Raw genomic sequence first — 57,671 nt, 5'->3', positions numbered from 1 at the left:
CGGCGGCAAGCTCTGCGTACACCTGCTCAATCAGCTTGAGCTCATCCACCGAGTCAGCCACCACGCGACCCAGGCCGTTGCGGATCGCGCGGGCAATTTCAGCCTCAGACTTGTTGTTGCCGTGCAGGGCGATATTCGCACCGGGCACCTGCGCGCGCAGAGCCAACGCCAACTCACCACCGGAGGCGGTATCCAGGCACAGCCCCTCCTCAGTCGCCCAGCGTGCCACAGCAGTGGACAGGAACGACTTACCGGCGTAGTAGACGCTCACCTTCGCACCGTGCGCGGCGAAAGCCTGCTCAAAAGCGGTGCGGTAGGCGCGGGCGCGGGCGCGGAAGGTCGTCTCGGAGAAGACGTACTGCGGGGTTTCGTGCTCAGTAGCCAAATCGCTAACGGTCACGCCGTCAATGCAGAGTTCGCCCTGCTCATTGCGGGTAAAGGAATCAGTCCAGATGGTGCGGGACAGTGCCTCGGGGTTCTCGGGGTAGGTGAGCCATTCGGGGGCGTAGAGGGCGCGGGCTTCGCTCATCGTGTCTCTTTCGTTATCTATCGTTGAGTATCTTTGAGGCAATGCGTTCAACCCCCGCCCCGGTAGCACCGGGTCGGGGGTTGAATCGAGGGGTATTACATGCGCTCGGGTGCGCTCACACCCAGCAGGTTCAGGCCGTTAGCCAGCACCTGCTGTGCCGCATTGTTCAGCAGCAGGCGGGTGCGGTGCAGGTCGGTGACCTCTTCATCCGCCTTGGGGGCAACGCGGGAAACGCCGTACCAGCTGTGGTACGCCGAAGCGAGCTGCTCCAGGTAGCGGTTCACGCGGTGCGGCTCGTAGAACTTCGCGGCGTCACGCACAGCGGCCGGGAACTGGCCGAGCACAGCCAGCAGCTCGCCGTCAGCGGCCGAGTCGAGCAGGGAGGTGTCCACGCCGTCCTCAATCTTCACGCCGGCCTCCGCGGCGTTGCGCGCCACGGCGGCGGTACGTGCGTGAGCGTACTGCACGTAGTAGACCGGGTTCTCGTTGCTCTTGGAGGTCAGCAGGCCCAGGTCAATGTCGATGGGGGTGTCCACCGAGTAGCGGGTCAGCTCGTAGCGTGCCGCGTCAACGCCAACAGCCTCGACCAGGTCCTCGAGGGTGACCACGGTACCGGCACGCTTCGACATGCGGACGGGCTTGCCGTCCTTGACCAGGTTCACCAGCTGACCAATCATGACCTCGATCTGGTCGGCGCGGTAGCCGAGAATCTGGGCGATAGCCTTCAGGCGGCCCACGTAGCCGTTGTGGTCCGCACCGAGCATGTAAATCGCCACGTCGGCGGGGTTCTCGGCGCGGGTCATCTTGTCCTGGTAGTAGGCGATATCGCCCGCCACGTAGGCGTGGTTGCCGTCAGACTTGATGACCACGCGGTCCTTGTCGTCGCCGTAGTCGGTGGTGCGCATCCACCATGCGCCGTCAGCTTCGAAGAGCTGACCGTTCTCGCGCATGGTCTCGAGCAGGGCATCCACCTTGCCGCCTTCGAACACGGAGTTCTCGTGGAAGAACACGTCAAAGTGGGTACCGAATGCCGCCAGGGACTCCTTGATCTGATCGAACATCAGGTGAGTACCGATTTCGCGGAAAATCTCTTCGGGGTTCTCAGCCTCAAGCGCGTCGGGGCGCTGAGCCAGAATCTGGTCCTTAATGTCCACAATGTACGCGCCAGCGTAGCCGTCCTCGGGGGTCTCCTCACCGCGGGCGGCGGCAATCAGGGAACGCACGAAGCGGTCAATCTGGGTGCCGTGGTCGTTGAAGTAGTACTCGCGCACGACGTTAGCGCCCTCAGCCTCAAGAACGCGGGCGAGCGCATCACCGACGGCAGCCCAGCGGGTGCCGCCCAGGTGGATGGGGCCGGTCGGGTTCGCGGAGACAAACTCAAGGTTAATGGTCTTACCGGCGAACTTGTCGCTGCGGCCGTATGCTTCGCCAGCCTCAACGATGGTGGCGGCGAGCTCACCAGCAGCTGCGGCGTCCAGGGTGATGTTCAGGAAGCCGGGGCCAGCAATGTCAACGGATGCAACACCGGGGATGGCGCCAATCTTCTCTGCCAGAAGAGCTGCTGCCTCACGCGGGTTCTTGCCCACCTTCTTGGCGAGCTGCAGAGCGACGTTGGTTGCCCAGTCGCCGTGTTCGCGGGACTTGGGGCGCTCCACTCGGACGGCGGGCAGTTCAGCGCCCTCCACGAGGGTCAGCTGGCCGGAGGAAATGGTTTCTTCAAGGGCAAGCGCAATGGCTTCAGAGAGTTCTTCAGGAGTCATAACAAACTATTCTAGCAAGCATTGGCGGGTGCCTGACCGTATTATCTAGCGCATATCTGATACCATGGTGGGGTTGCCTCTGTAGCTCAGCGGATTAGAGCACCAGTTTCCGGTACTGGGGGTCGAAGGTTCGAATCCTTTCAGGGGCACGATGTTCTTATTCGAGAGGGAACACGGGAGCCGATACTCGCACAGCGGGCGTCGGCTCCTTTTTATATGCCCGGTTTATATACCCGGTGCACATTTCCGGGCAGAACCACCAGAGCGTGGACACTACCCTCCGCCCTGTTGTGGCAACGCTCGCACCCTTGAGAGAATAGGGAAACGCGCACACTGTTCAACTCAACCCGAACTTTAAGCCACAACAGCGGAGGTAAACCGTGACCACCATGCGCCAGATTCAGCTCACCGAGTGGGGCGACGAAAGCGTTCTGCACGAAGCAAACGTGCCCATCCCCTCGCCGGTGCGCGGTCACGTGCTCATCAAGACGGTTGCCGCCGGTGTGAACCCGATTGATCTGACCACCCGCAAGGGCCTGGGCCCCGCCGCTCAGCTTGCTGACCCGTCGTATAAGCCTTTCGTGCCCGGCTGGGATGTTGCCGGTACCGTGGTCGCCACCGCTGGCGACTACACCGGTTTTAAGGTGGGCGACGGTGTATTTGGCCTGGTGTCTTTCCCAGCCCCCGCAGGTGCGTACGCCGAGTATGTTCTCGCCCCGGCGCATCAGCTGGTGAAGGTCCCCGCCGATGTTCCCTGCGCGCAGTTGGGTGGCGCTCCCCTGGCGGCACTCACCGCATACCAGGCACTTTTTGAGGTGGCGCAGCTGAAGGAGGGCGAGCGCGTGCTCATCCACGCCGGTGCCGGAGGCGTCGGTCATCTCGCTGTTCAGCTGGCGGCGCATGCTGGCGCTCAGGTTTTTGCGACCGCCTCTGAGGTGAACCACGAGTTTGTGCGCTCGCTGGGCGCCCAGCCCATTGATTACCGCACCGAAGATTTCCGCGCCGTACTGGGCCAGACCATGGACGTGGTGCTCAATTCCACCGGTAAGCAGACCTTCCTCGATTCGCTGGAGGTACTGGTCCCCGGCGGCCGTATTGTCACCCTGACCAGTCCCGACCCGCTGGATGTGGCGCGTGAGCGTGGCTTTGAGGCGCAGTGGCTGACGGTTCACCCGGACCGTGTGCAGATGCAGGAGATTGCCCGCCTCATGTCCCTGGGCCTGCTGAAGGTGCACGTGGATCAGGTGCTTGATTTCTCGCAGGCTGCGCAGGCTCACGCCCTGGTGGCGACGGGTCGCACCCGCGGCAAGATCGTTCTGGTTCCCTAGCGCGGCGCTGGTTCATGCAGACTTCTGAGAGCGCGCCGAACACTGGGGTCGCGCCGACCGTTGAGAGTGCACCCGCCGTTGAGAGCACCGAGTACCGCTCCGGTTTTTACCGCGAGGCGGGCTTTTACGATGCCCACTCGCTACCCGACTACGGTGCACAGTCGCCGGTAACTCGCGAGGCGTTCGCCTACGATTTCTTCCCCGCGGCCGGAGATATCTCCTCCCCCGCGCCGCTGCTGGTGTGGGTTCACGGCGGTGCCTGGCGCTTCGGCACCAACCAGGCCCTACGCGACACTATCCTGCGCACCCCTGACGGGGAGCAGCCCAACACCCAGGCGCTCATGCGCGCCGCTTTTCAGCAGGCAGGCTGGGCGGTTGCGTCCATCAACTACCGGTATTCGCATCAGGCGCTCTTTCCGGGTGCCCTGCACGATGTGAAGGAGGCGGTGCGTTTCTTCCGCGCCAACGCGCACGAGTTCGGTATTGACCCGCAGTGCATTGCAGTAGCGGGCGGAAGCGCGGGCGGGCACCTGAGCATGCTGGTTGCGCATACGGGAGATTCCGCAGTTGAGAATTCCGCCACCGAAAATCATACGAGCGCGCCCGAGCACAACGAATACTTTGAAGGCAGGGCGGCAAGCGCCTACCCGTCCCATAGTTCACGGGTGGCTGCGGTGGCTTCGTTTTACGGGGTCAGCGATTTGAGGACCATCTTCACCGATCGCCCCCTGGCTGGCTACGCCCTCGACCATCCCGAAGATGACGGGGCGGAATGGCGACTGTTGGGAAGCACCTACCCGGTCCCCGTAGACGTGTCTACTATCGATATTTCCGCGGGTGAGCGGGCGGTTCCGGGTGTTTCCATCGAGCGCACTCAAAAGAACTGGGAGCGTGCGCATCCTATTGATGCGGTACGCCCCCAGAAACGAGTGAATAAGGTCGAAGGTGCCTCTGCACAGGGAGTGAGCGGCGATGCCACTCCCCTGATGCTCGTGCACGGTATTAGTGATTCGTGTGTGCCGTACCAGCAATCGGTGCGAGTGTATCAGGCGCTGCGCACGCGGCAGGTGCCTACCGATTTGGTGCTGGTTCCGGATGCCGAACACGGGGATTCGCGCTGTTTTAGCCCCGATATTGTTCAGCAGATGCTGCGATTCTTCAACCGCGCTGTATAGCTCAACTGCGCTATCTAAAACCGTACTGTCCGGTCTGAGTGATTGATCAGAAAGTAATCGACCAGATGCGGGTTTAGCGAACGCGGCGGTTCACGTATTCGTGCTCGAGGCGGTAACGTTCGAGGTCGTCAAAAGCAACGCGACGGTGCGTGTTAATGCGCTCGAACGGAATATCTCCGCGTTCCAGCAGTCGAACAACGGTCGGGCGGGATACGCCCAGGTAGTCTGCCGCCTCCTGCGTGGTCATGAGGCGGTCCTGGCGAACCACGCAAACATCCTTGCGGTCGGCGAATGCGCGCGCCACGGAGGTGAGGGGTCCGTACATTTCAGGGGAAATCTGTACGCGCTCACCGTCGCCGGTGACCAGGTAGAGGGTTTCTTCGGCGCTGAGGCGGTCGAAGTGGGTGCGCAGACTCGCGTGAACGAGGGCTTGGAAGAGTTCTTCGCAGCGGTGGTGAATTTCTTCGTGCTGTCCGTCTTCGCAGCAATCCAACACTGCAGCACGCGTTGCCGGGTACGTCTTTGGTGATGGCATAGTCACTCCTTCGTTACTGTGTTATTCACCACTGTAGCAGTTGAACGAAACTATCGAAAGAAAGCTAAGAAGCGCAGTTAATTCGCATCTGCGGTACCTAAAATATAAATGAATAATTATTAGCTTTTTAGATAGTATTTGATGCTATTTATTGTAGCTTAATTGCTCGTTTGGGGTCGGTATTCCGCCACCGCATGCTCCAGGCACCCGCGAACAAACCCAAATATGACAAACAAAGCACAGCCCAAGCCCACCGCGGGCAAGGCGAGTACACTGGATAGGATATGTCTGAGCAGAAATCCACGAAGAAACACGCAGATACTTCCAAGTCCCAGCGCCCCTCCTCGGCTAAGCCCCGCACCGCCCCCACCATGGCGAGCATGGCAGCCGCAATCCACGCGGCAAAGGTACGATCCTCCGAAAAGACCGGCGAAAAAACCGCAGATAAAACTACTGAGAACAACGCGGTAAAAAACGGCGCCCCGAAGAAGGGTGCGCAGAAGAACAGCGCCCAGAAGAATAACGCAGACCGTAAGAACTCCTCCGGCGGCGCATCCGAACGCAACTCCAACGCCTCCCGCTCCAACCGACGCGCAGGCGCCAACAACCGCGCCCGCAAGCAGGGCGATGGCAAGGGCAACCAGCAGGGCGGTAACAAGGGTAACCGCCAGGGCGAGCAGCAGAACCGCCCGGCACCGCGCCGTTACGAGCCGCTCATTCCCGAGGTCATCACCTACCCCGAAGAGCTGCCCGTCAGCGAACGCCGCGAAGACATCATGAACGCGATTCGTGACAACCAGGTCGTCATCATCGCGGGTGAAACCGGCTCCGGTAAGACCACTCAGATTCCCAAAATGTGCCTCGACCTGGGCCTGGGCGCCAAGGGCCTCATCGGCCACACCCAGCCGCGCCGCCTCGCCGCACGCTCCGTCGCCGAACGCATCGCCGAAGAACTCGGTCAGAAAATCGGTGAAACCGTCGGCTACCAGGTGCGATTCACCTCCGAGGTCGGCGAACACAGCGCCATCAAGCTCATGACCGACGGCATTCTGCTCGCCGAAATTCAGAACGACAAGCTGCTGCGCCGCTACTCCACCCTCATCATTGACGAGGCGCACGAACGCAGCCTGAACATTGACTTCATCCTCGGCTACCTCAAGCGCATCCTGCCGCAGCGCCCGGATCTGAAGGTCATTATTACCTCCGCGACCATCGACCCGGAACGTTTCGCGCGCCATTTCTCCCCCAGCTACGTGCCGGGCAAGGGCATCGTCGACGAAAACCTCAGCGACGAAGAACGCGAAATCGCCGAAGCAATCCTGCCCGACGACGCGCCGCCCATCATCGAGGTGTCCGGCCGAACCTACCCCGTGGAAATCCGCTACCGCCCGCTCGACGAGGAAGACTACCTCAGCGACGACGAAATCGAAGACGACCACGACCCCACCGACGGTATCCTCGACGCCATCAAGGAACTCTCCAAGGAAGCCCCCGGCGACATCCTCATCTTCTTCTCCGGCGAACGCGAAATCCGCGACGCCAAGGACGCGATCGAGGCGATGGTCGCCAAGTCCCCGCGCCTGAACTACGAGGTGCTACCCCTGTACGCGCGCCTCTCGCTCGCCGAGCAGCACCGCGTGTTCTCCCCCGGCTCCCGCCCGCGCATCGTGCTCGCCACGAACGTTGCCGAAACCTCGCTGACCGTGCCCGGCATCAAGTACGTCATCGACACCGGCACCGCCCGCATCTCGCGCTACTCCGCGCGCACCAAGGTTCAGCGCCTGCCCATCGAGCGTATCTCGCAGGCAAGCGCCAACCAGCGTTCCGGTCGATGCGGCCGCGTCAGCGACGGTATCGCCATCCGCCTCTACTCCGAAGAAGACTTCAACTCGCGCCCCGAGTTCACCGACCCCGAAATTCTGCGCACCAACCTCGCCGCCGTCATCCTGCAGATGATTGCCATCGGCGTGGTCCGCGAACCCGGCGACATCTCCCGCTTCCCGTTCGTACAGCCGCCCGCATCCCGCGCCATTAACGACGGCGTGAACCTGCTGCGCGAACTTGGCGCGCTCACCGAACGCCCCCGCCAGCCCCGCAAGGGCCGCGGCAATAGCGCAACCCTCACCGCCATCGGCCGAGCCATGGCGGCATTCCCCGTGGACCCGCGCCTGGCCCGCATGATCATCGAAGGTGGCCGCCGCAACTGCGCCAAGGAAATGATGGTGCTCGCCGCCGCCCTGACCATCCAGGACCCGCGCGAACGCCCCGCCGACGTGCGCGCCGAAGCCGACGCTATGCACGCCCGCTTCGTCGACGACACCTCCGATTTCTCCTCTTTCCTGCTGCTCTGGGACTACATCAACGAGCAGCAGGCGGCGCTATCCTCCTCGCAGCTACGCAAGATGTGCCACCGCGAGTTCATCAACTACCTGCGCATCCGCGAATGGCAGGATCTCTTCGCCCAGCTGCGCGAAATGGGACGCACCGCCAACATTCACGCCAGCGGCGGACGCGACATCAACGCCTCCGCCCACGAAGTCGACATCCACAAGAGCCTGCTCTCCGGCCTGCTCTCGCACGTGGGCGTCAAGGAAGAACGCGAAAAGGACTCCAAGGGGCGCACCCGCGGCCCCCGCGAATACCTCGGCGCGCGCGGCACCAAGTTCGCGATTTTCCCCGGCTCCGGCCTGTTCAAGAAGGGCCCCGACTGGGTGCTCTCCGCCGAACTCGTCGAAACCTCCCGCCTGTGGGCGCGCACCAACGCCTCCATCGACCCGCAGTGGATCGAAGAAATCGGCAAGCACCTCATCAGCGTGCAATACTCCGAACCGCACTGGTCCCTCAGCTCCGGCGCGGCAGTCGCCTACGCCAAGGGCACCCTCTTCGGTCTGACCATCTACGCCGACCGCCCCGTACAGTACGCCCGCGTAGACGCCGCCGCGGCCCGCGAACTGTTCATCCAGTCCGCCCTCGTCGAAGGCCAATGGCACACCCAGCACAAGTTCTACCTGCGCAACCAGCGCGCCCTCGCCGAAGTCGAGGAACTTGAAGCACGCCTACGCCGCCGCGACCTGCGCGTGGACGACTCCGTACTCTTCGCCTTCTACGACGCACGCATCCCCGCCCACGTCACCGACGTGCGCGCCTTCGACAAGTGGTGGAAGCAGGCACGTCTTGAAGACGACAACTACCTGGACTTCAACCCCGAAAAACTCATCAACGAGGAAGCCGCCGACTACGACGACTCCCAGTTCCCCCGCCAGTGGGTGCAGCGCACCGACAGCGGCGAACTGACCCTCGACCTGCGCTACGAATACGCCCCCACCGCCGGCGTGGGAGGCGCACGCACCGACGCCGCCAAGCGCGACGGCGTAGCAGTCCAGGTACCCATCCTGTTCCTCAACCAGCTGAACCCCGAACCGTTCCGCTGGCAGATTCCCGGCCTGCGCCACGAACTCGTCACCGCGCTCATCAAGTCCCTCCCTAAGGCGATTCGCCGCAACTTCGTGCCCGCACCCGACGTGGCACGCGCCGCCTGCGCCGCCCTCGAGGAGGACTACTCCCCCGCCACCGACGAGCTCATCCCCTCCCTGGCACTCGTACTACGCCGCCTGCGCGGCGTGGTCGTCGAGCCCGAAGCCTTCAACTGGGACGCCGTGCCCGAGCACCTGAAGATGGGCTTCCAGGTGCGCAACGCCCGCAACAAGATCCTGGGCGAAGGCAAGGACCTGCGAGCCCTGCAGCAGCAACTGCACAAGGAGATTCGCAGCGCCCTCGCCGACTCGCTCGGCGCATCCGACGACACCATGGCAAAAATGGTGGCACTCGCACAGGGTGGCTCTGGCAGCTCGGGTAGCTCCGCGACTTCTGCGAAGAAGGGCGCGAAGAGCCCCGGTGCCCCTGCCAACGCGGACGCATCCGGCGGAGTACGCGAGGTCACCGGCCTCACCGAATTCCCCGCCGACCTCTTCCCCAACGGAGAGATCCCCCGCAAGGTACAGCGCGTCATCGCGACCCAGGCGGTCAACGGTTACCCCGCCCTCGTGGACGAAGGCTCCAGCGTGGGACTGCGCATCTTCCCCACCGAGGCCGAGCAGCTGCACGCGCAGCGCCGTGGCATCATCCGCCTGCTCCAGCTGCAGGTGCCCTCGCCCGTGCGCTACGTGAGCGAACACCTCTCCCACAAGGAGAAAATCGTCTTCACGCAGAACCCGCACGGATCCATCGACGAGCTCATCCGCGACTGCACCGTCGCGGCGCTCGACCACCTCGTGCCGCACACGCCCATCTTCACGCAGGCCGAATACAGCGAACTCTACGAGCACGTGCGCGCCGAACTCATCGAGACGGTCTTCGACGTCACCAAGCTCGTCGCCGAAATCCTCTCCGAAGCCACCGCGCTGAAGAAGGCCATCAAGAAGGCCACCTCGCTGACGACCATGCACGCCGTCTCCGACGTGAAGGCTCAGATGGAAAACCTGGTCTACCCCGGGTTCGTGGCGCAGACCGGCTACGACCAGCTGGTTCACCTGCCGCGCTACCTGAAGGCCGCCCAGGTGCGCCTGACGAAGCTCGGCCCGAACCTGCACCGCGACAACCAGCTGATGCTCACCGTGCAGGATCTGGAGGACTCCTACGATAACGCGGTCAAGTCGCTGCCGGCCGGCACCATCGTTCCGGATGCGCTCCGCCGCGTGAACTGGATGATTGAGGAGCTGCGCGTCAGCTTCTTCGCCCAGGAGCTCGGCACCGCCTACACGGTCTCTGAGAAGCGCATCGCGAAGGCTCAGCGTGAGGCGCTGGACGCCATCAAGCGTTAGATTGTGAGCTTGCGGGTTGTCTGCGGCTTGCGCGGATGGCGGTGTTCGTCCTCGCTCCTACAGGGGCACCCGCCCTCGCAGAGCTCGGGCACCCTGATGTCGCTACGGACGACACCGCCTTTCCGCGCTAGGTTCCCGGCTCAGCTTGCACTGTGAACGGCAAAGAGCCCCCACACGATTACCTCGTGTGGGGGCTCTTTGCTTGCGTTGCAGGTGCAGCCGTGTTTTCCGGAAGCGCCCTCAGGGTGTCACACGGACGCTCTCCGCAGCGAAGCAAGGAAGAGCGGAGCGTCCGGGTGACGGGTGCCCCTGCGTAGGCGCGGAGGAAACATGCGGCGCACCGCCCAAACGCCTCAGCGTAAGAAACGGTTAGGCAGCCGCCTCGCAGAAGGTCACCTTTACGGAGCCGTTGCCGCGCTCGCGCATCCACTGCGGCGCGTTCTCAGCCGAAACAATCATGCCCTCGCTCACGGACGGTGCAATGTACGAGCCGCCCGCGCCACCAGCGCCACCCTGCATCGTGTAGCCGAGGCCCTGACGCACACCGGTCGGGCTGTTCAGCCACTTCTGAGTTAGCACAATCGAGGAGACGGACTGCGCCGCACCGGAACCGCCGCCTCCGTAGCCCGCGCCACCGCCACCGGACACCACGGACTGGTAGCCGTTGAAGTTCTGCGCGTACGCGCCCTCATCGTTGTAGACGTCCAGGTCCCAGCTGCGGTCCTCGTAGGTGCCCTTCTCGTGCACGCTGGCGGGGTTCTCGTCCAGCTGGTAGGAGTATGCGCCCGCGCCGTCGCCACCGTTGCCTGCGAAGCCGTTGGTGCCCGCGTTACCGGCAACGAACTGGCTGAACAGCACCTGGTTGTTGGTGGTCTCGAAACCGATGATGGGGCCGCTTGCCGGAAGGGTGCCTGCCGCGCCACCTGCGCCGCCCACGCCCGCTGCGCCGCCGAAACCGGAGTTGTAGGTCAGAACCTTGGAGCGTTCAGCCTTGTAGATTTCGTAGCCGGGAGTACCGTTGGAGCCTGCCGCTGCGGAGGCGTTGCCCGCCGCGTCGAACTGCGGGGATGCATCCGAGCCGAGGGCCGCCACGCCTGCGTCGATCTGGCCGTCGAGGTTGGAGTACCAGGGGTCCTCGTAGGACACGCCGGAGCTGGTCATGCCCGCGCCGCCACCGCCGCCTGCAACCGCCACTACGGTGCCGTCGATGAGCAGTGCCGAGGAGCCGCCGCCGGATGCGGCGTAGACCTGGCTCTTGGAGTTTGCCGGGTCAGCGTATTTTGCGTCGACCTGCGCGGTGACGTTGGCGGGGATGGTGTAGGCGGGTACGGAGCCGCCGTTACCGTAGCCTTCACCGCCGGCGGTGGGGGTGAGGGAGCCATCGCCAATACCGCCTGCCGCAGCGATGATCTGCACGGTGGAGCCGGGGGTGACGGGGATGATGCCGGTGACCTTCGCGCCGGATCCGGCGGGGGTCATGCGGTTGTTGGTGCCACCAGCGCCGCCGACCAGTTCGAAGCGGAGCTTGTAGACATTGTTGGGGACGGCGAAGCTCTGTACGGTCTTGGCGCCTTCGTCGGTGCCGGAGATGCTATACGCCGGGCTGGCCGCCAGGATGCAGTCGTTGGTGGCGGCGACGGATGCCGCGTAGGAGGGGATGGTTGCCGAGGCTGCGACGACCGGCGCCGCCCAGGCTGCGCCAGCGACGAGCTTGCGGCGGGTCAGGGAAGTAGACATGGTATGCCCTTTATTCAGGTGGGGTGATGTGTTTGCGGCGCGACTTTATTTGGCTCCAAACAAGCCTCGATTTGCTTGCTGTGGAAAGAAAATCAGCGCCGAGGAAAAGAATACCCTGAACCTCAGCTTTAACGTAAATCCCTGGTTGGAGCGCGGCATGGGAGCCTTTGGGCACCTTGCGCCGCGCCTTTCCTTCGCTCCTGCTGGGGAACCCGCCGCACCCAGACGCTCCGCTCTTCCTTGCTTCGCTGCGGAGAGCGCCCGGGCGGGCACCCTGATGTCGCTTCCGGAAGGTGCGGCACTGAGCCATAATTTCAGCCCATCTGTCCGGCGGAGCCAGCAAAAGTCTGAAAGGGCGACAGCCCCCTCCCCTTCCAGTTCGTTATGCCGGTATCGCGCACACAAGCCCCACGCTTACTAAACCGAGGCTGGGTGTTTTACATACGAGGCGGAGGGGTGGTGTCCTCCGTCGTGACATCAGGGTGCCCGAAGCGAAGCGAGGGCGGGTCCCCTGCAGGAACAAGGAGGGCACCATCCCTCCTAAACCAAAACTAAAAAGTTAAACACAAAAGCCCTGGTTCCGAAGAATCAGGGCTTCATTTGTGCGCGATACTGGGATCGAACCAGTGACCTCTTCCGTGTCAGGGAAGCGCGCTACCGCTGCGCCAATCGCGCTCACAAAACAGTTGTTTCGTTGCGAGGTGAGGACGGGATTCGAACCCGCGTACACGGCTTTGCAGGCCGCTGCCTAACCACTCGACCACCTCACCGCATACGCTCCACGAGGGAACGCGTTCGAACTCTTGGAGTCCTTACGAGCGGTTGACGAGACTTGAACTCGCGACATCCACCTTGGCAAGGTGGTGCTCTACCAACTGAGCTACAACCGCATATCAGCGTATTCAATTTGAATCATTCGATGGAGTTTTTCGCTCCGTCGTGCTGACAGGTAAATACTATACGGGGTTTTTGAGCGTTTGCCAAATCCTTTGTTGAACCCCCGGTGTTCCGCGTGTTTCCGGGGCAGAACGGGGTATTTTGTCTCGTTTTTGGAACATGGAAGCAAAATTTATTTTCATGGTGCCGGTCACATTTTCGGGTTTTTGGTATGGATACGGCTCTGGTTGAGGTGAGGTCCGGGAGGGCGTTGCCCGCAAAAAATTTCGATAGGGCATGAAAAAGAGGGGCGGGGAACCACAATTGGTTCCCCACCCCTCCCCTATGAAATCCGCACCTGTGATTTTTAGAGTTCTTCGAAGAAGAGTCGCTCGTAGACCTTGCGGGCGTTGCGGGTTTGGCGCAGGTAGTCCTCTTCGAGGGCGCGCGCACTACCGGCGGGGTATCCGCACCAGCGGGCGATTGCTTCCAGGTCGGCACGACCCGAGGGCAGGGTGTCGGATTGGCGCACACCGCGTAGCACGTTGCCGCCGCGAATCTTGGTGGCGAGCAGCCAGGCACCGCTGAGGATTTCAGCGTCCGCGGCCTCGACCAGCCCCGCTTCGACCGCCGCATCCAGCGCCTTCAGCGTGGAGGTGGTGCGCAGCCCCGGCACGGCGTATGCGTGGCGCAGCTGCACGAGCTGGACCAGCCATTCCACGTCGGAGAGTCCGCCGCGGCCGAGCTTGAGCTGGCGGGTGCGGTCGGCACCGTGAGGCATGCGTTCGTTTTCCACGCGCGCCTTCATGCGGCGAATCTGCTGCACCTGCTCGGGCGTAAAGGTTGCCGGGTAGCGGTACGGGTCGATGAGCTCCACGAAAGCCTCGCCAAGCTCCTCGTCGCCGGCAATGGGGCGGGCGCGAGTGAGCGCCTGGAACTCCCAGGTTTCCGCCCACCGCTCGTAGTAGGAGCGGTAGGAATCCAGAGAGCGCACGATAGCGCCCTGCTTGCCTTCGGGGCGCAGGTCGGCATCCACTTCGAGGGGGCGCTCGGCGCGAATCGGGGGCTTGACGGGTTGCTTGAGCAGGGCGAGGGTGCGGTTGACGATGCGCGCCGCCTGTTCCTGTGCGGCGTCTTCGTCTGCCCCGTCGAGGGGTTCGTGGACGAACATGACGTCCGCATCGGAGCCGAAGCCGTTCTCGGCACCGCCGAGGCGGCCCATACCGATGACGGCAATGCGGGTGAGCAGCTTCTCCCCCGCCGCTTCCGCATTCTCAGCGCCTTCCGGTGCCATCTGGAGCTCGCGCAGGGCAATCTGCAGCGCCGCACCGATCGTGCACTCGTCGATGGCGGCAAGACCCGCGCAGGTGTCCTCAATGTCGACGATGCCCAGGGTCCAGCCCATGGCGGTGCGCAGGGTTTCGCGGCGGCGCAGGTAGCGCACGGCGCGCATCGCCTCGGCGGCGTCATCGTGGCGTGCCAGTAGCGAGGAAATCTCGGATTCGAGCGCTTCCTCCCCCAGCGGTTTGAGGTCGGCGACCTTGTCCAGCCAGGCGATGGAGGCGGAGGCGTCCTCCAGCAGGTCGGTCATGGGACGCGAACTGGAGAGCAGCTGGCTCAGGCGCTCGGCGGCCGCGGGTGAGTCGCGGAGCATGCGCAGGTACCAGCTGGTACTACCGAGCGATTCGGAGACGATGCGGAATCCGAGCAGGCCGGCGTCCGCGTCCACGCCGCGGGCGAACCAGCCCAGCAGTACGGGCATGAGGTGACGCTGAATGTCTGCACTGCGGGAAAGGCCCGTGGTGAGCGCCTTGATGTGGCGCATGGCGCCGCGCGGGTCGCGGTAGCCGAGGGCGGCAAGACGGTCCTGTGCAGCCTGCTCGCTGAGCACCACTTCGTCGCGGCTGAGCGTGGAGACGGCGGCAAGCAGCGGGCGGAAGAAGATTCGCTCGTGCAGTGAACGGACGTTCCGTTTAATTTTCTGCCACGCCTTGAGCATCTGTTCGGCAGAGAGCGTGCCGTTACGTTCCGGGGAGAGAATCGACCGGGCAAGAGCGCGCTGTTCGGCTTCCTTCTCGGGCATCAGGTGGGTGCGGCGTAGCTGCTGCAACTGGATGCGGTGCTCCAGCACGCGCAGCTTCTTGTAGTCGCGGCTGAACGCCTCGGCGTCGGTGCGGCTGATGTAGCTGACCGCGGTCAGTGCCGCGAGGGAATCCACGGTGGATTTGGTGCGCACGGCGGGGTCGGTTCGACCGTGCACGAGCTGTAGCAGCTGCACGGTGAACTCGATATCGCGCAGGCCGCCCGGGCCCAGCTTAATCTGGCGGTCCACCTGGTGCGAGGGGATATTGTCGGTCACGCGGGCGCGCATCGCCTGCACGGATTCCACGAAGGATTCGCGGGCGGCAGACTCCCACACGAAGGGGTCAATGGCGCGGGCGTAGCGGGCACCCAGCTGCGCCGAACCAGCGATGGGGCGTGCCTTGAGGAGTGCCTGGAACTCCCAGTTTTCTGCCCAGCGCTTGTAGTACTGAACGTAGGATTCGACGGTGCGAACCAGCGGACCGTCCTTACCCTCGGGGCGCAGGTTCGCGTCGACCTCCCAGAGGGCGGGTTCGGGTGCGGGGCCCATAATGGCGCGGGTGAGGGCGTGCACGAGCTCCGTGCCGATGGTGGAACATTCGTTCTCGGTGAGCTTGAGCGGGGCGGTCTCCCCCTCTGCCCCGGTGCTGTGTGCAGGCTCTACAGGCGCAACCACGTACACCACGTCAACGTCAGAAATATAGTTCAGCTCGCGGGCACCGCACTTACCCATGCCGATAATCGCCAAGTCCAGGGCGTCTACAGCCTCGCCGCGGCGAGGAGCCGCCAGGCCGGGGCCCAGCCCCTCCGCAACTTCGGTGCGGGCAATGGCGAGCGCACCCTCCAGCGCGGCGGCAGCCAAATCGGCGAGGTGACGACCGATAGTGGGCATCATTTCGACAGGGTCTTCGCAGCACACGTCGAGCAGGGCGATGCGCGCCAGGGCGGCGCGGTAGGCGACGCGCAGGGTCACGTAGCCGTCCTTGCCGGTCTGCTCGGCGGCAGCGCGCGGACGCTCCGCGTGCGGGTCCGCGCCGAGGGCTGTGAGGATATCGCGACGGTATGGGGTGTCCAGCGGAGCGATGGGGGTCAGAAATTCCCCATCGGTTTCCGGCAGGATCGACGCCGGGTGCTGGGAACGAATCAGCGCGCTCTCGGCGGGGTACACCTGCGTATCGAAGAGCGGGTCAATGAGCTCGGGGCGGCGGTAGAGGAAATCGCCAATCGCCTGGGATGCACCGAGCAGGCGGTACATGCCGAATTCTTCCTCACCGCGGTTGGCGCGCTCAGCGACCGCCGGGTGCTTCTCAATGAGGCGCACGAGTGCAGGCAGGGCAATATCCGGGGAGGGTGAGAGGCGCAGCCCGGCAAAGAGCGCATCCTGCGAAACGCGCTGCAGTTCGGGCGCGTTAAGCCAGCGTTCCGCCTTGGACGGGTCGTGAAAACCGGTGGCAATCATGCGGGTGTGCAGGCGCAGCTGTGCTTTGCGTTCGGCTTCGGCACGCTGTTCGTCGTCGAGCACATCGGGGGCGATGTCGGTCAGCGGCTTGGGTTCTTTGGCGGGGTCAACAATGCGGATGAGCCCGGTGGCCGGGTAGTGAGAGCTGTCAGTCATAGCGTGAGAACTGTGGGTAGAACCGTGGGTAGAGAGTATAAATTTCGGCGGGATAAAAAGCGATGCTGATACACCTGTGGGCGGTACCCGCCGGCGTGTTACCGGTAGCGGGTACCGCCCTGAGGCTGTCAGCGGTCACTCATCATGCGAGGAGGCTAAAGAATCCAGCGATTAGAGGATTCCGAGGTTGTGCTTGAGCTCGTAGGGGGTCACCTGAGCCTGATACTGGTCCCAGTCGGCGCGCTTATTGCGCAGGAACTGCTCGAAGACCTGCTCGCCCAGAACCTCCGCCATGAACTCGGATTCCTCGGTGATATTAATAGCTTCACGCAGGGAGGCGGGCAGCGGGTTGTAGCCCATCGCGCGGCGTTCGGCGTTGGTCATGGCGGCGAGGTCCTCGGTCACGGCGGGCATGAGCGGGTACTCGTTCTCGATACCCTTCAGGCCGGCGGCGAGAATCACCGCGTAGGCGAGGTACGGGTTCGATGCCGAGTCCAGGCCGCGGTACTCGATACGGGCGGACTGCATCTTGTTCGGCTTGTACAGGGGCACGCGCACGAGTGCGGAGCGGTTGTTGTGACCCCAGGAGACGTAGGAGGGTGCCTCGCCGCCGCCCCAGAGGCGCTTGTAGGAGTTGATGAACTGGTTGGTAACCGAGGTGAATTCGGGGGCGTGCTTGAGCACACCGGCGATGAAGTGACGTGCGGTCTTGGAGAGCTGGTATTCGGCACCAGCCTCGAAGAATGCGTTGGTGTCACCTTCGAAGAGGGAGAAGTGGGTGTGCATGCCGCTACCGGCGTACTTGGTGAAGGGCTTGGGCATGAAGGTTGCGTACATGCCGAGCGAGTAGGCAACTTCCTTGATGACGGTGCGGAAGGTCATGACGTTGTCGGCGGTCTGCAGGGCGTCGGCGTGGCGCAGGTCGATTTCGTTCTGGCCGGGGCCGGTTTCGTGGTGGCTGAATTCGACGGAGATGCCGACCTCTTCGAGCATGGTCACTGCCTTGCGGCGGAAGTCCTGCACAATACCGCCGGGGGTGTGATCGAAGTAGGATTCGTAGTCCACGGGCACGGGGAATCCGTCGGCACCAAGCTTGGAGGATTCAAGCAGGTAGAACTCAATTTCAGGCGAGGTGTAGCAGGTGAAGCCCATCTCCGCGGCCTTGTTGAGCACGCGCTTGAGCACGCCGCGGGTGTCGGAGGCGCTGATCTCGCCGTCGGGGGTGAGCACGTCGCAGAACATGCGGGAGGTGTAGTCTTCCTCGCCGCGCCAGGGCAGAATCTGGAAGGTGGAGGGGTCTGGCTGCAGCAGCATGTCGGATTCGTAGATGCGGGAGAATCCCTCAATCGAGGAGCCGTCAAAGCCCAGGCCCTCGTCGAAGGCGCTTTCTACCTCGGCGGGCGCGAGCGCGACGGACTTGAGGGTGCCGACCACGTCGGTGAACCAGAGGCGGATAAAGCGGATGTCGCGCTCTTCGATGGTGCGCAGTACGAATTCCTGTTGACGGTCCATGAGTTGCCCTCTCGGTGCGGGCGTGCATCCGCGTGGTACCCGTCTGCGGGCGGCGGAGGCGCGCTGAATTGTGTACCGAGACGAGGATGTATAGTGCGGGAGCGACCCGGTGGGTTCCGCTGAACTTTCAGCGGTTTTCACCGTCGTTCCGGCGGGCGGCGTACCAGCGGTGCTGGCGCCTCCTTGCCCCGGCGTGTGTCCTGTTGTTATCTAGCCTATCGGGTTCTGCTGTGCGTCGCGCGGGTGGGAGGTTTCGTTTGTGTAAATTCTCGCTCTTGCACCTCGGTAGCTCAGGTTCTGGGCGGTACCGGAGGGGGGGTGACCCCTCCCCCGCTTTTTCCGCTGTGTGGGTGTAGGTTGTGCCCAGATACCTAGCAGATGACGGTTCGCGGGGCGTGTTCGGGGCCGCCTTGCGATAATGGGAGCATGCTACATTCCATTCTTCTTCCCTCGACCGTACAGCTTCCGCTGGCGCAGCTTCCGTTGGCGACCGGCATCGTGGCTGCTGACCCCACCGGTTTAGAGTGGCTGCTGCTCATTGCGGCACCGGTTGTTTTCTGCGTTGTGTACCTAGCGTGCATTATGGCGATTGCGGCGTTTGGTCCGCTGGTCATGAGGAACAACAAGTCTGGCGGCACGACTTACCTGCTGGACCGCCCCTCCCGCGTGGCGTTTAGGACTCGCACCGTGGCGTTCTTTGCGCTGGTGGGTGCGTTTGTGGAGCTTATTTGGCTCGGTTATACGGGTCGTGTGGGCTCTATTGCGGTCATTCCGATTCTTCTGTTTACGTGGTCGTGGAAGTTCGCGTTCTTCTTCCTGCCGCTTCAGCTGATTCGTGCCTGGTATGTGCACGCAACCCGCGGCAAGTATGATGCGCTGTCGGCTGAGGGCGCTCAGCGCCGCGAGAAGCTGAACCGTAAGAGCGCGTACGAGGTGTCGAAGATGATGCAGCGTAACCCGCAGCAGTTCGCGATGAGCAAGGAGCTGCACACGCAGGCGCGCGCTCAGAAAATCGCGGGTATGCGTCCGTTCCAGCACCTTGATGAGGCGGGCAAGAAGCGCCGCGCGAACTATACGGTGGAGCTGGCGTTGGCGCAGATGCAGGTGCGTCAGATGAACCCCGGCAAGCTCCCTTCGGAGGCGTTCGGCGAGGGCATTCTGGGTATGGGTCTTGGCATTAGGTCTGATCGGGCGGTGGAGCAGACCTGGCTGACGCTGTGCACGGAGCGCGTGAATGCGGTGGATGCGCCGAACTACCCGGATTCGCTGTACCCGGTGTCGGCTCGTTTTTCGTTGTTTACCACGATGTCGCTGTTGCAGCCGCTGATGGGTCGCCCCTATTCGCCGTTTACCGCTGAGGATGCGCGCCGTTTTGTTCCGCGTGATTTCTCGGCGGATACGGTGCTGCTGAAGACTGAGGAGCTGGGTAAGAAGGCTCTGGCGCAGAGCGCGATTTTCCGTCAGATTCACGAGCGTCTTCTGCCGCTGCATCAGCAGCAGCCTCAGCTGGTGGATCGCCGTGCCTTGGCCTATTGCGGTGCCCTACTGCTGAGCGTGGCGAAGGCTGAGGCAGAAAGCCAGCGTCTGACGAGCCAGGTTCTGGCGGCGGCAGCTTCGGAGCGCAGCATCCTGTCGTATGGTTTGTTCTCGCAGATTTCTGAGGATTATCAGCGTGTTCAGCGTCTGCTGAATTTGATGGTGAAGGCAACCGCCGATGTTCAGCGTTTCATCAACGCTGTGGAGGGCCTGGTGCAGATGCATTCTGGTCCGGTTCAGCCTTCCGGTATTGCGTATGAGAAGGCGCAGATGGAGTACATTGCCGCTCTTCTGGACGTTATTGTCTTCTCCTCGCACGCCCCGCTCGCCGGTTCTATCCAGGCATCCTACGCCCTGCTGAAGGCAGACTACGAGGCGTTCACGTTCAACACTTCGGATGAGCTGAGCCGTAGCTACTGGCTGCAGTACTCGAAGAACGCGGTGAGCGCCTGCGATACGGGCCTGTCTCAGGGTTATGAGGGTTTCTTCGGCTCTGATGATGCGGCGCGTAAGGCGTGGGAGTCCTACGCGGAGGACGTCGTGAAGGAAGTCTGCACCTACTCGGTCACCCAGGTCTACTGGGATGCCCTGGTGCAGCAAGCACTCATTCAGCGCGATTTGCCGCGTGAGTTTAGTGATGCTTCTTCCGCTGTTCCGGAAATGATGAATAAGAACGCTGCTGCGTCGTTCCCGACCTACTACATTAACCTCATCTGGAACTAGGGACAGTTCCCCCGTGGTGAGCGGTACGCCAGGTTGGAGCCGTGCAGGGTTAGAATAGTCAGCATGACTACTGAGCATTCTTCCGAGATCTCTTCACCCTACGCGGCGCAGCCTGCCGCTACCTCCGCGGCTGCTCCCGCACCCGCTTCTGCATCGAAGCCTTTTGACCTGGATGCCGTCAAGAAGGTGCGTACCGTTCACCTGGCGCAGGCTAAGGCGACCGGGCAGAAGTTCTCCATGCTGACCTGCTATGACGCTCTGACCGCGCAGATTTTTGATCGCGCGGGTATCGAGATGCTGCTGGTGGGTGATTCCGCGGCGAACGTGGTGCTCGGTTACGAGTCGACCCTGACCATTACCCTGGATGAGATGATTCCGATGGTCGCGGCGGTTTCTCGCGGTGCCTCCCGCGCCATGGTGGTTGCTGACCTGCCGTTTGGTTCTTATGAGCAGTCGCCGCAGCAGGCGGTGGCGAGCGCTGTTCGCCTGATGAAGGAGGGCGGCGCGCACGCGGTCAAGATTGAGGCAGATGCGTCGATGACCGAGTGGGTTCGTGCCCTGGTGCGTACCGGTATTCCGGTGGTGGCGCATGTTGGTTTCACCCCGCAGTCGGAGCACGCCCTGGGCGGTTTCCGCGTGCAGGGTCGCGGCGAGGCTGCCGAGCGTGTTCGTGAGGATGCGGTGGCTCTGGCTGAGGCTGGCGCGTTCTGCGTGCTCATGGAGATGGTGACCACCGAGACCGCACGCCGCGTAGATGAGGCGGTGGGCGCGGTGCCGACCATCGGTATTGGAGCGTCAAACGTGACGACCGGCCAGGTGCTGGTCTGGCAGGACATGATGGGCCTGCGTGAGGGCCGCGTGCCGCGCTTCGTGAAGCAGTTCGCGCAGGTCGGCAAGGTCATGGAGGATGCCGCCCGCGCCTACCGTGAGCAGGTTCGTTCGGGTGAGTTCCCGGCGGCAGAGCACACCTTTGAATAGGCTTTAGCTTTAGAAGGAAGCTTTAGAAGAAGGCTTTAGAAAAGGCGAAGACCCCCGTATCCGGTGTTCCGGGTTCGGGGGTCTTTCTGTATCTGTTTTTCTGCCTCTTTTAGACGCATGCATGCAGAACGTTTGCTGGGCTTAAAGCTGGACTTTAGATCAGGCCGCCGTCCTTGTCCCACTCCTCGTTGCGTTCGCGAGCGCGGTCCATGGCGTGTGCCGCCTCCTCATAGGTCTTGAAGGGGCCCCACAGAGAGGTGACGGCGCTCTGCTGGCCTCGCTCAACCTCACCGGTGGCAAGGTTGTACCAGTATTCGTCAGCGTGGGGGCTGGTGGCGTCGGCAGCTGCGTTCAGGGTCTTCTCGACTGCCGATTCGATAGCTTCGCTCAGGTGGTTTTTCTTCTCACTCATGGGTTCTCCTTCGACGGTATTGAGTCAGTATGTCTAGCATCTCACACGCGTACCCGTGTAGCAATGAGGCAGGGGCGGCCTCACGCACCGCGCTTCCACGGCCTCTTCCTAGTTCCCTGTCCCGGCGCCGGCAGCCGTGAAATTTTATTCACAATCTGGGAAAAAGGTACGGCTTATGTATCCGCCGCTTTTTAGCGCCTGCGCAAGGGACACAAACCGCCCACGCCCGGTAAGATGAAACTATGTCTTCAACCAAAACGAATACTTCGCATAACCTACCCGCAGAGCCCGGTCGTGCACCCGTCGGTTGCCTGACCCCCGGACACGTCAGCCCGATGCGCCCGGTTCCCTCGCACATTGTTCGCCCCGAGTACGTGGGTAAGCCCACCGCCAACGAGGGTAACGACTCGAACATGTACACCCCCGAGGAAGTTGAGCGGGTTCGCGCAGCCGGCAAGATTGCGGCAGGCGCCATCGTTGAAGCATCCAAGATTTGCGTGCCCGGCACTACCACCGACGAGATTGACGTGCTGGTCCACGAATACATTTGTGACCACGGCGCGTACCCCTCCACCGTGGATTACCGCGGCTACCCGAAGTCCGTGTGCACCTCCCTGAACGAGGTCATCTGCCACGGTATTCCGGACACCACCGTGCTGGAAGACGGTGACATTCTCAATCTGGACGTCACCGCATACCTGGACGGCATGCACGGCGACACCAACAAGACCCTGCTCATCGGCAACGTGGACGAAGAGTCCCGCCTGCTGGTTGAGCGCACCGAGGAGTCCCTGAACCGCGCGATTAAGGCTGTGAAGCCGGGCCGCCAGATCAACGTGATTGGTCGCGTCATTGAGAAGTATGCGGCTCGCTTCGGTTACGGCGTGGTCCGCGACTACACCGGCCACGGTGTGGGTCGTGAGTTCCACTCGGGCCTCATCATCCCCCACTACGATGCGGCACCCGCCTACGACACCGAGATTCGCGAGGGCATGATTTTCACCATCGAGCCCATGCTGACCCTCGGCACCATCGAATGGGACCTGTGGGATGACGACTGGACCGTGGTCACCCGCGACCGCAAGCGCACCGCGCAGTTCGAGCACACCCTCGTGGTGACTGCTGACGGCGCGGACATCCTGACCCTGCCCTAAGCGCAGCCCCCTGGGTTTCCTACCTGTACAGGTTCAAGCCCAGCACCTCACTTTTTATATCAATTCACCCACTGACAAGCCCGCCCGCTCCCCGGTTATACGGCAGTAGGCGGGGTGAAAGAGAGAGAAAACCATGAGCGATTACGCAGAACCCGGCGTCATCAACGAGCTGCCTGCCCCCACCCCCAAGGACCTGCAGATTGGTGTGGACATTGGAGGCACCGGCATTAAGGGCGGCATCGTCGACCTGCGCACCGGTAACCTCGTGTCCGACCGCTTCCGCATCGACACCCCCAAGCCCGCAACCCCCGCCGCTGTGGCTGATGTTGTACGCCGCGTAGTTGATGAGCTGCAGGGCCGCGACCTGGCGCCGGACCCCGAGTCGGCTGTCGGCATTGACTTCCCCGCAGTGGTGAAGAACGGCATGGTCTTCTCCGCAGCGAACGTGGACGACTCCTGGATTAACACCGACCTGGAGCAGGTCATGAGCGAGGCTCTGGGCGGCCGCACCGTCTACGGCCTCAACGACGCTGACGCAGCCGGTTTGGCTGAGGCAACCTACGGTCAGGGCCGTAACCGTGACGGTCTGATTGCTGTCATCACCCTGGGCACCGGCATTGGCTCCGCCCTCATCAACGACGGTAAGCTGATCCCGAACACCGAGCTGGGCCACCTGGAGCTTGACGGCCACAACGCCGAGTCTCAGGCTTCCGCTCGCGCCCGCGAGGTGCACGAGCTGTCCTGGAAGAAGTACGGCAAGCGCCTGTACCGCTACTTCGAGCACGTTCAGATGCTCTTCTCCCCCGACCTGTTCATCATTGGCGGCGGCATCTCCAAGAACCCCGAGAAGTTCATGCCCTACTTTGAGGATCAGATTCGTACCCCCATGGTCATGGCTGCCCTGCGTAACAACGCGGGTATCGTGGGTGCGGCACTGTGGGCTGGCGGTATGCTGCCGGAGCGTCAGCGCCGCGGCGAGGCGTAAGGTCTCCTCAGCCCATCCGCGGCCGCGTCAGCGCCGCGGCGAAGCATAAGGTTTTCCTGAACCCGCTTGACCCGCGGCCGCGTCAGCGCCGCGGCGAAGCATAAGGTTTTCCTGAACCCGCTTGACCCGCGGCCGCGTCAGCGCCGCGGCGAAGCGTAAGAAGCTTCCTGCTATCCGTCTCGGATAGCGCTTCATAGACGCACAAAGGGACCGTCTTCCGAGTCATTCGGAAGGCGGTCCCTTCTGTATACCGCCGCTCATATTTAGCGGCAGCCGGTTTAGCTAGTTACTGGGCTAGCCAATTACTGGGCGATGCGGTCCTCACGCAGACGCGCAATCGCCTCCTCAAAGTCTTCAAGGTTCTCAAACGCCTGGTACACGCTCGCAAAACGCAGGTACGCGACCGCGTCCAGCTTCGACAGCGGCTCCAGGATGGTCAGACCCACCTCGTGCGCGTTAATCTCCGCCAGACCGCGGGCACGAATCAGCTCCTCAACCTCCTGGGCGAGCTTCGCCAAATCGTCCTCACCCACGGGGCGGCCCTGGCATGCCTTACGCACGCCGGCGGCAATCTTCGAACGGTCGAAGGGCTCGGTCACGCCGGAACGCTTAATCACCGAAATGGTGGTGGTTTCAACGGTCGTGAAGCGGCGAGCGCAGGAGGTGCACTGGCGGCGGCGGCGAATTGCGGCGCCGTCATCGGTGGTGCGGGAATCCACCACGCGCGAGTCGGTGTGCTTGCAATAGGGGCAGTACATTCGTTTCTCCTTGGCTGGGCGCTAGCGCCCGCGTATACAGCGCTCAAGAATATTTATACCTATTCTACCGTGATATACAGCGGATACACCGTATGGTGTGAGTGAATATACGCTCAGGGTGGACTCTGCTATGCAGAATCCACCCTGTCATTCCCCTCTGAGCGGGGTTATATATCTTTAGCGTCTAATGCAGCTCGGACCGAAAATCGTCTTGATTTCACCGAAGAGGCTCGGGTTCGGTTCCACACGCACGCTCGCGTCCAGAAGCACCAGCTGCTCCTTATCGCGGGTGCGGATGAGCATGCGCACATCCGCGGTGCCCTTGTGGTCGCGCAGAGTCTCCTTCAGCTCCTTCAGGTTCGCCTCGGTCACCAGGTACTCGGGAACCACGATGGTGATAGGTGCGGCGCGGCCGTCATCGCTGATTTCCAGGATCTGCAGTTCCTGGGCGCTCATGTTCACGCTGCCGTCATCGCGGCGCTGCACGCGGCCACGAATCGAGCAGATGAGGTCGTCCGCCAGGGCGGCGCCCATCGTCTCGTAGGCGCGGGAGAAGAACATGACCGTGATGGTTGCGCCCGAGGGGTCTTCCAGTTCCACGGAGGCGTACTGGTTGCCGCTGGACTTGGCGATACGGCGCGAAACACCGGTGAGCATGCCCGCGATGGTGACGGTTTCGCCGTCGCGCACGTGCGAGTCTTCACCGATGATGTCGTGCACCGAATGGGTTGCGGCATCCGAGAGCGCACGTTCCAGGCCGCGCAACGGGTGGTCCGAAACGTACAGGCCCAGCATGTCACGCTCAAAGTTCAGCTTCTCGCGGCGGTCCCAGTCGGGCACGTCCGGGATGGTCACGGTCAGCTCGTCGCCCAGGGCGTCATCCATGCCGAGAGAGCCGAAGAGGTCGAACTGGCCCGCCGCCTCCTTACGCTTGACCGCCACGGCAGCGTCCACTGCCGCCTCGTGGATGAGGGACAGGGAACGGCGGGTGTGACCCAGGTCGTCGAAGGCGCCCGCCTTGATGAGCGATTCGATGGTGCGCTTATTGCACACCTGCAGCGGAACCTTCTTCAGGAAGTCGTTGAAGGACTCGTAGCGGCCCTTCTCCTCGCGAGCGGCAATCATACCCTCGACCACGTTCGCGCCCACGTTACGAATCGCGCCCATACCAAAGCGGATATCATCGCCGACAGGGGCAAACGTCAGGGTGGATTCGTTCACGTCCGGGGCGAGCACGGTAATGCCCATGGCGCGGCACTCGTTCAGGTACAGTGCGAGCTTGTCCTTGTTATCGCCCACACTGGTCAGCAGAGCAGCCATGTACTCCTGCGGGAAGTGCGCCTTCAGGTACGCAGTCCAGTACGACACCAGACCATACGCAGCCGTGTGCGCCTTGTTAAACGCGTAGTCAGAGAACGGCAGCAGAATATCCCAGAGCGCCTTAACAGCGCCCTCAGAGTAGCCGTTAGAAATCATACCGTCGTGGAAGGTAGCGTACTGCTTATCCAGCTCCGCCTTCTTCTTCTTACCCATCGCACGGCGCAGCAAGTCTGCCTCACCCAGAGTGTAGTTCGCGACCTTCTGAGCAATCGCCATAACCTGCTCCTGATACACAATCAGGCCGTAGGTGGTGTCCAGAATGTCCTTCAGCGGCTCTTCCAGCTCGGGGTGAATCGGCTCAATCTCCTGCTTACCGTTCTTACGCAGAGCGTAGTTAGTATGCGAGTTCGCACCCATCGGACCGGGACGGTACAGCGCCAACACTGCCGAAATGTGCTCGAACTCCTCGGGCTCCATGAGCTTCAGCAGCGAGCGCATCGGGCCACCATCGAGCTGGAACACGCCGAGGGTGTCGCCGCGCGCCAGCAGACGGTACGATTCCGGGTCATCCAGCGGCAGAGACTCAAGGTCCAGGTCAATGCCACGGTTCGACTTAATGTTCTCCACAGCATCGGAGATGATGGTGAGGTTACGCAGGCCCAAGAAATCCATCTTGATCAGGCCCAGGCCCTCACAGGTGGGGTAATCGAACTGGGTAATCACCTGGCCGTCCGCCTCGCGGCGCATCACCGGGATGACGTCCACGAGGTCCTTGCTGGACATAATCACGCCCGCAGCGTGCACACCCCACTGACGCTTCAGACCCTCCAGGCCCTTCGCGGTTTCAAACACCTGGCCGTAAATCTTATCGACCGGGTCCTCAATGAGGGCGCGCAAATCTGCCGCCTCGGCGTAACGCTTATCCTCTTCGTTGTACACGTTCGCCAGGGCGATGTTCTTACCCATGACGTCCGGCGGCATCGCCTTGGTGAGGCGCTCTCCGACCGAGTACGGCTGGTCCATCACGCGGGAGGCGTCCTTGAGCGCCTGCTTCGCCTTAATGGTGCCGAAGGTGACGATCTGTGCGACCTTCTCTTCACCGTACTTTTCGGTCACGTAGTCGATGACTTCGCCGCGGCGACGATCGTCAAAGTCCACATCGAAGTCGGGCATGGAGACGCGGTCGGGGTTGAGGAATCGCTCGAAGATCAGGTCGTGGTCGAGCGGGTTCAGGTCGGTAATACGCATCGCGTACGCAACCATGGAGCCCGCACCGGAGCCACGGCCGGGGCCCACGCGAATACCGTTGCGCTTAGCCCAGTTGATAAAGTCGGCGACCACGAGGAAGTAGCCGGGGAAGCCCATGGAGGTAATAACCCCCACCTCGTACTCAGCCTGCTTACGCACCTTGTCAGGCACACCGTCCGGGAAGCGGTAGTGCAGGCCCTTCTCGACCTCCTTCACGAACCAGGATTCCTCGTTTTCACCCTCGGGCACGGGGAAGTTCGGCATGTAGTTCGCCTTGGTGTTGAACTCCACGTTGCAGCGTTCAGCGATTTCGAGGGTGTTCTCGCACGCGCCGGGAATGTCGCCGAACAGGGCGTACATTTCTTCTGCCGAGCGCAGGTAGAAGTTATCCGCGTCGAATTTGAAGCGCTTGGGGTCGGTGAGGGTCGAGCCGGACTGCACGCACAGCAGCGCCGCGTGGGCGGTGTGGTCTTCCTGGCGGGTGTAGTGCAGGTCGTTGGTGGCGACGAATGGCAGGTTCAGCTTCTTGGCGAGGCGGTGCAAATCCTCCTGGACATTGCGTTCAATGTCCAGGCCGTGGTCCATGACCTCGCAGTAGAAGTTGTCCTTGCCGAAAATATCGCGGAATTCGCTCGCCGCCTGGACCGCCTCATCGAACTGGCCCAGACGCAGGCGGGTCTGAACCTCACCGGAGGGACAGCCGGTGGTCGCAATCAGGCCCTTCGAGTAGGTCTGCAGCACCTCACGGTCCATACGCGGCTTGTACAGCTGGCCTTCCAGCGACGCAATCGAGGAGGCACGGAACAGGTTGTGCATGCCCTCGGTGGTCTCAGCCCACATGGTCATGTGGGTGTACGCGCCACCACCGGACACGTCATCGCGGGAGCCATCGCCCCAGCGCACACGCGAACGGTCGGTACGGTGCGTGCCGGGGGTCAAGTACGCCTCCACACCAATGATGGGCTTGATGTCGTGCGCTTTAGCCTGGCGCCAGAAGTCGAAGGCGCCAAAGAGGAAGCCGTGGTCACTGGTCGCCATGGACTTCATGCCGAGTTCTTTAGCGTGGGTGAACAGGTCACCCAGGCGCGCGGCACCGTCGAGCATGGAGTACTCGGTGTGCACGTGCAGGTGCGTAAATTCTTTGGTTGCCACGGATATCTCCTGGAGGTGTGGGCTGGAGGATGGGCGGTGAATGTGAAGCTGTGTGCGGCGGGGTATCAGCCCGCGAGCGGCTATAGCTAGCCGAGTTTGACGTTGCCCTCGCGCAGAGCGGTCAGCGCGTAGGACAAATCGAGCGGGTACTCGCTGGTGAAGGTTACGCGCTCGCCGGTACCGGGGTGATCGAAGCCCAGGCGGTGCGCGTGCAGCCACTGGCGGGTCAGTCCCAGTTCGGCGCTAAAGCGCGGGTCGGCACCGTAGGTCAGGTCGCCGCAGCAGGGGTGGCGCAGTGCCGAGAAGTGCACACGAATCTGGTGGGTGCGTCCGGTTTCCAGGTGCACCTCCACCAGCGATGCGGGGCCGAAGGCTTCGAGCACATCGTAGTGGGTGATGGAGTTACGGCCGTCCTCGACCACGGCGAACTTCCACTCGTTGCCGGGGTGGCGGCCGATGGGCGCGTCGATAGTGCCGCGCAGCGGGTCGGGCAGACCCTGCACGAGGGTGTGGTAGACCTTGTCCACGGTGCGTTCCTTGAAGGCTCGCTTGAGTTCGGTGTAGGCGCGTTCGCTGCGGGCTACGACCATCAGGCCGCTGGTGCCCACGTCCAGGCGGTGCACAATGCCCTGGCGCTCTGCCGCGCCGGAGGTGGCAACCGAAATGCCTTCGCCCATGAGCGCGGAGATGACGGTGGGGCCGTGCCAGCCCGGCGAGGGGTGAGCCGCCACGCCTGCGGGCTTATCCACCACAACGATGTCGTCGTCCAGGTGCACGATGCGGAAGCCGTCCACCTTCTCGGGGCGGATGTCCGCCAAATCGCGCGGTGCGGGTGCGTCCACGACGACCTCGTCGCCTGCGGAAAGCTTGTAGGACTTGCCGATCTTCACGGCCTTGCCGTTGTTGGTGACGGTCACGTGGCCGTCACGAATCCACCCGGAGGTGCGGGTTCGGGGCGCATCGAGGGCGCCGGCGAGCGCGGCGTCCAGGCGCATACCGGCAAGCGCGCCTTCAACGGTGAATTCGGCGCGGATGCGTGCAGAATCTTCTGCGGCGTTGGTGGTTTCGCTCATGCGGCTCTCCTTCGGGTGGTGTTGTCTGGGGTGTCTGTGTGCGAGGGGTCTGTGTGAGAACATCTATAGGCGCATGTGTCGGCAAGGTAGCCGTCGGCGCGTGGCCGGGGCGGGGCGCTACTCGGAGCTCTTTTCGTCGGTGCTCTTATCGTCAGCCTGCACACGGGTTCCGTTGAGGTTCAGGCCCTTGAAGTTCAGTAGCACGATGAATGCCATGCACACGCAGATTGCGGAGTCTGCAATATTGAAAATTGCGAAGTTCGGTACGGAAATAAAGTCGACCACGTGACCGGAACCGAAGCCGGGCTCACGGAAGAGACGGTCGAAAAGGTTGCCGCAGATACCGCCGAGCAGACCGCCCAGCGCGAGGGTCCAGGACAGGGCACGGGTGCGGCGCAGCAGGTAGAGCACCACAGCTGCGGCGGCAACCATGACAAGCGTGAAAATCCAGGTGACGTTCTCGCCCATGCTGAATGCGGCACCGGAGTTACGAATCGAATACCACCACAGCAACCCGTCGATAACGGTGATGCGCTCCCCCAGCTGCATCTGGGTGACCACCAGGTATTTGGTGCCCTGGTCGATGGCAAACACAACGGCTGCAAGCACGAGCGCAAGAATCCCCGCGGAGCGTCCCGAGAGGATGCGCACGCGGCGTCCGTCAGCCTTTCCTGCGGTGTGTGAGACTGAGGATTCAGCGGTATTGGGGGTGTTGGTCATAGCTCTCCTCTAGTCTGTGCCGGTTGCTGCGCGCCCGAACGCAAACCGGGTGCGGTACCGTTCGATAGTGCCCCTCTAGCTTAGCAAATCGGGGTAGACCATCGAGTATTCGGCGGTGATGTGGCGGGTGCTCTCCCCCGCTTCTCACGCTGGGTTATTGCGCCGTGCCGGGCGGGTATGAGAATACCGCCCGGTTCTCTCAATCTTCCCCGGTGAATAGCGGTGGAAGAGAAAGAATCCGGGCGGCATACGCCTCAAAGCGTCGTTAGCTTAGCGTCGTTAGCTTATTTAGGCACGCTGATTTATGCGGAAGCCTCGATGGACTTGAGGTTCTTCAGCTCCTGAACCTGTGCGTCCAGGTGCTGCAGCAGCTTGGAGCGGTAACGGCTCTCGAAGCCGCGCAGAGCCTCAACAGCGATCTCCAGCTCTTCCTTCTCGTCGGTGAGGCGAGAGAGAACCTCTTCGCGCTGCTGCTGAGCTTCGCTCACCATAGCGTCTGCCTTCTTCTCTGCCTCTTCGAGCAGTTCAGCCTTAGCCTTCTCACCCTGTGCCACGTAGTCGTCGTGAACCTTCTGAGCCATAGCGAGCAGTGCTGCCGCATCCTGAGGTGCCGCTGCCGGTGCAGCCGAGGACTGTGCGGGTGCTACAGCCGCTGCGGGGGAATCGGGCGCGTTTGCGGAGAGCTGCTCCACCTGGCGCTCCAGGGCGTCACGCTCGGAGTAGAGTGCGCGCAGTTCGACAACGAGCTCATCCAGGAAGTCGTCGACCTCATTGCGGTCGTAACCGGCCTCTTCGGTAACGATCTTGAAGCTCTTAGTGATCAGGTCTTCGGGGGTGATTGCCATGGGCTTCTCCTCTAGGTATCCCTACGGGGTTTGGTGATGAAGTTGAGTGCCGCGGATTCACCAGCCAGATAGGTCATGGCCCCAATAATTCAGGGTCCCAATGACTCAGGGCATGGCTATGCCGCGATGCAGTCGTTGGCACCAATTCTACTATTCTTTGGTTTCTGTACCCGGTTATACGTCGGTTGAACCGTAAAATATTCGCTCTGCGCAAGGGTGGGATTCACCACGTCTAATATCCGTCCTAGTCCCCGTTTGTCCCCCTTGAGTTTTCTGCCCTGCGGTGCATTTTGAGAAGGTTTTCGAGGAGGCATTTTGGCGCTCCCCATTCGCTGAAAACCCGGGCACAGAACCCAAGCATAGATTCAGAGCCCAGACGTAGAAAACCCCGCCGGCGCTCCATCCCCTGAGGGACGCCAAACGCAGGCGGGGCTCAAAAATCTAGCTCTCTAGCTCCTCGACCGAACGGGTCGACCGGATGGGCGGTTTAGGAGAACGCCGCGGTTGCCCGCATCATGATGCTCAGCAGGAAAGACAACAGAACAATCAGAATCAGGAAGCCGGTGTCCAACGCAACGTTACCTACACGAACCGGCGGGATCAGGCGGCGCAGCTGGTTCATCGGCCAGTCAGTCACCGCGTACACGCCGCTGGCGAACAGCAACACAATGCCCTTGGGCCGCCATTCCGGAGCGAACATGCGCACCCAGTCAAAGAGCATGCGCAGCAGCATCGCAATGTAGAGAACGTAGACAACGATCGTAATGAGGGCGAAAAGATAACCCATCTATCAGTCCTTAGCCCTGGTCGAAGGGGAATTCGCCGTCGGTCTCGAAGCCGGCGGGAACCTCAGAGTTAGCCACACCCAGAACCTCCAGGTTGGAGGGGGTCAGCAGGAACACCTTAGCGGTGACGCGCTCAATGCGGCCTTCCAGAGCGAATGCCAGACCGGAGGCGAAGTCCACCAGGCGCTTGGCGTCTGCGTCGGGCATCTCTTCCACGTTCATAATCACGGGGATGTTCTCGCGGAATGCCTCACCAATGATCTTTGCGTCATTGTAGGAGCGGGGGTGGATAGTGGTGATACGACGCAATTCGTCCTCTTCTTCCTCGTAACCGTAGGTGTATCCGTTGGTTTCTTCGGGCGCGTAGCCCTCTTCGTAGTAGCCGTCGTTGGAGTACGTCTCGGCGTACTGCTCGGTGTATTCGGTATTCGGCACCGGGGTGTCCTCCCAATTGTCTGCGCTGGCGTCGTCCCAGGTCTGTTCGGTTTCTGCCAGGTCAGCTGTGGTTTCAGGTGTATGAGCGGTGGCGTGTGCCGCTGCATCTACGGTTGCTCGTCCGTCGGCAGGTTCTTCTGCGTCCAGATACTCGGTTTCTGTACCGTCATCGTAGCTATCAGCCTGCAGGTACTCTTCCTGTTCAGTATAGGCGGGTTCGTCCTGCTGGTGGTAGGTTTCGCTCTGCGGCTCGACTGCACTGTTGCTGTACTGTGCCGAGCCGGGCAGTGCTGAGAGCCGGTTAGGGCCCTCGGTCTTCTGTGCTGTAGCAGCCTGCCCTGCGGAGGCGTTTGCCTCCCTGCGGGTGTCAGCCTGCACAGCCTGCGGGGATTCTTCCGGCGTCGCCTCGGCGTCCTGGTATCGTTCCAGGCCGAGGAAACCCGCCAGACGGCTTTGCTTCGCCATGATTCTCTCGCTGTTCTTTGCTTGTGGTGTACAGGGTCTGCCGTGGTGCTTCATCAGAAGGTGTGTGTGCGTGACGGTACGTCATGCACCGGCATGTATATATTACCAGCGCCCACCCCGCGCGGGCGGTCAGGGCACCGATGATTATGCCACCGAACAGCAGGCCCGGAACTATAACCTTTGAAGGGTCGCGGTTGAATAGGGTTTAGAGCGCCGGGCGCTGACCCATAATGTCGCTACCCACACGCACGCAGGTTGAACCCCAACGCACCGCCGCCTCCAGGTCGCCGCTCATGCCGGCGGAAATCTCAGTCGCATGCGGTACCTGCTCACGCACCAGCGACGCCAAGCCGTACAGCTTCTCGAACGCCTCATCCGGGTTCATGCCCAGCGGCGCCACCGCCATCACGCCACCGCAACGCAGGTGCTCGTGGTTCTCAATGCGCTCCACCAGCTCCAGAAGCTCGGATGCACTCGTACCACCGCGCGCACCCTCGGCGGCGTGGCCAGCGGTCGCAACCTCCGCCAGGGACACCTGCACCAGGCAGGTCAGCGCCCCCTGCTCCGCCGCGGCGGGTGCGGGCGCCTCCCCCGCCTCAAAGCGGGAGAGCTGGTTCGCGTACGCCTTCGCCAGAGCGTCCGCCAGGGAGGGGCGGTCCACCGAATGCACACTGGAAGCGTACTTGACCACGGACTTCGCCTTATTCGTCTGCAGCTGGCCGATGAACGCCCAGTGCGGGGGCTGCACCTCACGCTGGGCGCAGTAGGCGGCAAGCTCACGAGCCTTCGCGCTCGCCTCCTGGTCGCGGTTCTCGCCGAAGAGGGTCACTCCCCCATCCAGCAGCGCCGCAGCGTCGGAGGCGGGGAAAAACTTCGTGACCGTCACCAGCTGCACCGGGGCGCTCGCCTCGGTGCGCACCGCGCTATGGTCCTGCTCTGCGGTGCGGATGCGCTCAAGCACGCGGCGGTAGTTCTGCAACAACTGCTCGGCACGTTCGGGAGTGTACTGCAGGCTCTCTTCTGTGTTCATTTCAGACATCTTCTCTCCTTCAGCGGCTCTCTATCTTTAGCGACTCTGTCTTTAGCAGCTCTAGGCGGCGGGCTCCGCAAGCTTCTCAAGCCACACCAGACCCGCAATACGGCCCGGCTTCTCACCGCGGTTCGTGAACCCGCGATGCGAATACACCTCGGGCTCCTCAAAGGTGCACTGCGCACAGTCCATGCTCACCTGCACGCCCGCCTCCTCCAGCACGGCGCGGGCGCCGGCGGGCAGATCCAGACCGGGGGTCTGCTGGGCGGTCACCGAATGCACCTGCGGAATCAGCTCGGTGGACTCGGTGCGCATCGCCTCGGGCACCTCGTAGCAGCTACCGCAAATGCTCGGACCCAGCCAGGCGGTAATTTTCTCCGCGCCAAGCTGACGCATCCGCTGCACGGTCTGCTGGAGCACGCCGTCGAGCAGGCCTCGGCGGCCAGCGTGAGCCACCGCCAAGATTGGTTGCCAGTTCGCGACCCGCTCACCCACAAGCACCACGGGGATGCAGTCCGCAACCATAATCGCCAGGGGCACGCCCTCGGTGCTAATCGCCGCATCGGCAACCGGTGAGTTCTCCAGCACCGCGCGGGCACGCTCGACGGTGCGCTCCTGCGGGGCACCGGGGGCGTAGGACTCCACCTCGTAGTCTTCCGGGTAAGCAATCTGCACGCCGTGCACCTGGTTCAGGTAGAAGAACGGCTCAGTACCCAGCGCTTCCTCCAGCGCGGCACGGTGGTTGAGGGTACGCACCAGGGAGGCATCCATACCGCCACCCAGTTCATCGTCCACGTGCAGACCCAGGTTGCCCGCCGCGCGGGAGGTGAAACCCACCCGCACACGCCAAGAACCCAAGGTGCGGGTATCGGCTGAGGCAAGTAGCGGAGTTTTGGGAGCGTCGCTCATCGGTCTATTCCTTCATCAGATGTCAGCAGGTATAACGGCGGGTATAGCAAAGGGGAGCCGAGAACCGCACAAAGTGCGTGTTTCTCAGCTCCCCTATAGCTTCATAAGACTCTCAGCCGTGCAACGCCTAGGCGTTCACAGCCGGGCAGACTACTTCAGGAAGTCAGGGACATCCAGGGTGTCGCGGCGAGCCGGAGCTTCCTCCACAACCGGGGGAAGGTCAACGTCGAAGCCAGCAGCGCCGGTGGAAGCCGGAGCAGCAGCGGGTGCGTTGTAGCCGTAGCCGTTAGCAGCCGGAGCGGTGGAACCGCCGAAGGATGCCTGGGTGCGCTGAGCCTGAGTAGCAGCAGCAGTGGAAGCGTTGGAGTTGGTCTCCGGGTTCACTGCGTCGAAGCCAGCAGCAATCACGGTCACGCGAGCCTCATCGCCCAGTGCGTCGTCAATAACCGCACCGAAGATGATGTTTGCGTCGGGGTGAGCCACTTCCTGAACCAGGCGTGCAGCCTCGTTGATCTCGAACAGACCCAGGTCGGAGCCACCCTGAATGGACAGCAGAACGCCGTGTGCACCGTCGATGGATGCTTCCAGCAGCGGCGATGCGATAGCCAGCTCAGCTGCCTTCACTGCGCGGTCCTCACCGGATGCCGAGCCGATACCCATCAGAGCCGAACCTGCACCCTGCATGACGGACTTAACGTCAGCGAAGTCAAGGTTGATCAGGCCGGGGGTGGTGATCAGGTCGGTAATGCCCTGCACACCGGAGAGCAGAACCTGGTCAGCGGACTTGAATGCGTCCAGCATGGAGACGTTGCGATCCGAAATCGACAGCAGTCGGTCGTTCGGAATAACGATCAGGGTATCAACCTCATCGCGCAGAGCAGCGATACCGGTCTCAGCCTGGTTGGAGCGGCGACGACCCTCGAAGGTGAAGGGGCGGGTCACCACGCCAATGGTCAGAGCGCCGAGGGAGCGGGCAATACGTGCCACGACGGGTGCGCCACCGGTACCGGTGCCACCGCCCTCACCTGCGGTCACAAAGACCATGTCTGCGCCCTTGAGGACTTCCTCAATTTCCTGCGCGTGATCCTCGGCTGCCTGACGGCCAACCTCGGGGTTTGCGCCCGCGCCAAGACCGCGGGTCAGCTCACGACCAACGTCCAGCTTAACGTCTGCATCGGACATGAGCAGAGCCTGAGCGTCAGTGTTGATAGCAATGAACTCAACGCCGCGCAGACCAACCTCAATCATGCGGTTGACTGCGTTGACGCCACCGCCGCCGATACCAACGACCTTGATGACTGCCAAGTAGTTCTGGGGAGTTCCAGCGTCCATGTATTCCTCGATTGTTCCGTGTTCCAGCTTCGGAAGACCCGCAGCTTAATCTAAGCCTGAAGGTTTCCTCTAAAGAATGACTTTATCTGCTAGGATACCAAACTGTTTTTGTTGGTTCCTAGTCACACAGCGCAATTACCCCCTCTTTTTGCGGATTTCACACAAAAAGGGAGGATAAAGCGCCTGAATGGTTCCCCTAGCGGGTCACCGGTACGCGCGGGGCAGACACGTCATAGACGGTCACCTTCTGCGTCTGTGCTTCGGAAGATTTCTCCTCCTGGGCACGCTTGGCAATAGCCTGGCGCAGGGAGAGAAGAACCTTAGCCTTCAACTCGCTCTCTTCAGCGGTTCCCCACTGCACCGTAGTATTATCCCTCAAGGTTAGAGTGATACTTGAGGTTGAGGTAGCGCTGGCTTCCTTAACCTGAGCTAAAAGTTCAGAGGGCATCGCCGAAAGCGCCGTAGAAATAGTGTGGAATTCAGCCGAAGTCTGCGGGTCATCACCGCTGAAACGCACCAGCGGCACCGAGGTATCGGGCTGAGTTGCCGACTCCAGCAGGCTCACACCATCACTATCAACAGTATGGTACGTATCGCCCTGCTTCACAACCGCAACCGCGGTACGCTCCTTCAGAGTCACCACCAGCTCATGCGGCGGGCGGCTCTCCACCTGCACGCTACGAATCACGTTATCCTGCCCGATCAGCTCACGCACCTTCTTCTCGTCGATGCGAGTGAGCGGAACACCGCGCAGGGGCTCCAGCTTCTGCTCCACCTGAGTGGTCTCCAGCAGGGATGCGCCGCGCACCGTAATCTTCTGAGTCGCCAACAGAGGCGAGAAGAAGACCAGCACCACGTACAGCACCGCAATAATAACCAGCGCCGAAGCGGTGTACAGCAGCTTACGGGCACGGGTCAGAGGCGCACGCTCCTTACGGGGGCGCTCCTCAGCACGCAGACCGTCCAGGCCCGGATCCTGACGCAGACGCTCACGCTGAGCCTGACGGCTCGCACGCTCACGCTCCTTCTCAATCTCCGCGGCACGCTGCTGCTCACGCTCGGCACGCCAACGACCGAAACGGCTCGTGGGGCGAGGCTCTTCAGCAGCCTTCTCCCCCGCCTTATCAGTGCTCTTGTCGGCGCTTTCCTCAGCCTTCTGGGCGGCAGGCTCTTCGCGAGACTCAGCAGAGCCGGCAGATGCCTTACCGGAGGCGGGCTTCTTGTCAGAGCCCTTATCGCTGTCCTTGCCGGCGCTCTTCTCATCCTGAGCGGACGCTGCCTGAGCGGACGCTGCCTGAGCGGACGCTGCCTGAGTAGATGCAGGCTGAGCAGACGTTGCTTTAGACGAAGAATCCTCAAAAGCTTCTACGTCAAAAAGCTCGGGAGCGTGCTCAACCTCAGACACGGTGCGACCGGTCATCAGAGCCGAACGCACCGAATCCTTCAAAGACTGCGCCGAAGAATGCACCGCTGCAGCGCTCTTCTGTGCCGAAGAATCAGCACCGTGCTGAGCGGAAGCCTTATGCACCACGGGCTTACGCGGCGCATGGCGAACAGGGCTCGAAGACTGGCTAGCGGCTGCCTGGGTTGCGCCCTCGGAGGCGGTAGCTTTGGCGGGCTTCACGGCTTCTGCAGACTTCGTGGCTTCCGCGGGCTTTGTAGCCCCAGCAGCCTCTGCGCTCTTCACAGCCTGCGACTGCGTAGCCTGCAGCTGCACAGATTCAGTCTGTACAGTCTCAGCCTGTGCCGCCGCGCCCTGCGCGTTCTCAGCTGCCTGCTGGGCACGCAGACGAGCACGCGAACGCGGGGCCTTCGGCACGCGCGAGGAGGAATGCCCCTCCGAAGAGAGACCAGAACTCATCGGCACAGCCTAAGCCTCCGACTTCTTCGACTCGCCACCGTGACGAACCTGCAGGGACTCCAGCAGACGAGCACCCAAAGCGGTCACGTCACCGGCGCCAACGGTCATCACAATATCGCCGTCCTGAGCGCACGCCACGATATCCTCAATAGCGCTCTCAGCGGTAGCGTAACGAACCTCAGAGAAACCAGCACCGGTAATCAGCTCACTGGTCACGCCCTCAATCGGCAGCTCACGAGCCGGGTAAATATCCAGTACATGAGCGCGGTCAGCCATCGACAGAGCCTGCGCGAACTCCTTCGCGAACTCGCGAGTACGCGAGAACAGATGAGGCTGGAAAATCACGTACAGGTTGTGGCCATCAGCCACGGTACGACCGGTCTCCAAGGCACGGAACACCTCGGTCGGGTGATGCGCATAATCGTCAAAGACCTTCACGCCGGCAACCTCACCGCGCAGGGTGAAGCGGCGGTCAGCACCCACAAACTCAGCCAGAGCGGGAGCAATATCGGCAGCCTCGTAACCAGAAATCAACGCCGAAGCAAAAGCCGCAGAAGCATTCAGCTGGTTGTGAATACCGGGCACCTTCAGAGCAATATCCTGCTCACCCTCATAACGCACGCCACGGCACTCAAAAGACCAGGACAGGTGCGACGACGAGGAAGAACCAGCGCTGGTAATCTCGCTAATGCGCAGGTCAGCATCCGCAGACTCACCGTAAGTCACCACAGGCACACCCGCCGCACGAGAACGAGCCGCAAGAGTAGCCGCGCCCGCATCATCAGCGCAGGTCACCACAACGCCGTTAGGCGCCAGCGAACCCACAAAACGGTTGAACGCCTCAAAGACGCGCTCATCGGTCTCATAGAAATCCAGGTGGTCCGGCTCAACGTTCGTCACCACAGCAATAGCCGGGCGGTAACGTACAAACGAGCCGTCCGACTCATCAGCCTCAGCCACAAAAATCGACTCCGGCCCCTGAGCGCCCAGGTGAGCGTTCGTGCCACGACCAGCAATCACAGTACCCACCGCAAACGACGGGTCAGCACCCAGCTGGTCAAACATCACAGAAATCATGGAGCTGGTCGTGCTCTTACCGTGAGTACCGGCAACAGCAACAACCTGAGACTCACCCATCACAGCGGCAAGCGCCTCAGAACGATGCAGCACAGGCAGACCCTGCGCACGAGCGGCAACAAGCTCCGGGTTATCCTCACGAATCGCAGTAGAAATCACCACGGTATCAACGTCCACAATGTTCTCAGCCTGCTGAGGAACACCCACACGAGCACCCGCAGCACGCAAAGACTCAACAGTAGCCGACTCGGCACGATCCGAACCGCTCACCGTCACGCCAGCCTGCAGCATCAGAGCGGCAATAGCACTCATACCCGCGCCACCAATACCGATGAAGTGTACACGGCCCAACTCGCTCATCTTCGCACGCTCAGGGAACGGCGGGTTCAGCGGTGCCGGCAACACCATCTCAAGATTCATCAATTCAGTCATTACTTCTCAGCTGCCTTCAATACTGCTTCAGCCATAACGCGCGCCGCGTCACGGATACCAAGTTCATACGCCGCAGCGCCCATGCGCTCCAGCTCCTCCGGGTTCGCCATAAGAGCCGGAATCTCACGGGCAAACCACTCACCGGTGACTTCTGCATCCTTCACCAGCAGAGCCGCAGACGCCTCCACCAGAGAACGAGCATTCAGAGCCTGCTCACCGTTACCAATGGGAAGCGGCACAAAAATCGCGGGAACACCCACCGCAGCAACCTCACTCACGGTCGCCGCGCCCGAACGCACCAGCAGAAGATCAGCGGCAGCATACACATCCTGCATGCCATTGCTGAACTCAATCTGACGGTAATTCGGGGCGCTCAACAGCTCACCGTTCTCATCCAGAACAGCCTTACCCTTACCGGTAATGTGCAGAATCTGGAAATCCCACTCCGCAAAGTGGTCACGGCACGCCGCCACCGCATTATTCAGGCTCTGCGCACCCAGCGAACCGCCGGTCACAATCACGGTCGGCTTCTGCGGGTCCAAGCCCAGGTTACGGCGAGCCTTCGAACGGTGCGCTTCACGGTTCAGGTAGGCGATCTCGTCCTTCATCGGCATGCCCACCAGGGTTGCGCGCGGGAACGGAGTATTAGGGAACGCCACACCGGTGAACTTCGCAAACGAACCACCCAGGCGGTTCGCCAAACCGGGCTTCGCGTTCGCCTCATGAATCACCACGGGAATCTTAGCGCTCAACGCCGACAGATACGCCGGCGGGCACACGTAGCCGCCCACGCCAACAACCACATCCGCATCTGCTTCCTTGAGGATGCGGCGGGTCTTCGACAGGCCACCAAAGAACTTAGCGGGGAAAGCAAAAGCGGCACGGTTAATGCTACGAGGGAACGCCGCGCGAGGAATAAACTCAATATCGAAGCCGGCCGCCGGAACCAGGTCGGCTTCCATCTTGTCGGCGGTGCCCAGCATCAGAATCTTGGCGTTCGGTTCAAGGTCGCGAACGGCGCGGGCAATCGCAAGCATCGGATTAATGTGACCGGCGGTGCCACCACCGGCGAAGACTATAGAGGGTGCCTTCTTCGTCATAGGTCTCTCTCCCAATACATCGGTACAGCATCATTTTACGCTATCGCACCTGTTCAATAGAGCGCCCTCGCCATTGAGCTATGACTCAACGGCGAGGGCGTTATCTCTTATTCAGCGCATATTCATCACCGGCGGAAGCGCAACCCACATCCCCGCTCCCCCGAACGCCAGCTCTCACGATGCCGGCTACACAGGGTGGGTTCCGTTGGGTTTAGCCCTGCTTACGGGTGCCCCGCTGAGCTGAGTTCCGAGCCACACCCTGAACCGGACGCTGCGCCTGCTGAGCGCCGTTCTTCTGTGTGGTCTTTGCCTGAGCACCCTTTACCTGAGCACCCTGTCGCGGCGCTGCCAGACGCTGAGTACCCTGTCGCTGGGTACGGCGCAGACGATCCTCCGGATGCAACGGCTGCAAGCCCGCAGGCAACGAACCCGACGGACGGTGCTGCGCGGTACGAGGCTGCGCGGGCTGCTTCGGAGCCGCGGGCTTCTGGGCGGGTGCCTTCTGTACGGGCGCCTTCTGGGCGGGGCGAGCCTGAGCGGGCTTACCCTGACCGGTACGCGGCTGAGAATCACGAGCCTGAGCGGATGCCTGCTTCGAAGCAGGCTTCTTCGCGGGAGCACCAGCCGAAGACGCAGGCTTCTGAGACTGCCTCTTCGGAGCGCTCTTCTGCTGAGCCGCCTTCACGCGGGCAGCCTCTTCACGAGCCAGACGCGCCTCCTCGCGAGCACGACGAGCCTCTTCACGAGCCTGAGCCGCCTCACGGCGAGCCTGTTCCTCTTCGCGACGAGCCTGCGCCCGAGCCTGGCGCTCCTGCTCCTTCTGCTGTTCACGAGCCATACGAGCCAGCTCGCGCTGCTGATCCGGTGCAAAACCCAACCAGCGACGCAACGTGCTCTCCGGGCCAAAAACAACCTTCAAAGGATTATGTTCCTTCAGCAGGTGGCCACCAGCAGTCGCACGAGCCGCTTCCTCCTGATCCAGTACATCCTGCAACGGAATACGACGCTTCCAATCAGCATTCGCACGACGAACCTCACGCGCGCTCTGATTCTCAATATTCGACGGTGCCGTCGCGCCACGCAACGGAGTCTGCCGCGCAAACGCCAACAACAAACCCGCCGCAAACAACGACGACAACAGCGACGAACCACCGTACGAAACAAACGGCAGAGGCACACCAATCACCGGCAAAAGACGGGACACCATGCCCATATTGATAATCGCCTGAGAGGTCAGCCAAATCATGATGCCGCCCGTCGCCAAACGCACCAGCGGATCAGTAGTGCGCAGCATAATCCGGACCGCGCAATACACCAGACCCACGTACAGCAGCAGAACCGCCAGCGTACCCAGCAGACCCAGCTCCTCACCAATAATGGCGAAAATGTAATCGTTATGAGCCTCAGCCAGGTAGTTGTACTTCTGACGCGACTGGCCCAGACCAACACCCAGGAAACCACCGGTCGCCAACGCCACCTCACCAGAATTCGCCTGGTCACAGTTAGCGTTCGTACACGAACCCCAAATACCGAAAATACGAGCCACACGGTTCGCGCTACTGAGCACACCCACCAGCGCCAACACCGCAAACGCGCCGCCAATCCTCAGCAACGAGCTACGAGAAGCACCCGCCAGCCACATCATGCCCACAAAGATGAAGCCATACACCATGGCGGTACCCATGTCACCGCCGAGCATAATCAGCAGAACCAGGGCGCCCACACCATAAATCGAAGGGAACAGCGTACGCCAAATACTGCGAGAAATATCGCCGTGGCGGCTGTACACCCACGCCAGCCACATAATAATCGCCAGCTTCGAAAACTCCGACGGCTGAATCTGTACTGGGCCGAGCTTCAACCAGTTACGGTTACCGTTCACCTCAACGCCGACAACCACCACAGCAAGCTGCATGACCAAAGCGGCAATGAGCATCGCGTTCACCACAAACTCCTTGTGGTACCACCCCACCGGGATACGCGTAATACCCGCCATCGCGAGAACGCCCATGACCAAGAACATGATCTGGAAAGAAACCTGCGAGAACGGCGACTGGCCCTGCGAAATCATCGTGACGCTCGAAGCCGACAGCACCATGATGCAGCCAAAAATAGCCAGACCCAGGGTCGTCACCAGTAGCATCACCGGCACATCCCACAGGTCAGCCTTCAAACCACGACGGTACAGCCTACCGGCACGAGCACGGAACGGCGCAGAGAAATCCTCCAAACCGGCTCGCGAAGACGCCCAACGACCACTCGTAGTCGAACGCGCCGAAGAAGCCGAACGCTCCAAAGATGCGCTGGTACTCACATGCCCTCCTATAGGCCTCAACTGCCACGAATCCGTCGTGGCGAATACACGAAAAAGGTTCAGGGGTGGGACACCATTACCATCCCACCCCCGAGAAGAACCCGCAGAAAGCACCCCGGTCACCCGAAGCACCCTCTGCAGGCAACGTCCTAAGAGTCTGCCAGCTGGGCGGCGACAGCGTTCGCAAACGCATCACCGCGCACCGCATAATTCTTGAACTGGTCCATCGACGCAGACGCGGGAGCCATCAGCACGGTATCCCCCGGATGCGCTAGCTCAGCAGCCTTCGCAACAGCCGCGTTCATCACGGCAACACCATCCGAAGAATCAGCCACAGCGGCGGTCATATTGTAAGTCGGAACCTCCGGGGCGTGAGACGCCAACGCCGACTTCAACGCCGCAGTATCAGTACCGATAATCAGCACAGCCTTCAGGCGCTTAGCGTGAGCAGCAATCAGCTCATCGTACTCAACGCCCTTCGACAGGCCGCCAGCAATCCACACCAGCGAGGGGTAACCGCTCATCGAAGCATTCGCGGCGTGAGGATTCGTAGCCTTCGAATCGTTCACCCACATGATGTCGTTCGCGTAGCCCACCAGCTGGTTACGGTGTGCACCGGTCTTGAAGGAACGCAGACCAGCGCCCACAGCCTTCGGGTCAATATCAGCCGCACGGCACAGAGCCGCAGCCGCCAAAGCATTCTCCACGGTGTGCTTCGCGGGCATCTTACCGGGTGCCGGAGCGAGATCCTCCAGAACCGCCAGCTCATACGCCTCGTTGTAACGGTTCTTCAGGAAGGCACGGTCCACCATGATGTCCTCAGCCAGGCCGAGCATCGACACGGCGGGCATCTCAGTGGAGCTGAAGCCAATCGCGCGAGCGCCCTCAATGACATCCGCGTTCTCGACCATGCGCAGGGTATCCACGTGGTCGGTGTTGAAGATGCAGGCAACCTGAGTGTGCTCGTACACGCGAGCCTTATCAGCCTTGTAACGCTCGAACGAACCGTGCCAGTCCACGTGGTCCTCAGCAATGTTCAGAACCACCGAAGCATACGGGGACAGCGAGTAGGTCCAGTGCAGCTGGAAGCTCGACAGCTCCACCGCGAAGAACTCGTAGGGCTCATCGTCGGCAATGGCGTACACGATGGGCATACCCACGTTACCTACCTGAATAGCCTTCTTACCGGCAGCCTTCAGGATGGAATCAACCATACCCACGGTGGTGGTCTTACCATTCGTACCAGTCAGGCACAGCCACTTGGGGGTCGGCAAGCCGCTACGCTCGTTCAAACGCCATGCCAGCTCAACATCGCCCCAAATCTGGATGCGACGCTCGTACGCATCCAGCATCACCGGGTGGTCGGGACGCACGCCCGGGGAAGTCACCACAAGCTCGGGTTCCTGACCGTCCACCAGGGGCAGGGCACGCATATGCTCGGGACCGAGCAGGCCCTCAACCGGGCCGTACGCGTTCTTGTAAATCTCGATGCGCTCACGCTTTTCCGGGGTGTCAGCCCCGTCGATGACGACGATCTTCGCACCCAGCTGTGCGAGCACGTCGGTCACAGCGTCGCCGCTGGTACCCATGCCCACCACGACCACACGCAGGTTAGCCCAGGGGGCACCCCAGTGAGTCAGCTCCGCGAGGCGCTCGTTCTCGTACACCGGGTTCACCGCAATAGCGGCGGCGTTCGCTTCAATGCGAGCGGCGTCCGGCTGTTCAATAGTTGACATTAGTGAATCACTCCAGAAGTCTGCGAGAACCAGTCACCGAAGAACAGCGCCAGGGCAACGAGCACGCAGAGGGCATTAATAACCCAGAGGCGGAACACGGAGTTCACTTCGCCGCTGCTGACGGTACCGGTGGCAACGCCTCGCTTATCAATTGAGTACTTACCGTTGACGCCGACCTTCTCCATGTGGTGGTGGAAGGGGGTCATACGGAAGTAACGGTGCGCGTGCAGGGGCTTCTCCCCCGCTGCCACCGAACGCTTACGGCTGGTCTTGAACACGAACTTCTGCACGATCACAGAGAACACTTCCAGCACGGGAATCAGGGCGATGACCAGCAGCAGCAGCTCGGTGCGGGTGAACAGTGCGAAAGCAACCATTGCACCGCCGAGCGCCAGGGAGCCAGAGTCGCCCATGAAGATCTGTGCCTTCGACACGTTCCACCAGAGGAAGCCAGCCAGCGAACCCACCAGGGAAGCAGCAATCAGCGCCAGCGAGCCGGGGTCGCGCACATCGTAGCAGGCGGTGCCGGCGCCAGCGGAGCAGGCGTGCACGTACTGCCAGATGCTGATGGTCAGGTAGCCGGAGAAAATGGTCATCATGATGCCGCCAGCCAGGCCATCCAGACCATCGGTGAAGTTCACAGCGTTCGTACCGGACAGGGAGATGAGGGTAATCCAACCAACCAGCAGGATGGAGCCGAAGACCGCGCCCGCCGCGAACAGGTCAATGGGCAGGTCACGTACGAATGAGATAGCGGTCGACGCCGGACGCGCACCCGACTCGTTCGGGAACTGGAACGCCAGGAATGCAAAGGGCAGGGTCACAGCCAGCAGGCCGATGGTCTTCTGCTTCTCGGTCAGGCCCTCGTTACCCTTATTGCGGAACTTCATGATGTCGTCCGCCGCACCCACACCGAGCATGCCCAGAGTGAAGGCGATAGTCAGCCACGCGGTAGCGGTCGGTACCGGTGCAGTACCGAAGAACAGGGCACTCACAGCCAGGGTCAAGAAGTAGGCGAGAATCGCCGCGGGGATGAAAATCAGACCCGCCATGGTGGGGGTGCCCGCCTTGTGCTGGTGGGCTGCCGGGCCTTCCTCACGGATGAGCTGGCCAAGCTTCAGGGACTTCATCTTCTTGATGAACACCGGCAGCGCGGTGAGGGAGATGAGGAATCCGAAGATTCCAGCAATCAGCACGGTAATCATAAAGCGCTACCCTTCGTTCGTGGTCTGTTCGGTCGAAGTACGGTCATGGTCGGCGTTAGCTGCGCTGTCCAGGTGAGCGGCAAGGTGGTCGCTCAAGTCGGTGGTCTCAACGAAGTCACCGGCAGAAAGCCAGGTCGGCGCCTGCTCTTCCTCAGCGCCGAAGGTGTACTCGGCAAAAGCAACCTGGTCACCCAGAATGCCCAGCTTCGCGCCGTTCGAGGACTTGAAGAGCACAATGTCGCCGGGGCGAACCTCGGCACGCAGAATCTGCTCTGCTTCTTCCGGGGTCTTCACCCAGGTTGCTTCGTTACCCCAGGAGCCTTCGAGGTGAGCCGCATTGTAGATGGGCTTCGTCTCGTCGCCCACGGCAATCAGCTTGGAAATGTTCATGCGCACCACGAGGCGACCGATGCGGTCGTGCTCCTCCACGGAGGCGTCGCCAAGCTCCAGCATGGCACCCAGCACAGCCCAGGTGCGGTGCGGCTGACCGGTCGCAGGGTCAACGGTGCGGCCCAGCTGCGCCAGAGTGCGCAGTGCCGCCGCCATCGACTCGGGGTTCGCGTTGTAGGCATCGTTAATGACGGTCACGCCGTCGGCGCGGTCGGTGCGCGCCATGCGCCACTTCGAAGCCGCTGCAGCCTTATTGAGCGCGCGAGCAATCTTCTCACCGGAAATACCGCTGTTGTAGGCGATCGTCGCCGCAGCAAGCAGGTTGTGCACGTGGTGCTCACCAATCAGCTGCGAGGAAATCTCGTACTCGCTACCGTCGGGCAGGCGCAGGGTGAATTCGGGGCAGCCTGCGTCGGTGGTGCGCAGGTTCAGCGCCGCCACGTAACGCTCGTAGGGCTGACCGTTCGCGTCGGTCTTCTCGCCCACACCAAAGTAAGTAACGGGGGCAACCGAACGCGAGGCCATGCGCCGCACGCGCTCGTCGTCAGCGTTCAGAGCCAGGGAACCGGTCGGCCGAACCCCCTCAGCCAGCTCACCCTTGGTGCGCTCAATATTGTCCACGCCGCCGAACTCGCCAGCGTGCGCGGTACCAACCTTCAGGATCGCGCCGTGGTCCGGGTGCGCAATATTCGCCAGGTACTCGATGTTGCCCACATGATCCGCGCCCATCTCAATGACCAGGTAGCGGGTGGACTCATCGGCACGGAAAACGGTCAGAGGCACGCCCACCTCACTGTTGTAGGAGCCGACCGGTGCAACGGTCGGGCCCTCAGGGGTGAAAATAGCGGCAAGCAGGTCCTTGGTGGTGGTCTTACCGGCAGAACCGGTAATACCGATAACGGTCAGCTCACCCTGAGCGCGCATCTGCTCAATCGAGTAGCGCGCCAAATCGCCCATCGCCAGCACCACGTCGGGCACCTGGATGCTCGGGTAGGGCACGCCCTGCTCGTCGAGCACCTCACGCTCAACCAGTGCCAGGGTCGCGCCCTTCTCAAACGCCATGGGGATGAACTTGTGGCCGTCAGTGACCGCACCGGGCTTAGCCACGAACAGGGTGCCGGTCTGCACCTCACGGGAGTCGGTGGTGGCGAAGTCTGCGTACACCTGCTCCTCGCGGCCCTCCAGACCGATAGCGGTGCCGCCAGTTGCCTCAATAATCTGGGCGGCGCTGAGCTTAATCATTCTTCACCATACCTTCAGCGGTCTTAGAGTCACTTTCATCGAGCATGCGCTGGTAGTCAGGCAGAATCTCGAAACCGTGCGCACGCAGGGCACGGGCGGTTTCAACGCGGTCGTCCAGGGCGATGTCCACGCCGGCAACATCCTGCTCGGTCTCGTGACCGCGGCCAGCAATCAGGATGGCGTCGTGCTCGCCCGCCAGGGCAATCGCCGCATCAATAGCAGCCGCACGCGGAGAAATATTCAGAATCTGGGTGGCACGGCGGTTCTCAGCCTTCTGCGCGCCCTCCTCAACGGCGGCACGAATCGGAGCCGGGTCCTCACCGTGCGGGTCGTCATCAGTCACGATGACAACATCCGCATTCTGCGCAGCAATCGCACCCATAATCGGGCGCTTGAGCTGGTCACGCTCACCGGTCGCACCGAAAACAATCATGACCTTGCCGTCGCCGGGGCGATCCATCGCCTCCAGGGCACGGGTCAGGCCGTCAGGGTTGTGGGCAAAGTCCACAATCGCGTGCGGAGCCAAAGAAATCAGCTGCATACGACCCGGCACCACCGGAGTCAGAGCCGAACCGGACGCCAGCTCGGGCAGCAGACGCGCACGCTCAGCAGAGTCAGTGTCCAGGTACGCCATGAGAGCCGCCAGCGCAGCATTCGAAACGTTAAAGTCAGCGGGCAGACCGGTGTAGCATTCAACGCTCTCACCGGCGCCATTAGCCACGTGGAATCGGTGGCCCAGACCCTCACGCTGAACCTTCACCACAGCCCAGTCGCGGGCGCCAAACTCTGCGGGCACCTCAGCCAGGCCGGCACCTCGAGCAGTTACCAGACGGTGAACCTGTTGCGCGCCCATCTGCTCGCAAGCGGTGGAGAACATCTTCTCGCCCCACTCGTCATCAGCAGTAATCACAGCCAGCTCGGCGCGCTCGGGGGTAAACAGCTGAGCCTTCGAGTCGAAGTAGTGCTCCATAGTGCCGTGCAGATCCAGGTGGTCCTGGGTCAGGTTCGTGAAGCCAGCAACCGCGTACTTCACGCCGTCCACACGGTGGTAATCAATCGCGTGCGAAGACACCTCCATCGCCGCGCAACGCACCTGATGCTGACCCATAATCGTCAGCAGAGAATGCACGTGAGGAGACTCCGGGGTGGTCATCTTCGAAGGAACCGACACACCATCAATCAGAATCTGAATAGTGCCAATCAGACCGGTCTTCACACCCAGGCCGGTGCGGAACACCGACTCCAGCATGTAGGTGGAGGTGGTCTTACCGTTCGTACCGGTCACCGCGTAACGGTGGGTGGCGGGGAACGAAGCCGAACCATAAATCAGCGCAGCCAACGGACCAACGTACTCGCGCAGGTTCTCAGTCACCAGGACAGGCACCGGCGCCTCACCCAGCAGTTGCGCACCGGCAGCATCCGTCAAAATAGCGGAAGCACCAAGCTTCAACGCACCCTCAGCAAACTGCGCACCGTGCACCTTCGCACCGGGCAGAGCCACGTACAGGTCCTGAGGGCGAACGCCTCGGGAATCCATGCTGATACCGGTGACCTCAACAGAATCACCGGATTCAGAACCCTGAACGCCGCTAGCCGGCTGGGAACTCACCTGAGCACCCAAGCCCTGCAGATGTTCGCGAAGGTGCGCCAAACTCACCGGGCGCACAGAATTCGGGCGCAGAGTCTGAGCGTCGCCGCCCAGCAGGTTCTGGCCGGGTGCGTGAGATGCGGTATCCATCGTCCTTCTTTCCTCCCCGCTGTCCGAAGCGGTGAGCTCTGTATGGTCAATGCGCTCAAGGCACACAGGGTCATTCAATATTCTACGGGCTTTAGGCTTCGACAGGTGTTCAGTATCGGAGCTTCTTCATCACGAATCAGCTGCCGGGTACCTCTCCCCCGCTCGCCTTTAGCTCGTCTTATTGGGGCTATCCTCAGCAAAAATCGGAATCAGGTCCGGCTCTCCGGTAGAACGCGGCACGTTATAGGTGTGCAGGGTCTTCTCCATAATTTTGGAGAACTCCGCCGTCGTACCGTTGACACCCACGCTACCCTCGGGACGCTGCATGGTCACCGCCACCAAGAACTGCGGATTCTCAATCGGCGCCACACCAATGAAGGAAGTCGTGTTGCCGTCGTAGCCGCCCTTTTCACTCGGCGTTTCCGCAGTACCGGTCTTACCGCCCACGCGGTAGCCGGTCACCTTCGCCGGACGGGCGTGGCCCTGCTCCTGCTCCACCACATTCTCCATGAGAGTCAGGCAGGAGGCGGCAGTCTGCTCGCTGACCATGCGTTCGCCAGGCTCCACGGCACGCTTATGTTCGGTACCGTCGGCGTCAATGATCGCGTCCACAATGCGCGGCTTCAGACGAACGCCCTTATTGCCCAGCGCCTGGAAAATCATGGCGGTCTGCAGCGGAGTCTGCGCAACACCCTGACCGAACAGCACAGTGTACTGCTGACGGCCATCCCAATCACGCCAATCAGCAATCAGGCCCTGCTCCTCGCCGGTCAACTCAATGCCGGTGAACTCACCAACACCATACTTCTTTAACCAGTTGTAGCGCTCTTCCTTGCTGAGCTTCTGACCGACCAGCACCGTACCGGTGTTCATCGAGTCGGTAATAATGCCCGAGAAAGTACGCCGCTGCGCCCCGTGATCAAACGCGTCCTTGAAGGTCTGGCCGTCAATCGTGAGGGTCGCGGGCACATCATACACGCTAGTCGGAGTCGTCAGGCCCTGCTCAATCAGCGCCGAAGAAGTCAGCATCTTCTCGGTCGAACCGGGCTCCACGTTCTGCGAAATAGCGCGCGGAGTCATGTCCGCCGCATCCTCAATGGTTGCCGCCCCCGGGTCCATCGTAGAGGAATCAGCAAGAGCCAAAATGGAGCCGTCACGCACATCCATAACAATGGCGGTACACCATTCAGCCTTCAGCTCCTCAGCGCGGGCACGTACCACCTGCTGCGCAAAATACTGCACATCACGGTTAATGGTCAGACGAATATTCTTACCGTCCACCGCCAGGCGCTGCTCTTCCTTAGCCACCGGAATACGCACACCATCAGCACTAATCTCGTAGGTACGCTCACCGGGGGTACCGGCAAGCTCCTTCTCGAAGACACGCTCAATGCCCACCGAGTAGTTACGGGACACCGTGCCGCCCTTGCCGTTGCCGTCGGCCTCTTCAACAATGTTGTACTTGCCGACCACGGAGCCGCCCACACTACCGTTGGGGTACAGGCGCTGGGAGAACGCCTCACCGTAGATGAAGGGCGCGCCCAGGGCATCAATCTTATTGAAAATCTCCGGGGTGATATTCGCCTTGATGACCGAGTACTTGGAGGTGCCGTCCAGCTTGGACTTGATGAACTCGTCAGTAATACCCGGATCAACGGTCTTGAGAATATCGACCATCTCGTACACCAGCTGGTTGGGGGTTACCTCAACCTTCTGGGTACGGTCCTCGTTATAGCGTTTGAAGGTCGCCACGGCACTCTGATCAGCAGTCAGGTTATAACGCTGCACGGTACGCGCCATGACATTGCCGTTAATATCCAGAATCTGGCCGCGCACAGCCGGCAGAACCTGCGAGCGCAAACGCTTCTGACGGGACGCGTTCGCCACCGCACCGGGGTCAAAGCCCTGGCGGATAAACAGGTTGGCACCGATGACGCCCAGAGCGCAGGTGGCTGCGGCGCCTGCGACGAAGCCGCGGCGGGTCAGATCCGGCTGACCGGATGCCGATTCGTTCGCGTTCTTGCGCGCGTCAGAGCTCATGCGGTGGTCCTTTCGCTGGTCTAGTCTATCGGTGATGCTACGCATCCTGTGGTCAATATTGTTTATCGTGCAGCCTGGCTTGCTGCGGGGCTAGCGGCAGGGCTCGGGGCGGCGCTCGGGGCGGCGGATGCAGCCGGGCTGGCAGGTGCGCTATTCGCCGGTGCCGGGTTGGCTTGCTGAGCTGAGTTGGCCTGCTGGGCGGGGCTCGCCGAGGCGCTTGCAGATGCCTTAGCCGCCGCGCTCGCCTGGCCGTGGCGCTGCTGAACGGACTTGTCCGCATCCACAATGCCCTTGGCGTAGCTTTCGTTCGAGCCAGCCGCTGGCGGGGCGATCAGGTTCTCCTGCTTGCTTCCCTCGATGCCGGTCGGGCTTGCCACCGGGGCGGGTGTGCCCTCAATCGTGGAGGACTGCAGGTTCAGGGTCGCCTGCGAAGAGCTCACAAACATACCCAGAGTACTTGCACGAACCGCAAGGTCCTGCGGGGCTTCCTTGAAACCAATCTCCTGCTGTAGCGCCTGGTTTTCTTGCACGAGCTGCTGCTCCTGCGCACGCAAATCCACCATGTCGTACTGGCGGGTCACAATCAGCACGTTCAGCAACAGGATAAAGACCAGGGTCAGCGGGATTGCAGCGAAGACAGCGAGCATGGTGGGCGGGCTGAGCTTGCGTGCTCGGCGGCGTACCGTCGAGAGCGGGTGACGCGACTTCGGCTTCTCCTCGCGGGTCTCTTCGGTACGGGCTGCCGCACGGACGCTCGAGGGCACGCGGCTCGCGTTCGTCGAGGTGCGCTTACCGCCGTGCGAAGCAGCGGTGCTGGCGGGGCGAACCACCGGCTGGGATGCGGTGACCGGCTCCAGACGCGCGGTACGGGTGCGGCCGGAGTGGGCGCGGGTGGAGGCGCGGCTCGCCCCGGTCGATGCGCCAGTAGAGGATGCGCGGGTAGAGCCAACGGCGCTGGGGGTACCGGCGGCAGGGCGCGAGGAACCGGCGCGTCGACTCCGCGGTGCGCCCTGTGTGCGGGTGGGGCGCGGGGATGCGTGCTGGGTGCTCACTCTTCTTCGCTTTCTGTCTTCTACTTGGCGGGGATGCGGATCTTCTCGGCTGCGCGCAGCTTGGCGCTGGCGGCGCGAGAGTTCTGTTCGATTTCCTCGTCGGTAGGCGGTTCGGCGCCGCGGGTAATGATCTTGACGGTGGGCTTGTGCTCTTCAAGCTCCACGGGGAATCCCTTGGGTGCCTTGGAGGTTGCCTCTGCGGTCAGTGCCCTCTTGACGATCTTGTCTTCGAGGCTGTGGTAGCTCATGGCGACGAATCGGCCGCCGAGATTGAGCGCGTCCAGGGCTGCCGGTACGGCGCGTTCGAGGGCTTCCAGCTCGTGGTTCACTTCGATGCGCAACGCCTGGAAGGTGCGCTTGGCGGGGTGACCGCCGGTGCGCTGCGCAGCGACAGGCACGGCCTTCTGGATAATGCGCACGAGCTCGCCGGTGGTTTCCAGGGGTGCGTTGGCGCGGGCGGTGCAGATGGCGCGGGCAATACGCGAGGCGAACTTTTCCTCGCCCCAGTTGCGGATAATGCGGCGCAACTGATCTTCGCTGTATTCGTTGACGACAATGCGGGCGGTAAGCTCATCTTCCGAGTTCATGCGCATGTCCAGGGGTGCGTCGTAGGAGTATGCGAAACCGCGGGTGCGTTCGTCCAGCTGCATGGAGGAGACGCCCAGGTCCATCAGGATGCCGTCAATGCCCTGCACGCCGGCGGTTTCCATGGCGCGGTCAATCTCATCGTAGACGGCGTGAACGGGCACGAAGCGGTCACCGAAGCGTGCCAGACGCTCACCGGCGATGGCGTGCGCCTGCAGGTCGCGGTCAATACCAATCAGCACCAGGTTTTCGAAGCGTTCAAGCAGCGCCTCAGAGTGGCCACCCATGCCGAGGGTGCCGTCAATCACGTAGGCGGTACCGCGTTCCTCAACAGCGCGCTCAATGCCGGGTGCCAGCAAGTTAATGCAGCGGTCCAGCATGACGGGCACGTGGCGTTCGCTGGCTTCACGCTGGGAGAGGTTCTCAATGGATGCGCCGGTCACCTTAGCGGCAGTACCGGATGCGGTCGTACCGGTTTCGGGGGCGTGGTCTACGCTCATGGGTGCTCCTGTGAGAGTTTGTCCTGCGGGATGGCTTACGGAAGAGTAGTGCGGTGGTGATAGAGAGATGCCGGGCGGTAGCCGTCGCACCGGCGAGGTGCCGACTAGAGCAGCGGGCTGAACGGGTCCTCGTCGAGGGAGGCAAATTCAGCTTCGGTGCGGGCGAGGTATTCCTCCCAGGCGGCTGCATCCCAGATTTCTGCGCGGGTACCGGATCCGATGACGACGAGGTTGTCGCTCAGTCCTGCGTATTGGCGCAGTATCGGCGGGATGGTGATACGTCCCTGCTTGTCAGGCAGTTCGTCTGAGGCTCCTGAGAGGAAGACTCGCAGGAAGTCTCGGGCGGCTCGTCCGGGCAGCGGCGCGGTGCGCATCCGCTCGTGGATGCGTTCAAATTCTGCGGCGGGGAAAACGTACAGGCATCGTTCTTGACCGCGGGTCAGAACGAGGCCTGCAGAGAGTTCCTCACGGAATTTGGCGGGAAGGATGATGCGTCCTTTGGCGTCCATTCGTGGTGAGTAGGTACCTAAGAACATTCACTTCACCTCCCCGATGTGTGCCCCTGATGTGTGCCGATGTGCTGAAGCCTGCGGGAGCGGGGTTGCTCCGTAGTTCCTGCAGGTGCCGGTGGCGGGGTGTGCCGAGCCCTGCACCTTCGTCGTTTGCTTGAGGGCACGGCGATAGGACTGACTTTCAGCTTTCCTCTCCACTTTACCCCACTTTCCACCACCTACCCCACCCGGCAGAGTATCTTTTAGTGTTTTTATGCTCTCTTCTGCATTTTTAACGCTGGCACACAGCTTCTACACAGCTTCGAGCATGCGGGCGCTCAGCGCTATGCCCTCATCATGCTTGCCACGCACTGGCTCAACTACAGACTCAATGGCTACAGACCCAATGGCAGGGTCGATTGCGGCAATCAGCATGCTCAGTCCACCAACCTCTAAAGCGCCCATCTCTCACTAGTTCGGGCATAGAAAAAGCGGAAGGCAAGAGAATTCTTACCTTCCGCTTGTGAAGTCTCATTGAAGTCTTGAGACCCTAGAGATCACGGATGCTCAGCCGCGAGAAATACTAACCGCGAGAAAACTATTGGAACAAAGCAGTATTAGAACTGGCCGTTATTGCGCTCGTCCCAGCGGTCCTCCAGACGGTTCATGAAGGAGGAACGCTCCTTCTGCTCACGCTGACGAACACGCGCAGCACCCTCTGCCTTACCGCCCAGGAAGGAATCCACGGGGGTCTTCTTGCTGGTGGTTGCGAAGTACACGCCACCTGCCGCGAAGAGGAAGCCGAATACACCCAGCCAAATCATGTTGGATGCGACCGCACCAATAATGATGCCCAGGCCAATGAGAACGAAGAGAATACCGAGAGCCAGGTGACGAGCACTGAAAACCGGCGCGGTGTTGCCGGTCGAAGACATGGAGGAGGCAAAGTGCGGGTCCTCATTGCTCATGAGTTCTTCGAGCTGGTCCAGAACTTTCTGTTCACGCTCGGACAGTGCCATCGTTTTCTCCTTTGAGGTGTCGCTACTCAAGATGACGTCGGTATCAGCCGGGTTAGCTAGTGTATCAGCTGGTGCGGCGGGCGCTTCTTCCCGTCGTATGTTTCCGGTCGTATGCTTCCCATCGTACCGCGCGGAGTGGGGTTGGCGCATTCTTTTTCGGGCAGAAATACTTTAAGGTCTTCGGCGGAGGGCGCCTCCCCTTCTGTGGTGGCTACCCTCGATCTAGTTCCCTTCCTCTGCCTTTTGCTCGGCCTGCTGATTCGGCGCAGCCACTCCGGAAGCGGGCTTGAGGCTTTCCTGCGAGTATTTGCGGTGAATCGCGTCCATGACGTGCTCCACTTCGGACCATCTGCCGCTCTTCACGAGGCGGGCAGCGGATCCCGAATGAGCACCAGATCCCGAGCGGGCACCGTTCTCCGGACCATTGCCCACTCCCCCGCCGCCTCGTTGTGCTGAGGCAGTTCTGGCGGAGGCGGTTCTGACTGAGGCGGTTCTTGCAGAGCGTGAGCTTGCCGCGTTCTCGATGGAGTCGAAGAGGGTCTGTTGCACCCCGTCTTCTGCACGGGCGAGTTTTTCGGCGCGCACGCCAATGAGTCGCAGGGCGCGTGGCGCCTCCTGACCCACCAGAATTTCATCGGCACACAGGGCTTCCAACGCGAGGGAGGCAATCTGCATGCCAGAGTCCACGGGCACGTTCAGGGGGATAGCGCGGGTGTGCGTTTCGAAGGTGCTGTAGCGGATTTTGAGGCTGAGCCCTCCGGCGAGTTTTCCAGCGGATCGCAGGCGCTTTCCCAGCTTGAGGCTCAGCTCCCGAATAGCAGCGCTCACCTCCTGAGCATCGGTCGTATCGGTCTCGAAGGTGTGCTCGCCACCCATGCTTTTCTCTTCACGCTCGGTAACCACGGGGCGCTCATCAAAGCCGCGCGCCATAGCCCAGAGGTGCTCCCCCTGTGCGGCACCGAAGCGTTCTTTGAGCCAACCCAGACTCATGGAGCGCATTTGGGCGATGGTGTGAATACCGTACCGGGAGAGCTGTTCGGTGCTTTTCGCACCCACGCCCCACAGGTCGGAGACTTTTCGGGGGTCGAGGAATTCTTGAACACGCTCGGGCGGGATGACCCACAGCCCGTTCGGCTTACTACCGGTGGACGCCATTTTGGCGAGTAGCTTATTGGGTGCAACCCCCGCCGAGGAGGGCAGGGATAGCTCCTGCGCAATGCGGTCGCGAGCGCTCTGCGCCAGGGCGACGGGGTCCTGGCCGTGCAGGTAAGCGCCGGTTAGATCCACGAAGGCTTCGTCCACGCTGACCTGCTCCACGTGGGGGCTTAGGTCGTGCAGAATACCCATGACGGCGCGGGAGTAGTGCCGGTAGTCGCCGCGCAGGGGCAGCATGGTAGCGTTGGGGCTGAGGTTTTGGGCGCGGCTGAGCGGCATGCCGGAACGTACCCCGTGGGCGCGAGCCTCGTAGGAGGCGGAGCAGACAACCGAGCGGGGTCCGAGGGGCGCCACGATAATCGGGGTTCCGCGCAGGGCGGGGTTTTCGAGGAGTTCGACGTTGACGAAGAAGGCGTCCATGTCCAGGTGCATAATGACGCGACCGTTCCTTGCGCCGCTAGTCTTGCCGGTTCGTACCTGCCCCATGTCGCCTCCTCTCATAGCTTCTACGCCCACCTACCGAAAATATAGCACATTTCTACGAAAAATCGTGGCATCATATAGTAAACATATTCGTAAATGCGTTCTCTTGGGCTTTTCTCCACTAAGCTAGAAGAAGTGCACACCGCACAACACATGGACCGTACACAGCGACCATCAGCGAGGATAGTATGACTCCCCCTTCTCCTTCCGGAGCACCCACTCCCCAGGCGACCGAGAGCCTCACCGTAGCAGCCCCGAATATCCCGGCGGCTTCTGCGCACCTCGCTGAGCGTATTGCTGAGGAGCAGCGAGCCTACCTGCACGCTTTTGATGCCCTCATGGCGGAGTTTTTTGCCCGTCAGCGCGAGCTGCTCGAGGGTATCTCTCCCGAAACCCTGCCCCTGCTGGAGGCTATCGAGTCCCTCTCCACCGGCGGCAAGCGTCTGCGCGCGCTGCTGAGCTACTGGGGTTGGCGAGGCGCCGGCGGTGCACCCGTAACTGAGGAACGCGCATCCTGGTCTATTGTGAAAGCTGGCATGGCGGTAGAGCTGTTTCAGACCTCCGCGCTGATTCACGACGACATTATTGACCGCTCCGATACCCGCCGCGGCGCTCCCTCCGTGCACAAGCGTTTTGAGGCGGCACACGAGCAGAATAGCTGGCGCGGTGATGCTTTCAATTACGGTCTGACCGGCGGCATCCTTGCCGGCGATCTGACCCTGGCGTGGTCTGCCGAGGTTTTCGCGTCCCTGGGTGAGGGCGCAATCTATGGCGCCCCGGCGCGCACCATTTTTGACCGTATGCGCACCGAGGTTCTGGCGGGTCAGTACCTGGACGTCTACTCCGAGGTTCTTGAAACCGAGGACGCACAGGCGGCTCTGCAGCGCGCCCTGAACGTGATTCGTTTTAAGTCCGCCAAGTACTCCTGCGAGCACCCCTTCACGATTGGTGGTGCCCTGGCTCTGCAGGCTGCCGCACTGGAGAACGGCGCCGGTGCCGTGAGCGAGCAGCACCCGGTACTCGCCGCCTACCGCGCGTTCGGTCTGCCGCTGGGTGAGGGCTTCCAGCTACGTGATGACGAGCTGGGCGTTTTCGGTCAGCCCGAGGTGACCGGCAAGCCTGCCGGCGATGACCTGCGCGAGGGCAAGCGCACCGTGCTGGTGGCGCTCACCTCCGCCGCACTCGATGAGAAGGATGCGGCGCTTCTGCACGATAGCCTGGGCAACCCCGAGCTGAGCGATGAGCAGGTGGAGCGCATCCGCGAGCTGATGGTCTCTTCGGATGCTTTCGCCAAGCACGAGCAGCTGATTGAGCAGAAGTCTCAGGCTGTGTTTGAGGCGCTGGAGGCGATGAACCTGGACGAGCTGGTGCACGCGGCGCTGACCGATATTGTGGGTCGCGCGCTGCGCCGCAAGGCTTAGG

40 protein-coding genes and 4 tRNA genes (1 of these 44 running past the window's edge) are annotated in these 57,671 nt (G+C 61.8%); 9 read left to right on the top strand and 35 right to left on the bottom strand.

What is annotated here, in order from left to right; translation table 11 throughout:
* Positions 1-529: the 5' end (the start) of a diaminopimelate decarboxylase gene (locus tag AB8E48_RS02890; protein WP_368885700.1), read on the bottom strand. 992 nt of this gene lie to the left of the window's left edge; the window shows 529 of its 1,521 coding nt (coding positions 1-529); the start codon lies at positions 527-529; the stop codon falls past the left edge of the window.
* A 95-nt stretch (positions 530-624) separates the two neighbouring features.
* Positions 625-2,289, bottom strand: coding sequence for an arginine--tRNA ligase (gene argS, locus AB8E48_RS02885; RefSeq protein ID WP_049333701.1), 1,665 nt, complete (start codon positions 2,287-2,289; stop codon positions 625-627).
* Between the two features lie 75 nt (positions 2,290-2,364).
* Here argS and AB8E48_RS02880 point away from each other — a divergent pair.
* The 3 genes from AB8E48_RS02880 to AB8E48_RS02870 all read left to right on the top strand — a co-directional run bounded on the left by AB8E48_RS02880 (position 2,365) and on the right by AB8E48_RS02870 (position 4,792).
* Positions 2,365-2,438 (top strand) — tRNA-Arg (locus AB8E48_RS02880).
* A gap of 240 nt (positions 2,439-2,678) precedes the next feature.
* Positions 2,679-3,617: an NADP-dependent oxidoreductase gene (locus AB8E48_RS02875; protein ID WP_368885710.1), complete on the top strand. Its 939-nt coding sequence runs from the start codon at positions 2,679-2,681 to the stop codon at positions 3,615-3,617.
* Between the two features lie 14 nt (positions 3,618-3,631).
* Complete coding sequence (locus tag AB8E48_RS02870; protein WP_368885699.1) at positions 3,632-4,792, top strand: alpha/beta hydrolase fold domain-containing protein; 1,161 nt, start codon at positions 3,632-3,634, stop codon at positions 4,790-4,792.
* A 73-nt stretch (positions 4,793-4,865) separates the two neighbouring features.
* On the opposite strand, the gene AB8E48_RS02865 is transcribed toward AB8E48_RS02870, so the two are convergent.
* Entirely contained in the window at positions 4,866-5,327 is a 462-nt protein-coding gene (locus AB8E48_RS02865) for a helix-turn-helix domain-containing protein (protein ID WP_049354863.1), read from the bottom strand.
* A 284-nt stretch (positions 5,328-5,611) separates the two neighbouring features.
* On the opposite strand from AB8E48_RS02865, the gene hrpA reads away from it, so the two are divergent.
* Positions 5,612-10,147: an ATP-dependent RNA helicase HrpA gene (gene hrpA, locus AB8E48_RS02860; RefSeq protein ID WP_368885698.1), complete on the top strand. Its 4,536-nt coding sequence runs from the start codon at positions 5,612-5,614 to the stop codon at positions 10,145-10,147.
* A gap of 369 nt (positions 10,148-10,516) precedes the next feature.
* Here hrpA and AB8E48_RS02855 read toward each other — a convergent pair whose 3' ends face one another.
* The 6 genes from AB8E48_RS02855 to glnA all read right to left on the bottom strand — a co-directional run bounded on the left by AB8E48_RS02855 (position 10,517) and on the right by glnA (position 17,969).
* A complete protein-coding gene (locus AB8E48_RS02855) occupies positions 10,517-11,884 on the bottom strand; it encodes a hypothetical protein (protein ID WP_368885697.1) in 1,368 nt (455 codons plus the stop codon).
* A 603-nt stretch (positions 11,885-12,487) separates the two neighbouring features.
* Positions 12,488-12,559 (bottom strand) — tRNA-Val (locus AB8E48_RS02850).
* A gap of 24 nt (positions 12,560-12,583) precedes the next feature.
* Positions 12,584-12,654, bottom strand: a tRNA-Cys gene (locus tag AB8E48_RS02845).
* Between the two features lie 47 nt (positions 12,655-12,701).
* A tRNA-Gly gene (locus tag AB8E48_RS02840) sits at positions 12,702-12,774 on the bottom strand.
* Positions 12,775-13,127: 353 nt separating this feature from the next.
* Positions 13,128-16,457 (bottom strand): bifunctional [glutamine synthetase] adenylyltransferase/[glutamine synthetase]-adenylyl-L-tyrosine phosphorylase, encoded by a 3,330-nt coding sequence (locus AB8E48_RS02835; protein ID WP_368885696.1) that lies wholly within the window; start codon positions 16,455-16,457, stop codon positions 13,128-13,130.
* A 171-nt stretch (positions 16,458-16,628) separates the two neighbouring features.
* A complete protein-coding gene (gene glnA, locus AB8E48_RS02830; protein WP_298699571.1) occupies positions 16,629-17,969 on the bottom strand; it encodes a type I glutamate--ammonia ligase in 1,341 nt (446 codons plus the stop codon).
* Between the two features lie 426 nt (positions 17,970-18,395).
* Between glnA and AB8E48_RS02825 the strand changes: the two genes are divergently transcribed.
* Positions 18,396-20,228 carry a geranylgeranyl pyrophosphate synthase gene (locus tag AB8E48_RS02825; protein ID WP_368885695.1) on the top strand — a complete coding sequence of 611 codons (1,833 nt, stop codon included), beginning with the start codon at positions 18,396-18,398 and terminating at the stop codon, positions 20,226-20,228.
* A gap of 63 nt (positions 20,229-20,291) precedes the next feature.
* Entirely contained in the window at positions 20,292-21,206 is a 915-nt protein-coding gene (gene panB, locus AB8E48_RS02820; protein WP_368885694.1) for a 3-methyl-2-oxobutanoate hydroxymethyltransferase, read from the top strand.
* A gap of 154 nt (positions 21,207-21,360) precedes the next feature.
* Here panB and AB8E48_RS02815 read toward each other — a convergent pair whose 3' ends face one another.
* On the bottom strand, positions 21,361-21,618 hold the full coding sequence (locus tag AB8E48_RS02815) for a hypothetical protein (RefSeq protein WP_368885693.1): 258 nt from the start codon (positions 21,616-21,618) through the stop codon (positions 21,361-21,363).
* A 242-nt stretch (positions 21,619-21,860) separates the two neighbouring features.
* Between AB8E48_RS02815 and map the strand changes: the two genes are divergently transcribed.
* The gene (gene map / locus AB8E48_RS02810; RefSeq protein WP_368885692.1) at positions 21,861-22,772 is read left to right on the top strand and encodes a type I methionyl aminopeptidase; all 912 of its coding nucleotides are present in this window, start codon (positions 21,861-21,863) and stop codon (positions 22,770-22,772) included.
* Between the two features lie 133 nt (positions 22,773-22,905).
* Positions 22,906-23,757 carry a polyphosphate--glucose phosphotransferase gene (gene ppgK / locus AB8E48_RS02805; RefSeq protein WP_368885691.1) on the top strand — a complete coding sequence of 284 codons (852 nt, stop codon included), beginning with the start codon at positions 22,906-22,908 and terminating at the stop codon, positions 23,755-23,757.
* A gap of 302 nt (positions 23,758-24,059) precedes the next feature.
* Here ppgK and nrdR read toward each other — a convergent pair whose 3' ends face one another.
* From nrdR to dinB, 25 genes are all read right to left on the bottom strand, one after another.
* Positions 24,060-24,515 (bottom strand): transcriptional regulator NrdR, encoded by a 456-nt coding sequence (nrdR, locus tag AB8E48_RS02800; RefSeq protein ID WP_005506525.1) that lies wholly within the window; start codon positions 24,513-24,515, stop codon positions 24,060-24,062.
* A 177-nt stretch (positions 24,516-24,692) separates the two neighbouring features.
* Complete coding sequence (dnaE, locus tag AB8E48_RS02795; protein ID WP_297605319.1) at positions 24,693-28,235, bottom strand: DNA polymerase III subunit alpha; 3,543 nt, start codon at positions 28,233-28,235, stop codon at positions 24,693-24,695.
* Positions 28,236-28,321: 86 nt separating this feature from the next.
* Positions 28,322-29,308, bottom strand: a complete 987-nt coding sequence (locus tag AB8E48_RS02790; RefSeq protein WP_368885690.1) for an RluA family pseudouridine synthase — start codon at positions 29,306-29,308, stop codon at positions 28,322-28,324.
* Between the two features lie 117 nt (positions 29,309-29,425).
* Positions 29,426-30,028 carry a signal peptidase II gene (gene lspA / locus AB8E48_RS02785; RefSeq protein ID WP_368885689.1) on the bottom strand — a complete coding sequence of 201 codons (603 nt, stop codon included), beginning with the start codon at positions 30,026-30,028 and terminating at the stop codon, positions 29,426-29,428.
* A 302-nt stretch (positions 30,029-30,330) separates the two neighbouring features.
* Entirely contained in the window at positions 30,331-30,873 is a 543-nt protein-coding gene (locus AB8E48_RS02780) for a DivIVA domain-containing protein (protein ID WP_368885688.1), read from the bottom strand.
* A 487-nt stretch (positions 30,874-31,360) separates the two neighbouring features.
* Complete coding sequence (locus tag AB8E48_RS02775; RefSeq protein WP_313987624.1) at positions 31,361-31,660, bottom strand: YggT family protein; 300 nt, start codon at positions 31,658-31,660, stop codon at positions 31,361-31,363.
* 10 nt (positions 31,661-31,670) lie between these two features.
* The gene (locus tag AB8E48_RS09065; protein WP_426699566.1) at positions 31,671-32,153 is read right to left on the bottom strand and encodes a cell division protein SepF; all 483 of its coding nucleotides are present in this window, start codon (positions 32,151-32,153) and stop codon (positions 31,671-31,673) included.
* A gap of 610 nt (positions 32,154-32,763) precedes the next feature.
* Complete coding sequence (locus AB8E48_RS02765) at positions 32,764-33,597, bottom strand: YggS family pyridoxal phosphate-dependent enzyme (RefSeq protein ID WP_368885686.1); 834 nt, start codon at positions 33,595-33,597, stop codon at positions 32,764-32,766.
* A gap of 51 nt (positions 33,598-33,648) precedes the next feature.
* Positions 33,649-34,497: a polyphenol oxidase family protein gene (locus AB8E48_RS02760; RefSeq protein ID WP_368885685.1), complete on the bottom strand. Its 849-nt coding sequence runs from the start codon at positions 34,495-34,497 to the stop codon at positions 33,649-33,651.
* Positions 34,498-34,647: 150 nt separating this feature from the next.
* Positions 34,648-35,829 carry a cell division protein FtsZ gene (gene ftsZ, locus AB8E48_RS02755; RefSeq protein ID WP_005506541.1) on the bottom strand — a complete coding sequence of 394 codons (1,182 nt, stop codon included), beginning with the start codon at positions 35,827-35,829 and terminating at the stop codon, positions 34,648-34,650.
* 196 nt (positions 35,830-36,025) lie between these two features.
* Positions 36,026-37,690 carry a cell division protein FtsQ/DivIB gene (locus AB8E48_RS02750; RefSeq protein ID WP_368885684.1) on the bottom strand — a complete coding sequence of 555 codons (1,665 nt, stop codon included), beginning with the start codon at positions 37,688-37,690 and terminating at the stop codon, positions 36,026-36,028.
* A gap of 9 nt (positions 37,691-37,699) precedes the next feature.
* Entirely contained in the window at positions 37,700-39,199 is a 1,500-nt protein-coding gene (murC, locus tag AB8E48_RS02745; RefSeq protein ID WP_368885683.1) for a UDP-N-acetylmuramate--L-alanine ligase, read from the bottom strand.
* The gene (gene murG, locus AB8E48_RS02740; RefSeq protein WP_368885682.1) at positions 39,199-40,299 is read right to left on the bottom strand and encodes an undecaprenyldiphospho-muramoylpentapeptide beta-N-acetylglucosaminyltransferase; all 1,101 of its coding nucleotides are present in this window, start codon (positions 40,297-40,299) and stop codon (positions 39,199-39,201) included. The genes murC and murG overlap by 1 nt, the downstream gene beginning before the upstream one ends.
* A gap of 211 nt (positions 40,300-40,510) precedes the next feature.
* The gene (locus AB8E48_RS02735) at positions 40,511-42,613 is read right to left on the bottom strand and encodes an FtsW/RodA/SpoVE family cell cycle protein (RefSeq protein ID WP_368885681.1); all 2,103 of its coding nucleotides are present in this window, start codon (positions 42,611-42,613) and stop codon (positions 40,511-40,513) included.
* Between the two features lie 149 nt (positions 42,614-42,762).
* On the bottom strand, positions 42,763-44,349 hold the full coding sequence (gene murD / locus AB8E48_RS02730; protein WP_368885680.1) for a UDP-N-acetylmuramoyl-L-alanine--D-glutamate ligase: 1,587 nt from the start codon (positions 44,347-44,349) through the stop codon (positions 42,763-42,765).
* Positions 44,349-45,554, bottom strand: a complete 1,206-nt coding sequence (gene mraY / locus AB8E48_RS02725; protein ID WP_368885679.1) for a phospho-N-acetylmuramoyl-pentapeptide-transferase — start codon at positions 45,552-45,554, stop codon at positions 44,349-44,351. The genes murD and mraY overlap by 1 nt, the downstream gene beginning before the upstream one ends.
* Positions 45,555-45,560: 6 nt before the next feature.
* Entirely contained in the window at positions 45,561-47,186 is a 1,626-nt protein-coding gene (locus AB8E48_RS02720) for a UDP-N-acetylmuramoyl-tripeptide--D-alanyl-D-alanine ligase (protein ID WP_368885678.1), read from the bottom strand.
* The gene (locus AB8E48_RS02715) at positions 47,179-48,924 is read right to left on the bottom strand and encodes a Mur ligase family protein (RefSeq protein ID WP_368885677.1); all 1,746 of its coding nucleotides are present in this window, start codon (positions 48,922-48,924) and stop codon (positions 47,179-47,181) included. The genes AB8E48_RS02720 and AB8E48_RS02715 overlap by 8 nt, the downstream gene beginning before the upstream one ends.
* Positions 48,925-49,092: 168 nt before the next feature.
* Positions 49,093-50,964 carry a peptidoglycan D,D-transpeptidase FtsI family protein gene (locus tag AB8E48_RS02710; RefSeq protein ID WP_368885676.1) on the bottom strand — a complete coding sequence of 624 codons (1,872 nt, stop codon included), beginning with the start codon at positions 50,962-50,964 and terminating at the stop codon, positions 49,093-49,095.
* A 62-nt stretch (positions 50,965-51,026) separates the two neighbouring features.
* The gene (locus AB8E48_RS02705) at positions 51,027-52,016 is read right to left on the bottom strand and encodes an amino acid ABC transporter ATPase (RefSeq protein ID WP_368885675.1); all 990 of its coding nucleotides are present in this window, start codon (positions 52,014-52,016) and stop codon (positions 51,027-51,029) included.
* A 20-nt stretch (positions 52,017-52,036) separates the two neighbouring features.
* On the bottom strand, positions 52,037-53,101 hold the full coding sequence (gene rsmH, locus AB8E48_RS02700) for a 16S rRNA (cytosine(1402)-N(4))-methyltransferase RsmH (RefSeq protein ID WP_294602665.1): 1,065 nt from the start codon (positions 53,099-53,101) through the stop codon (positions 52,037-52,039).
* Between the two features lie 104 nt (positions 53,102-53,205).
* A complete protein-coding gene (mraZ, locus tag AB8E48_RS02695; protein ID WP_070688007.1) occupies positions 53,206-53,637 on the bottom strand; it encodes a division/cell wall cluster transcriptional repressor MraZ in 432 nt (143 codons plus the stop codon).
* A gap of 267 nt (positions 53,638-53,904) precedes the next feature.
* Positions 53,905-54,057: a hypothetical protein gene (locus AB8E48_RS02690; RefSeq protein ID WP_368885674.1), complete on the bottom strand. Its 153-nt coding sequence runs from the start codon at positions 54,055-54,057 to the stop codon at positions 53,905-53,907.
* Between the two features lie 152 nt (positions 54,058-54,209).
* Positions 54,210-54,611, bottom strand: a complete 402-nt coding sequence (locus tag AB8E48_RS02685) for a DUF3040 domain-containing protein (protein WP_005506566.1) — start codon at positions 54,609-54,611, stop codon at positions 54,210-54,212.
* 222 nt (positions 54,612-54,833) lie between these two features.
* Complete coding sequence (gene dinB / locus AB8E48_RS02680; protein ID WP_368885673.1) at positions 54,834-56,252, bottom strand: DNA polymerase IV; 1,419 nt, start codon at positions 56,250-56,252, stop codon at positions 54,834-54,836.
* A gap of 185 nt (positions 56,253-56,437) precedes the next feature.
* On the opposite strand from dinB, the gene AB8E48_RS02675 reads away from it, so the two are divergent.
* The gene (locus AB8E48_RS02675) at positions 56,438-57,670 is read left to right on the top strand and encodes a polyprenyl synthetase family protein (protein ID WP_368885672.1); all 1,233 of its coding nucleotides are present in this window, start codon (positions 56,438-56,440) and stop codon (positions 57,668-57,670) included.
* Position 57,671: the final 1 nt, after the last annotated feature.

Source organism: Rothia mucilaginosa (assembly GCF_964211445.1).
Classification (GTDB): Bacteria; Actinomycetota; Actinomycetes; order Actinomycetales; family Micrococcaceae; genus Rothia; species Rothia mucilaginosa_E.
The sequence above is the reverse complement of the archived record's forward strand: the minus strand, read 5'-3'. Positions and strand labels throughout refer to the sequence as shown.

What these genes read in the sequence shown, in the direction of transcription:
- argS (WP_049333701.1), bottom strand. Translation starts at nt 2,289, where the DNA reads ATGACTCCTGAAGAACTCTCTGAAGCCATTGCGCTTGCCCTTGAAGAA.
- AB8E48_RS02875 (WP_368885710.1), top strand. Translation starts at nt 2,679, where the DNA reads ATGCGCCAGATTCAGCTCACCGAGTGGGGCGACGAAAGCGTTCTGCAC.
- AB8E48_RS02870 (WP_368885699.1), top strand. Translation starts at nt 3,632, where the DNA reads ATGCAGACTTCTGAGAGCGCGCCGAACACTGGGGTCGCGCCGACCGTT.
- AB8E48_RS02865 (WP_049354863.1), bottom strand. Translation starts at nt 5,327, where the DNA reads ATGCCATCACCAAAGACGTACCCGGCAACGCGTGCTGCAGTGTTGGAT.
- hrpA (WP_368885698.1), top strand. Translation starts at nt 5,612, where the DNA reads ATGTCTGAGCAGAAATCCACGAAGAAACACGCAGATACTTCCAAGTCC.
- AB8E48_RS02855 (WP_368885697.1), bottom strand. Translation starts at nt 11,884, where the DNA reads ATGTCTACTTCCCTGACCCGCCGCAAGCTCGTCGCTGGCGCAGCCTGG.
- AB8E48_RS02835 (WP_368885696.1), bottom strand. Translation starts at nt 16,457, where the DNA reads ATGACTGACAGCTCTCACTACCCGGCCACCGGGCTCATCCGCATTGTT.
- glnA (WP_298699571.1), bottom strand. Translation starts at nt 17,969, where the DNA reads ATGGACCGTCAACAGGAATTCGTACTGCGCACCATCGAAGAGCGCGAC.
- AB8E48_RS02825 (WP_368885695.1), top strand. Translation starts at nt 18,396, where the DNA reads ATGCTACATTCCATTCTTCTTCCCTCGACCGTACAGCTTCCGCTGGCG.
- panB (WP_368885694.1), top strand. Translation starts at nt 20,292, where the DNA reads ATGACTACTGAGCATTCTTCCGAGATCTCTTCACCCTACGCGGCGCAG.
- AB8E48_RS02815 (WP_368885693.1), bottom strand. Translation starts at nt 21,618, where the DNA reads ATGAGTGAGAAGAAAAACCACCTGAGCGAAGCTATCGAATCGGCAGTC.
- map (WP_368885692.1), top strand. Translation starts at nt 21,861, where the DNA reads ATGTCTTCAACCAAAACGAATACTTCGCATAACCTACCCGCAGAGCCC.
- ppgK (WP_368885691.1), top strand. Translation starts at nt 22,906, where the DNA reads ATGAGCGATTACGCAGAACCCGGCGTCATCAACGAGCTGCCTGCCCCC.
- nrdR (WP_005506525.1), bottom strand. Translation starts at nt 24,515, where the DNA reads ATGTACTGCCCCTATTGCAAGCACACCGACTCGCGCGTGGTGGATTCC.
- AB8E48_RS02790 (WP_368885690.1), bottom strand. Translation starts at nt 29,308, where the DNA reads ATGAGCGAAACCACCAACGCCGCAGAAGATTCTGCACGCATCCGCGCC.
- lspA (WP_368885689.1), bottom strand. Translation starts at nt 30,028, where the DNA reads ATGACCAACACCCCCAATACCGCTGAATCCTCAGTCTCACACACCGCA.
- AB8E48_RS02780 (WP_368885688.1), bottom strand. Translation starts at nt 30,873, where the DNA reads ATGGCAATCACCCCCGAAGACCTGATCACTAAGAGCTTCAAGATCGTT.
- AB8E48_RS02775 (WP_313987624.1), bottom strand. Translation starts at nt 31,660, where the DNA reads ATGGGTTATCTTTTCGCCCTCATTACGATCGTTGTCTACGTTCTCTAC.
- AB8E48_RS02765 (WP_368885686.1), bottom strand. Translation starts at nt 33,597, where the DNA reads ATGTCTGAAATGAACACAGAAGAGAGCCTGCAGTACACTCCCGAACGT.
- AB8E48_RS02760 (WP_368885685.1), bottom strand. Translation starts at nt 34,497, where the DNA reads ATGAGCGACGCTCCCAAAACTCCGCTACTTGCCTCAGCCGATACCCGC.
- ftsZ (WP_005506541.1), bottom strand. Translation starts at nt 35,829, where the DNA reads ATGGACGCTGGAACTCCCCAGAACTACTTGGCAGTCATCAAGGTCGTT.
- AB8E48_RS02750 (WP_368885684.1), bottom strand. Translation starts at nt 37,690, where the DNA reads ATGAGTTCTGGTCTCTCTTCGGAGGGGCATTCCTCCTCGCGCGTGCCG.
- murC (WP_368885683.1), bottom strand. Translation starts at nt 39,199, where the DNA reads ATGACTGAATTGATGAATCTTGAGATGGTGTTGCCGGCACCGCTGAAC.
- murG (WP_368885682.1), bottom strand. Translation starts at nt 40,299, where the DNA reads ATGACGAAGAAGGCACCCTCTATAGTCTTCGCCGGTGGTGGCACCGCC.
- murD (WP_368885680.1), bottom strand. Translation starts at nt 44,349, where the DNA reads ATGTCAACTATTGAACAGCCGGACGCCGCTCGCATTGAAGCGAACGCC.
- mraY (WP_368885679.1), bottom strand. Translation starts at nt 45,554, where the DNA reads ATGATTACCGTGCTGATTGCTGGAATCTTCGGATTCCTCATCTCCCTC.
- AB8E48_RS02720 (WP_368885678.1), bottom strand. Translation starts at nt 47,186, where the DNA reads ATGATTAAGCTCAGCGCCGCCCAGATTATTGAGGCAACTGGCGGCACC.
- AB8E48_RS02715 (WP_368885677.1), bottom strand. Translation starts at nt 48,924, where the DNA reads ATGGATACCGCATCTCACGCACCCGGCCAGAACCTGCTGGGCGGCGAC.
- AB8E48_RS02710 (WP_368885676.1), bottom strand. Translation starts at nt 50,964, where the DNA reads ATGAGCTCTGACGCGCGCAAGAACGCGAACGAATCGGCATCCGGTCAG.
- rsmH (WP_294602665.1), bottom strand. Translation starts at nt 53,101, where the DNA reads ATGAGCGTAGACCACGCCCCCGAAACCGGTACGACCGCATCCGGTACT.
- mraZ (WP_070688007.1), bottom strand. Translation starts at nt 53,637, where the DNA reads ATGTTCTTAGGTACCTACTCACCACGAATGGACGCCAAAGGACGCATC.
- AB8E48_RS02690 (WP_368885674.1), bottom strand. Translation starts at nt 54,057, where the DNA reads ATGGGCGCTTTAGAGGTTGGTGGACTGAGCATGCTGATTGCCGCAATC.
- AB8E48_RS02685 (WP_005506566.1), bottom strand. Translation starts at nt 54,611, where the DNA reads ATGGCACTGTCCGAGCGTGAACAGAAAGTTCTGGACCAGCTCGAAGAA.
- dinB (WP_368885673.1), bottom strand. Translation starts at nt 56,252, where the DNA reads ATGGGGCAGGTACGAACCGGCAAGACTAGCGGCGCAAGGAACGGTCGC.
- AB8E48_RS02675 (WP_368885672.1), top strand. Translation starts at nt 56,438, where the DNA reads ATGACTCCCCCTTCTCCTTCCGGAGCACCCACTCCCCAGGCGACCGAG.